This is a genomic window from Rhodococcus sp. NCIMB 12038 (genome assembly GCF_002165735.1).
Classification (GTDB): domain Bacteria; phylum Actinomycetota; class Actinomycetes; order Mycobacteriales; family Mycobacteriaceae; genus Rhodococcus_F.
Map to the genome: position 1 here is coordinate 114,278 of NZ_NHML01000005.1, position 57,289 is coordinate 171,566.

55 protein-coding genes and 1 pseudogene (2 of these 56 cut by a window edge) are annotated in these 57,289 nt (G+C 68.4%); 23 read left to right on the forward strand and 33 right to left on the reverse strand.

Annotated elements, in window-relative coordinates; all coding sequences use genetic code 11:
- Positions 1-185, forward strand: the end of a protein-coding gene (locus CA951_RS08825; RefSeq protein ID WP_087556497.1) for an Ig-like domain-containing protein. It extends 193 nt beyond the left edge of the window; 185 of the gene's 378 nt are visible here — the last part of the coding sequence; its start codon lies off the left edge, out of view; its stop codon occupies positions 183-185.
- 8 nt (positions 186-193) lie between these two features.
- Here the strand turns inward: CA951_RS08825 and ychF are convergent, their stop codons facing one another.
- Complete coding sequence (gene ychF, locus CA951_RS08830; protein ID WP_087556498.1) at positions 194-1,273, reverse strand: redox-regulated ATPase YchF; 1,080 nt, start codon at positions 1,271-1,273, stop codon at positions 194-196.
- Positions 1,274-1,320: 47 nt separating this feature from the next.
- Positions 1,321-1,731 carry a CD225/dispanin family protein gene (locus CA951_RS08835; RefSeq protein WP_087556499.1) on the reverse strand — a complete coding sequence of 137 codons (411 nt, stop codon included), beginning with the start codon at positions 1,729-1,731 and terminating at the stop codon, positions 1,321-1,323.
- A 119-nt stretch (positions 1,732-1,850) separates the two neighbouring features.
- On the opposite strand from CA951_RS08835, the gene CA951_RS08840 reads away from it, so the two are divergent.
- From CA951_RS08840 to CA951_RS08855, 4 genes are all read left to right on the forward strand, one after another.
- Positions 1,851-3,428: an FMN-binding glutamate synthase family protein gene (locus CA951_RS08840; protein WP_087556500.1), complete on the forward strand. Its 1,578-nt coding sequence runs from the start codon at positions 1,851-1,853 to the stop codon at positions 3,426-3,428.
- A 126-nt stretch (positions 3,429-3,554) separates the two neighbouring features.
- A complete protein-coding gene (locus CA951_RS08845) occupies positions 3,555-5,858 on the forward strand; it encodes a carbon starvation CstA family protein (protein ID WP_087556752.1) in 2,304 nt (767 codons plus the stop codon).
- Complete coding sequence (locus CA951_RS08850) at positions 5,851-6,042, forward strand: YbdD/YjiX family protein (protein WP_087556753.1); 192 nt, start codon at positions 5,851-5,853, stop codon at positions 6,040-6,042. Before CA951_RS08845 ends, CA951_RS08850 begins: the two co-directional genes overlap by 8 nt.
- Before the next feature lie 77 nt (positions 6,043-6,119).
- Positions 6,120-7,331, forward strand: a complete 1,212-nt coding sequence (locus tag CA951_RS08855; RefSeq protein ID WP_087556501.1) for an AI-2E family transporter — start codon at positions 6,120-6,122, stop codon at positions 7,329-7,331.
- Between the two features lie 7 nt (positions 7,332-7,338).
- On the opposite strand, the gene CA951_RS08860 is transcribed toward CA951_RS08855, so the two are convergent.
- Both CA951_RS08860 and CA951_RS08865 read right to left on the reverse strand, forming a co-directional pair.
- Positions 7,339-10,320, reverse strand: coding sequence for an AAA family ATPase (locus CA951_RS08860; protein WP_087556502.1), 2,982 nt, complete (start codon positions 10,318-10,320; stop codon positions 7,339-7,341).
- A complete protein-coding gene (locus CA951_RS08865) occupies positions 10,317-11,501 on the reverse strand; it encodes an exonuclease SbcCD subunit D (protein WP_087556503.1) in 1,185 nt (394 codons plus the stop codon). Before CA951_RS08865 ends, CA951_RS08860 begins: the two co-directional genes overlap by 4 nt.
- A gap of 287 nt (positions 11,502-11,788) precedes the next feature.
- On the opposite strand from CA951_RS08865, the gene CA951_RS08875 reads away from it, so the two are divergent.
- Positions 11,789-12,652, forward strand: coding sequence for a DUF6542 domain-containing protein (locus CA951_RS08875; protein WP_179220153.1), 864 nt, complete (start codon positions 11,789-11,791; stop codon positions 12,650-12,652).
- A 28-nt stretch (positions 12,653-12,680) separates the two neighbouring features.
- Here the strand turns inward: CA951_RS08875 and CA951_RS08880 are convergent, their stop codons facing one another.
- On the reverse strand, positions 12,681-13,691 hold the full coding sequence (locus tag CA951_RS08880) for a 4-hydroxy-3-methylbut-2-enyl diphosphate reductase (RefSeq protein ID WP_087556506.1): 1,011 nt from the start codon (positions 13,689-13,691) through the stop codon (positions 12,681-12,683).
- A gap of 142 nt (positions 13,692-13,833) precedes the next feature.
- Here CA951_RS08880 and CA951_RS08885 point away from each other — a divergent pair, with 142 nt between their 5' ends.
- From CA951_RS08885 to CA951_RS08895, 3 genes are read left to right on the forward strand one after another with little or no spacing between them, the layout of a single operon-like run.
- Entirely contained in the window at positions 13,834-14,466 is a 633-nt protein-coding gene (locus tag CA951_RS08885; RefSeq protein WP_087556754.1) for a lipid droplet-associated protein, read from the forward strand.
- Positions 14,463-15,719 (forward strand): exodeoxyribonuclease VII large subunit, encoded by a 1,257-nt coding sequence (xseA, locus tag CA951_RS08890; RefSeq protein WP_087556507.1) that lies wholly within the window; start codon positions 14,463-14,465, stop codon positions 15,717-15,719. The genes CA951_RS08885 and xseA overlap by 4 nt, the downstream gene beginning before the upstream one ends.
- Positions 15,720-15,723: 4 nt before the next feature.
- Positions 15,724-15,954: an exodeoxyribonuclease VII small subunit gene (locus CA951_RS08895; protein WP_087556508.1), complete on the forward strand. Its 231-nt coding sequence runs from the start codon at positions 15,724-15,726 to the stop codon at positions 15,952-15,954.
- 15 nt (positions 15,955-15,969) lie between these two features.
- On the opposite strand, the gene CA951_RS08900 is transcribed toward CA951_RS08895, so the two are convergent.
- Positions 15,970-16,539, reverse strand: coding sequence for a DUF4245 domain-containing protein (locus CA951_RS08900; protein ID WP_009479114.1), 570 nt, complete (start codon positions 16,537-16,539; stop codon positions 15,970-15,972).
- Between the two features lie 189 nt (positions 16,540-16,728).
- Here CA951_RS08900 and glpX point away from each other — a divergent pair, with 189 nt between their 5' ends.
- Together glpX and CA951_RS08910 are read left to right on the forward strand one after the other, a co-directional pair.
- Entirely contained in the window at positions 16,729-17,769 is a 1,041-nt protein-coding gene (gene glpX, locus CA951_RS08905; protein ID WP_087556509.1) for a class II fructose-bisphosphatase, read from the forward strand.
- Positions 17,770-17,865: 96 nt separating this feature from the next.
- Positions 17,866-19,269, forward strand: coding sequence for a class II fumarate hydratase (locus CA951_RS08910; RefSeq protein ID WP_087556510.1), 1,404 nt, complete (start codon positions 17,866-17,868; stop codon positions 19,267-19,269).
- 60 nt (positions 19,270-19,329) lie between these two features.
- Here the strand turns inward: CA951_RS08910 and CA951_RS08915 are convergent, their stop codons facing one another.
- Entirely contained in the window at positions 19,330-20,187 is an 858-nt protein-coding gene (locus CA951_RS08915; RefSeq protein ID WP_087556755.1) for an acyl-ACP desaturase, read from the reverse strand.
- 156 nt (positions 20,188-20,343) lie between these two features.
- Between CA951_RS08915 and CA951_RS08920 the strand changes: the two genes are divergently transcribed.
- Positions 20,344-21,954, forward strand: coding sequence for a serine hydrolase (locus CA951_RS08920; protein ID WP_087556511.1), 1,611 nt, complete (start codon positions 20,344-20,346; stop codon positions 21,952-21,954).
- Between the two features lie 27 nt (positions 21,955-21,981).
- Positions 21,982-22,413, forward strand: coding sequence for a limonene-1,2-epoxide hydrolase family protein (locus CA951_RS08925; RefSeq protein ID WP_087556512.1), 432 nt, complete (start codon positions 21,982-21,984; stop codon positions 22,411-22,413).
- Positions 22,414-22,487: 74 nt separating this feature from the next.
- Here CA951_RS08925 and CA951_RS08930 read toward each other — a convergent pair whose 3' ends face one another.
- The gene (locus CA951_RS08930) at positions 22,488-23,855 is read right to left on the reverse strand and encodes a PhoH family protein (RefSeq protein WP_087556513.1); all 1,368 of its coding nucleotides are present in this window, start codon (positions 23,853-23,855) and stop codon (positions 22,488-22,490) included.
- Between the two features lie 322 nt (positions 23,856-24,177).
- Here CA951_RS08930 and CA951_RS08935 point away from each other — a divergent pair, with 322 nt between their 5' ends.
- The gene (locus tag CA951_RS08935; protein WP_087555699.1) at positions 24,178-25,350 is read left to right on the forward strand and encodes an IS30 family transposase; all 1,173 of its coding nucleotides are present in this window, start codon (positions 24,178-24,180) and stop codon (positions 25,348-25,350) included.
- A gap of 48 nt (positions 25,351-25,398) precedes the next feature.
- Here the strand turns inward: CA951_RS08935 and CA951_RS08940 are convergent, their stop codons facing one another.
- Positions 25,399-27,018, reverse strand: a complete 1,620-nt coding sequence (locus tag CA951_RS08940; RefSeq protein WP_087556514.1) for an AMP-binding protein — start codon at positions 27,016-27,018, stop codon at positions 25,399-25,401.
- A gap of 116 nt (positions 27,019-27,134) precedes the next feature.
- Here CA951_RS08940 and CA951_RS08945 point away from each other — a divergent pair, with 116 nt between their 5' ends.
- Both CA951_RS08945 and CA951_RS08950 read left to right on the forward strand, forming a co-directional pair.
- Positions 27,135-28,001 carry a LuxR C-terminal-related transcriptional regulator gene (locus CA951_RS08945; RefSeq protein WP_087556515.1) on the forward strand — a complete coding sequence of 289 codons (867 nt, stop codon included), beginning with the start codon at positions 27,135-27,137 and terminating at the stop codon, positions 27,999-28,001.
- Between the two features lie 53 nt (positions 28,002-28,054).
- Complete coding sequence (locus CA951_RS08950) at positions 28,055-29,476, forward strand: APC family permease (protein WP_087556516.1); 1,422 nt, start codon at positions 28,055-28,057, stop codon at positions 29,474-29,476.
- Between the two features lie 16 nt (positions 29,477-29,492).
- Here the strand turns inward: CA951_RS08950 and CA951_RS08955 are convergent, their stop codons facing one another.
- The 8 genes from CA951_RS08955 to dxr form a co-directional block, all read right to left on the reverse strand.
- Positions 29,493-29,921, reverse strand: a complete 429-nt coding sequence (locus CA951_RS08955; RefSeq protein WP_087556517.1) for a hypothetical protein — start codon at positions 29,919-29,921, stop codon at positions 29,493-29,495.
- Positions 29,918-30,400 carry a GyrI-like domain-containing protein gene (locus tag CA951_RS08960; protein ID WP_087556518.1) on the reverse strand — a complete coding sequence of 161 codons (483 nt, stop codon included), beginning with the start codon at positions 30,398-30,400 and terminating at the stop codon, positions 29,918-29,920. Before CA951_RS08960 ends, CA951_RS08955 begins: the two co-directional genes overlap by 4 nt.
- Before the next feature lies 1 nt (position 30,401).
- Positions 30,402-30,707 carry a hypothetical protein gene (locus tag CA951_RS08965; protein WP_087556519.1) on the reverse strand — a complete coding sequence of 102 codons (306 nt, stop codon included), beginning with the start codon at positions 30,705-30,707 and terminating at the stop codon, positions 30,402-30,404.
- 157 nt (positions 30,708-30,864) lie between these two features.
- Positions 30,865-32,679, reverse strand: coding sequence for a penicillin-binding transpeptidase domain-containing protein (locus tag CA951_RS08970; protein ID WP_179220154.1), 1,815 nt, complete (start codon positions 32,677-32,679; stop codon positions 30,865-30,867).
- Between the two features lie 54 nt (positions 32,680-32,733).
- Positions 32,734-33,570, reverse strand: coding sequence for a GNAT family N-acetyltransferase (locus CA951_RS08975; protein ID WP_087556520.1), 837 nt, complete (start codon positions 33,568-33,570; stop codon positions 32,734-32,736).
- A 94-nt stretch (positions 33,571-33,664) separates the two neighbouring features.
- Positions 33,665-34,822, reverse strand: coding sequence for a flavodoxin-dependent (E)-4-hydroxy-3-methylbut-2-enyl-diphosphate synthase (gene ispG / locus CA951_RS08980; RefSeq protein ID WP_072937829.1), 1,158 nt, complete (start codon positions 34,820-34,822; stop codon positions 33,665-33,667).
- Positions 34,823-34,863: 41 nt separating this feature from the next.
- On the reverse strand, positions 34,864-36,084 hold the full coding sequence (locus CA951_RS08985) for an RIP metalloprotease (protein ID WP_087556521.1): 1,221 nt from the start codon (positions 36,082-36,084) through the stop codon (positions 34,864-34,866).
- A 6-nt stretch (positions 36,085-36,090) separates the two neighbouring features.
- Entirely contained in the window at positions 36,091-37,248 is a 1,158-nt protein-coding gene (gene dxr / locus CA951_RS08990; RefSeq protein WP_087556522.1) for a 1-deoxy-D-xylulose-5-phosphate reductoisomerase, read from the reverse strand.
- Positions 37,249-37,368: 120 nt separating this feature from the next.
- Between dxr and CA951_RS08995 the strand changes: the two genes are divergently transcribed.
- On the forward strand, positions 37,369-37,638 hold the full coding sequence (locus CA951_RS08995; RefSeq protein ID WP_072937825.1) for a DUF2631 domain-containing protein: 270 nt from the start codon (positions 37,369-37,371) through the stop codon (positions 37,636-37,638).
- 80 nt (positions 37,639-37,718) lie between these two features.
- On the opposite strand, the gene rlmN is transcribed toward CA951_RS08995, so the two are convergent.
- Entirely contained in the window at positions 37,719-38,828 is a 1,110-nt protein-coding gene (gene rlmN, locus CA951_RS09000) for a 23S rRNA (adenine(2503)-C(2))-methyltransferase RlmN (protein ID WP_087556523.1), read from the reverse strand.
- A gap of 114 nt (positions 38,829-38,942) precedes the next feature.
- On the opposite strand from rlmN, the gene CA951_RS09005 reads away from it, so the two are divergent.
- Positions 38,943-39,356, forward strand: a complete 414-nt coding sequence (locus tag CA951_RS09005; protein WP_087556757.1) for a lipopolysaccharide assembly LapA domain-containing protein — start codon at positions 38,943-38,945, stop codon at positions 39,354-39,356.
- Positions 39,357-39,439: 83 nt separating this feature from the next.
- Positions 39,440-40,291: a CoA ester lyase gene (locus tag CA951_RS09010; protein ID WP_179220155.1), complete on the forward strand. Its 852-nt coding sequence runs from the start codon at positions 39,440-39,442 to the stop codon at positions 40,289-40,291.
- A gap of 9 nt (positions 40,292-40,300) precedes the next feature.
- On the opposite strand, the gene CA951_RS09015 is transcribed toward CA951_RS09010, so the two are convergent.
- The 6 genes from CA951_RS09015 to rpsB form a co-directional block, all read right to left on the reverse strand.
- Positions 40,301-41,002, reverse strand: a complete 702-nt coding sequence (locus CA951_RS09015; protein WP_087556524.1) for a class I SAM-dependent methyltransferase — start codon at positions 41,000-41,002, stop codon at positions 40,301-40,303.
- A gap of 10 nt (positions 41,003-41,012) precedes the next feature.
- Positions 41,013-41,939, reverse strand: coding sequence for a phosphatidate cytidylyltransferase (locus tag CA951_RS09020; protein WP_087556525.1), 927 nt, complete (start codon positions 41,937-41,939; stop codon positions 41,013-41,015).
- 28 nt (positions 41,940-41,967) lie between these two features.
- The gene (frr, locus tag CA951_RS09025) at positions 41,968-42,525 is read right to left on the reverse strand and encodes a ribosome recycling factor (protein ID WP_015890301.1); all 558 of its coding nucleotides are present in this window, start codon (positions 42,523-42,525) and stop codon (positions 41,968-41,970) included.
- 81 nt (positions 42,526-42,606) lie between these two features.
- Entirely contained in the window at positions 42,607-43,335 is a 729-nt protein-coding gene (pyrH, locus tag CA951_RS09030; protein WP_087556526.1) for a UMP kinase, read from the reverse strand.
- 178 nt (positions 43,336-43,513) lie between these two features.
- Positions 43,514-44,338, reverse strand: a complete 825-nt coding sequence (tsf, locus tag CA951_RS09035) for a translation elongation factor Ts (protein ID WP_072937822.1) — start codon at positions 44,336-44,338, stop codon at positions 43,514-43,516.
- Between the two features lie 112 nt (positions 44,339-44,450).
- Positions 44,451-45,317, reverse strand: a complete 867-nt coding sequence (rpsB, locus tag CA951_RS09040; protein WP_015890299.1) for a 30S ribosomal protein S2 — start codon at positions 45,315-45,317, stop codon at positions 44,451-44,453.
- A gap of 316 nt (positions 45,318-45,633) precedes the next feature.
- On the opposite strand from rpsB, the gene CA951_RS09045 reads away from it, so the two are divergent.
- On the forward strand, positions 45,634-46,167 hold the full coding sequence (locus CA951_RS09045) for a M23 family metallopeptidase (RefSeq protein ID WP_087556527.1): 534 nt from the start codon (positions 45,634-45,636) through the stop codon (positions 46,165-46,167).
- Here the strand turns inward: CA951_RS09045 and CA951_RS09050 are convergent.
- Entirely contained in the window at positions 46,164-47,189 is a 1,026-nt protein-coding gene (locus CA951_RS09050; RefSeq protein ID WP_087556759.1) for a MinD/ParA family protein, read from the reverse strand. The two genes, CA951_RS09045 and CA951_RS09050, sit on opposite strands and share 4 nt — an antisense overlap.
- A gap of 429 nt (positions 47,190-47,618) precedes the next feature.
- On the opposite strand from CA951_RS09050, the pseudogene CA951_RS09055 reads away from it, so the two are divergent.
- Positions 47,619-48,787 (forward strand): annotated as a pseudogene (locus CA951_RS09055) (multidrug effflux MFS transporter).
- 26 nt (positions 48,788-48,813) lie between these two features.
- On the opposite strand, the gene CA951_RS09060 reads toward CA951_RS09055, so the two are convergent.
- Positions 48,814-49,593, reverse strand: a complete 780-nt coding sequence (locus tag CA951_RS09060; protein ID WP_087556528.1) for a siderophore-interacting protein — start codon at positions 49,591-49,593, stop codon at positions 48,814-48,816.
- A 355-nt stretch (positions 49,594-49,948) separates the two neighbouring features.
- Here CA951_RS09060 and CA951_RS09065 point away from each other — a divergent pair, with 355 nt between their 5' ends.
- Both CA951_RS09065 and CA951_RS09070 read left to right on the forward strand, forming a co-directional pair.
- Positions 49,949-50,326 carry a helix-turn-helix transcriptional regulator gene (locus CA951_RS09065; protein WP_087556529.1) on the forward strand — a complete coding sequence of 126 codons (378 nt, stop codon included), beginning with the start codon at positions 49,949-49,951 and terminating at the stop codon, positions 50,324-50,326.
- The gene (locus CA951_RS09070; RefSeq protein ID WP_087556530.1) at positions 50,323-50,931 is read left to right on the forward strand and encodes an SRPBCC family protein; all 609 of its coding nucleotides are present in this window, start codon (positions 50,323-50,325) and stop codon (positions 50,929-50,931) included. Before CA951_RS09065 ends, CA951_RS09070 begins: the two co-directional genes overlap by 4 nt.
- Before the next feature lie 38 nt (positions 50,932-50,969).
- On the opposite strand, the gene dprA is transcribed toward CA951_RS09070, so the two are convergent.
- The 7 genes from dprA to CA951_RS09105 form a co-directional block, all read right to left on the reverse strand.
- Positions 50,970-52,124 carry a DNA-processing protein DprA gene (gene dprA / locus CA951_RS09075; RefSeq protein WP_087556531.1) on the reverse strand — a complete coding sequence of 385 codons (1,155 nt, stop codon included), beginning with the start codon at positions 52,122-52,124 and terminating at the stop codon, positions 50,970-50,972.
- Entirely contained in the window at positions 52,121-53,629 is a 1,509-nt protein-coding gene (locus CA951_RS09080) for a YifB family Mg chelatase-like AAA ATPase (RefSeq protein ID WP_087556532.1), read from the reverse strand. The genes dprA and CA951_RS09080 overlap by 4 nt, the downstream gene beginning before the upstream one ends.
- Positions 53,629-53,985, reverse strand: coding sequence for a YraN family protein (locus tag CA951_RS09085; protein WP_087556533.1), 357 nt, complete (start codon positions 53,983-53,985; stop codon positions 53,629-53,631). The genes CA951_RS09080 and CA951_RS09085 overlap by 1 nt, the downstream gene beginning before the upstream one ends.
- Positions 53,986-54,194: 209 nt before the next feature.
- Positions 54,195-55,067: an LLM class F420-dependent oxidoreductase gene (locus tag CA951_RS09090; RefSeq protein WP_087556534.1), complete on the reverse strand. Its 873-nt coding sequence runs from the start codon at positions 55,065-55,067 to the stop codon at positions 54,195-54,197.
- Between the two features lie 176 nt (positions 55,068-55,243).
- Positions 55,244-56,302 (reverse strand): patatin-like phospholipase family protein, encoded by a 1,059-nt coding sequence (locus CA951_RS09095; RefSeq protein ID WP_087556535.1) that lies wholly within the window; start codon positions 56,300-56,302, stop codon positions 55,244-55,246.
- Between the two features lie 34 nt (positions 56,303-56,336).
- Positions 56,337-56,654, reverse strand: a complete 318-nt coding sequence (locus CA951_RS09100) for a DUF2469 domain-containing protein (protein ID WP_005240496.1) — start codon at positions 56,652-56,654, stop codon at positions 56,337-56,339.
- A 37-nt stretch (positions 56,655-56,691) separates the two neighbouring features.
- A protein-coding gene (locus tag CA951_RS09105; protein WP_087556536.1) for a ribonuclease HII crosses the window boundary here: on the reverse strand, positions 56,692-57,289 show its 3' portion. It continues 83 nt past the right edge of the window; 598 of the gene's 681 nt are visible here — the last part of the coding sequence; its start codon lies off the right edge, out of view; the stop codon is at positions 56,692-56,694.

A 57,289-nucleotide genomic window follows, 5' to 3' on the forward strand; every position in this document is an offset into this window, starting at 1 on the left:
GCGCCGCGGCACCCGTGACGAACGGCACCGCTACCGTCAACCACACATTCACGACGACCGGTGCGCACATCGTCGTCGCAAAGTTCAGCGGATCCAGCGGCTTCGACACCTCGACGTCCACGAACCTGACAGTGAACGTGACAATGGGGTTGAATCTCGGCTCGATCTGCCTCCCACTGGGCTGACAGGGCGGTCAGACGTTGAAGCGGAACTCCACCACGTCGCCGTCGGCCATGGTGTAATCCTTGCCCTCCATGCGGACCTTGCCCGCGGCCTTGGCGGCGGCCATGGATCCGGCGGCGACGAGGTCGTCGAAGGAGACGATCTCGGCCTTGATGAAGCCGCGCTCGAAGTCGGTGTGGATGACACCGGCGGCCTGCGGGGCGGTGTCGCCCTTGTGGATGGTCCAGGCGCGGGATTCCTTGGGACCTGCGGTGAGGTAGGTCTGCAGGCCGAGAGTGTGGAAGCCGGTGCGGGCGAGGGCGTGCAGGCCGGGCTCGGACTGGCCGATGGAGTCGAGCATTTCCTGCCGGTCCTCTTCGTCCAGCTCGAGGAGTTCCTGCTCGACCTTGGCGTCGAGGAAAACGGCGTCTGCGGGGGCGACGGAGGCGCGCAGTTCGGCGACCTTCGCTTCGTCGGTGAGCACGGCCTCGTCGGCGTTGAACACGTACAGGAACGGCTTGGTGGTGAGCAGGCTCAGTTCGCGCAGCAGCGCGAAGTCCAGCTTGTCCTTCGCGCTGAACAGGGTCTTGCCCGAGTCGAGGACTTCCTGCGCCTTCAGCGCCTCCTCGTGGATGGGCTTGAGCTCCTTGTTCTTCTTCGCTTCCTTCTCCAGGCGCGGCAGGGCCTTCTCCAGCGTCTGCATGTCGGCGATGACGAGCTCGGTCTCGATCACCTCGATGTCGGACGCCGGGTCGACGCGGCCGTCGACGTGCACGACGTCGTCGTCGTGGAACACGCGAACGACCTGGCAGATGGCGTCGGCCTCGCGGATGTTGGCGAGGAACTTGTTGCCGAGGCCGGCGCCCTCGGAGGCGCCCTTGACGATGCCGGCGATGTCGACGAACGACACCGTGGCGGGCAGGATGCGCTCGGAACCGAAGATCCGGGCGAGCTCGGACAGCCGCGGGTCGGGCAGTTCGACCAGGCCGACGTTGGGTTCGATGGTCGCGAACGGGTAGTTCGCGGCCAGCACGTCGTTGTTGGTCAGCGCGTTGAACAAGGTGGACTTGCCGACGTTGGGCAGTCCGACGATTCCGAGGGTAAGGCTCACGGTCGTTGGATTCTACGGCGTCGGCGCCGGATCAACGACCATCGCCCTCACCAGCTGTTGGTATTGCTGTTCGCGACGAGGGCGATGATCAGGATGGCGTACCCGATGACGAAGACGACGATCAGCGCCACCCAGATCCACAGGGCGATCTTGCCGAGCGACTTGGCGCGGTCGGACGCGTACTGGGCGCCCTGGTAATCGCCCATCGCCCACTTCGGGTAGACGTCGTGGACGTGGTTGAACGCGGCGAACGCGAGCGGCCAGAAGAAGAGGACTGCGGCCACCGCCCACCCCGCGTTCGACGGCGGCAGCGGCGGCGGGCCGTACTGTCCCGGGTAGGGCTGCGACTGCGGCTGTTGCTGCTGCGTCGGGTACTGGTAGCCGTAGGCGCCCGTGTCGCCCGGCTTCGGCGGCACCGGGTTGCTCGACGATTCCGGATTGTTCGGTGACTCCGACATGACATCCCCCAGTCGTGGCAGCTGACCTCGTGCCTCCACTATCCCATCCCCTCGCCACGTGAGTGGGAAAGTGCGCCGGAGTACGCGTCGGCACTCACGTGAGGTTCTAGTCTCAGCACGTGACCCGATGGTTGATCGTCCTCGCGATATGGATCCTCGGACTGGGCGCTCTCGCCCTGACGTTCGGTGTGGCCACCGGGTGGTGGTTCGCCGCCCTCCTCCTGCTCGCGACGGCCGGCCTGGGCACGTGGGACCTGCTGCAACGGCGGCACAGCATTCTGCGGAACTACCCGGTGCTGGGGCACGCGCGGTTCCTGCTCGAGAAGATCCGCCCCGAGATCCAGCAGTACTTCGTCGAATCGTCCACGGATGGAACACCCTTCGACCGCGATACCCGCGACCTCGTCTACGAGCGCGCCAAGGGCACGCTCGCCGAGGAGCCGTTCGGCACCGAACGGGACGTCCACGCCGGCGGCTACGAGTTCATGGTCCATTCGCTGCGCGCACGGATGGCACCGCCGGAACCGCCGACCGTGCGCCTCGGTGGGCCCGACTGCGAACAGCCCTACGACATCGCGCTTCTCAACGTGTCCGCGATGAGCTTCGGCTCGCTCTCCGCCAACGCCATCGAAGCCCTCAACGCCGGGGCCGCGCGCGGCGGGTTCGCGCACGACACCGGCGAGGGCGCGATCAGCCCCTACCACCGTAAGCACGGCGGCGACCTGATCTGGGAGATCGCGTCCGGCTACTTCGGCTGCCGGACAGACGACGGCCGGTTCGACCCCGCCAAGTTCGCCGAACACGCGGCACTCGACCAGGTGAAGGCGATTTCGATCAAACTGTCGCAGGGCGCGAAACCCGGGCTCGGCGGGGTGCTGCCCGGTGCGAAGGTATCGCGGGAGATCGCCGAGACTCGCGGCGTGCCCGTCGGGAAGACGGTGATCTCCCCGCCAGCGCACACCGCGTTCTCCACCCCGAACGGGCTCATCGATTTCATCGTCACCCTGCGGAAGCTGTCCGGCGGCAAACCCGTCGGGTTCAAGTTGTGTGTCGGATCGCGCATCGAGTTCCTCGGCATCTGCAAGGCGATGCTCGAACGTGACGTCACCCCGGACTTCGTGATCGTCGACGGCTCCGAGGGCGGAACCGGTGCGGGTCCAGTGGAATTCGAGGACAACATGGGCATGCCGCTCACCGAGGGGCTGATGCTGGTGCACAACGCGCTCACCGGTACCGGTCTGCGGGACCGTGTCAAGATCGGCGCGTCCGGGAAGGTCGCCAGCGCATCCGACATCGTCAAACGGATCATCCAGGGCGCCGATTTCACCATGGCCGCCCGCGCGATGATGTTCGCCGTCGGGTGCATCCAGGCGCAGATGTGTCACACCAACCGCTGCCCCGTCGGGGTGACCACCCAGGACCCGGCGCGGACCCACGCACTCGACGTCCCCGACAAGGCGGCCAGGGTGTTCCGGTTCCAGAAGTCGACGGTGGCAGGCGCCCGGCAGATGGTGGCGTCGATGGGACTCGACAGCTTCGACCAACTGACACCGGCGATGCTCAACCGCCGGATCGACGGCGTCACCACCCGCACCTACGCGGAACTGTACGAGTGGCTGATGCCCGGCGAACTACTCGAGGACCCACCGTCGGACTGGCTCACCGACTGGATCGATGCCGACTCGACTCGCTTCTGACGTCGTTTTTTCGTCGAACGGAACGTCGGCGCAATAGGGTGACGGGGGCCACAAAAGATGTGGCACCTGTCGACGGCGTCGCCCCTGGCACACAATGACGACGGGGACGCCGGGAAGGAGTGCGCGATGGCCCTGAGAGCCGCCCCCGAATCCGAGGTCGAGTACCTGAAAACGGATCCGGATCTTCCGCCCGTCGGCGTGGTGGACCGCACCCCGATCTCACCGGCGGCGCGGATCACGTTCGCCGTCCTCGGCCTTCTCGGCGGCATCGCCTGGGTGATGATCGCGTTCGTCCGCGGCGAGAACATCAACGCCGTCTGGTTCGTGGTGGCCGCCGTCTGCACCTACCTGATCGCCTACCGCTTCTACGCGCGGCTGATCGAGCGCAAACTCGTCCAGCCCCGCGACGACCGGGCCACCCCAGCCGAGATCCTCGAAAACGGCAAGGACTACATGCCGACGGATCGGCGGGTGCTGTTCGGGCACCACTTCGCCGCCATCGCCGGCGCAGGCCCCCTCGTCGGCCCCGTCCTCGCCGCCCAGATGGGCTACCTGCCCGGCACGCTGTGGATCATCATCGGCGTCGTCTTCGCCGGCGCCGTCCAGGACTTCCTCGTCCTGTGGATCTCGACGAAACGCCGCGGCCGCAGCCTCGGCCAGATGGCCCGCGACGAACTCGGCGTCGTCGGCGGCATCGCCGCCATGATCGGCGTCTTCGTCATCATGATCATCCTCATCGCGGTGCTCGCCCTCGTCGTCGTCAACGCGCTGGCGGAAAGCCCATGGGGTGTCTTCTCGATCGCTATGACCATCCCGATCGCCCTCTTCATGGGCGTGTACCTGCGGTACCTGCGCCCGGGCAAGGTCGCGGAGGTGTCGCTGATCGGCGTCGTGCTGCTGCTCCTCGCCATCGTGTCCGGCGGCTGGGTGGCCGACACCGGCTGGGGCGCCGACTGGTTCACGCTGTCGAAGGTGACCATCGCCTGGCTGATGATCGCATACGGTTTCGCCGCCTCCGTCCTGCCCGTGTGGCTGCTGCTGGCCCCGCGCGACTACCTGTCGACGTTCATGAAGATCGGCACGATCGTCCTGCTGGCCATCGGCATCCTGGTTGCGCAGCCCACCATCAAGATGCCCGACGTCACGACGTTCGCCATCCAGGGCAACGGTCCCGCCTTCGCGGGCTCGCTGTTCCCGTTCCTGTTCATCACGATCGCGTGCGGCGCGCTGTCCGGCTTCCACGCCCTCATCTCCTCCGGCACGACGCCCAAACTGCTGGCGAAGGAAAAGCAGATGCGGCTGATCGGATACGGGGGCATGCTCACCGAGTCGTTCGTCGCGATCATGGCGCTCGTCACGGCGTGCATCATCGACCAGCACCTGTACTTCGCGCTCAATGCGCCGGCCACCCTCACCGGCGGAACCCCCGAGACGGCCGCGACGTATGTGAACAGCCTCGGACTGTCCAGCCCGAACATCTCCGCGGACACCCTCGCGCAGGCCGCGGCGGGCGTCGACGAGGAGTCGATCATCTCGCGCACCGGCGGTGCCCCGACGCTCGCCTTCGGCATGTCAGAAGTGCTCAGCCAGTTCCTCGGCGGCTCAGCCCTCAAGTCGTTCTGGTACCACTTCGCGATCATGTTCGAGGCGCTGTTCATCCTCACCACCGTCGACGCCGGCACCCGGGTCGCCCGGTTCATGCTGTCGGACTCGCTCGGCAACTTCGGCGGAGCCGCCCGCAAGTTCAAGGATCCGTCGTGGCGCATCGGAGCCTGGGTGTGCTCGCTCGCCGTCGTCGGACTGTGGGGCGCCATCCTCCTGATGGGCGTCACCGACCCGCTCGGCGGAATCAACACCCTGTTCCCGCTGTTCGGCATCGCGAACCAGTTGCTCGCCGCGATAGCCCTGATGGTGGTCCTCGCCATCGTCATGAAGAAGGGCCTCTTCAAGTGGGCCTGGATTCCGGGGGTTCCCCTCGTCTGGGACCTGATCGTCACCATGACCGCGTCCTGGCAGAAGATCTTCTCCGGCAACACCTCCGTCGGCTACTGGTCCCAGCACGCCGCGTTCAAGGAGGCGAAGGAAGCAGGCAAGACCAGTTTCGGATCCGCCAAGACCTCCGAGGCCATCGATGCCGTCATCCGCAACACGTTCATCCAGGGCACCCTGTCGATCGTGTTCGCCGGCCTCGTCCTGGTCGTCATGGCGGCCGGAGCGGTCGTGTGCGTCAAGGCGTTCCGGGCGGGCGGACTGCCGACCACCGAAGCACCCGAGGAGCCGTCGAAGATCTTCGCCCCGGCCGGGTTCGTCACCACCGCCGCCGAGAAGGAACTCGACAAGGAATGGAACGAACTCATCGCCTCGGGCGCGGTCCGCGCCCCCGGCGCGGCGCACACCCACACGGACAGGGCACATCATCATGATGAATAGGGTCGTCGGGGCCGTCCGGACCGCCTGGTGGTGGACGGGGGCGCTGATGGGCGACCACGACTACAGCAGGTACGTCGAGCACCTTCGCCGCCACCATCCGGACGCCGAGGTGCCGAGCGAGCGCGAGTACTGGAAAGCGCGCTACGCGGACGCCGACGCCAACCCGGGCGCCCGCTGCTGCTGACCGCACCGTGCCGTCCCGGCGTCCCCCAGTACTGTCAGTACTGATCGGCTGAGCAGACACGGCAGGGAGGACCATCTGTGGCGGAGAAGGAAGCCCCGGCACCGTCCGGGGGCGCGATCACGAAACCGGACCGCGGGCACCTCATCGGGGTGGGTGCGATGTGGCTGGCCAAGTGGTCGCTGGTTCTCGTGGCAATCGCGCTGGGCGCGTTGCTGTTCGGATGGATCATCGAGAAGCTGTGGGTGATCGTCCTCCCCGTGCTGCTGGCGATCGTGGTGTGCACGGTGCTGTGGCCGCCGACGCGGGCGATGACGAAGCGGCGGATCCCCCCGGCGGCGGCCGCAGCGACGACGCTCGTCGTGTTCATCGCCGTCGTCGCCGGGATCATTGCCGGCATCGTGCCGTCCGTCGTCAGTCAGGCCCCCGAGCTGGCCAACAAGGCCACCCAGGGGATCAACCAGGTGCAGGACTGGCTGAAGGGTCCGCCGATCAACCTGCAGGACGATCAGATCGACCAGGGCATCCACACGATCATCGTGAAGGTCCAGGAGAGTGGAACGGTCATCGCGTCCGGTGTGTTCACCGGTGTCAGCACCGCGAGCTCGCTGCTGATCACGCTCGGCCTCGTGCTGGTGCTGTCGTTCTTCTTCATCAAGGACGGCCCCCGGTTCATCCCCTGGCTACATTCCGTCAGCGGCGGCCGCGCGGGCCGTCACCTCGAAGTGGTGCTGGGCCGTATGTGGGACACGCTCGGTGGATTCATCCGCACCCAGGCTCTGGTCAGCCTCATCGACGCCGTCTTCATCGGGGCCGGGCTGGTGATTCTCGGTGTGCCACTCGCACCGGTCCTCGCGATCCTGACGTTCATCGGTGGCTTCATCCCGATCGTCGGTGCGTTCGTCGCCGGCGCGCTCGCCGTGCTGGTCGCGCTGGTCGCCAACGGTCTCACCACCGCGGTGATCGTGCTGATCATCATCATCGTGGTGCAGCAGATCGAGGGCAACGTGCTGCAGCCCGTCCTCCAGAGCAAGAGCATGAAACTGCACGCCGTCGTGGTCCTGCTCGCCGTCACCGCCGGTGGCTCCGTGTTCGGGATCGTCGGCGCCTTCCTCGCGGTGCCCGCCGCCGCCGTCGCCGCCGTGGTGGTGCGCTATATCGGTGAGCAGATCGACGAGCACAGCGCCGAGAGCAACATCCCCGACGCCGTCGCCGCGAACGAAGACGTCGACGACGCCGAGCGGGAGGGCGTCACCGTCGACGAGACCGCCGTCGCGTCCAAGCCGGACTGACCGGCGGTCAGCCGGCCACCACCTCGACGGTCGAGCCGGTGCGTCCGCGGATGACGTGCAGCCTGCTCGGGATTCGCTGCCGCATCTCGTCGACGTGACTGACGACCCCCACCACCCGGCCGCCGTCACGCAGCTCGTCGAGGACAGCCATCACCGAGTCGAGGGTGTCCGCGTCGAGGGTGCCGAATCCCTCGTCGATGAACATCGTGTCGAGCACGACGCCGCCCGACTCGGCCGCCACCACATCGGCGAGACCGAGCGCCAGCGACAGCGACGCCAGGAACGACTCACCGCCGGACAGGGTCTTGGCCGACCGCACCACCCCGGTGTAGTCGTCGCGGATATCCAGCCCCAGGCCGCCGCGGCGGCCTCGCGGACCGGCCTCGTCGCTGTGGACGAATTCGTAGCGCCCGTCCGACATCCGGCCGAGCCGCGCGGACGCCGACACCGCGACCTCTTCCAGCCGGGCCGCCAGCACATACGACCGCAGCGACATCTTCCTCGCGTTCTGGCCACGGCCCGCGATCACCTCGGCGAGCGCGGCCAACTCCTCGTGCGCGGCCTGCATCGGGGCAATCGTCTCGGCGGTCTTGTCGAGCTGACCGACGTACCGTTCCAGGTCGAGCAGTCGGCGCTCGGCGTCGGACGCCGCCGCGACGGCAACGTCCACGACCTCCGCCGCCGCGTCGTGCGCGTGCTGGACGGCCGCCAAATCCACGGGTTCCGCGTCGGCGACAGCGGCGACCTCGGGGTCGTCGAGCACTCTGCGCGCCCCCACCTCGGCGTCCCGCGCCGCCGTGAGGGCGGCCTCGATCTCATTCCGGCGGGCGGGCGTCCGGACCGCGGCCACGGCGTCGTCGATGCTGCCGAATCCGGCGTCCCCGGCGAGCGCCTCGGCCTTGGCCGCGAGTTCACGGGCCGCCGACTCGGCACCGGCGCCTGCGTCCCGCGCGTCCAGCAGTTCCGAGGCCGCCTCGGCGAGCGCGTCGAGTCGCGCGCGACGATCCTCGACGCTCGGGTCGTCGCCCGCCGCTCGCGTCACCCGGGCCCGGATCTCCCCGAGCTGCGTCGTGCTCGCCGCGATCCGCTCGGCCACTGTGGCGGCGTCGGCGCCGACGTCCCGCGACCGTTCCTGCAGCCGGCTCTGGCGGTCCCGCAGTTCGGTGAGAAATGCGGACCGGCGCTCCACCTGATCCCCGAGCGCAGTCGCCTCCCTCACCGCCGACTCCGCGGCCGAGAGTGCCAGCGCGAGTTCGTCCGCGTCACCGTCGCCGCCGCGCTGCACGAGCACGTCGATCGCGCGCTCGGCCGCGCCGAGTTTCTCGGTCGCGGTCGTCAGCGCCGCCGCGGCTTTCTGCTCCGCCGCGCGTGCCTGGTCCTCGCCGGCCTTCGTGACCGACAGCTCGGACGGTTCCGCGGGCCGCGGGTGCTCGGGTGAACCACACACCTGGCACGGGACACCGTCCTCGAGCGTGCCCGCCAGTTCGGCGGCCATGCCCGTGATCCGGCGTTGCATCAGGTCGAGCCAGTGTTCCCGCGCGTCCTGGTGCTGGTCCCGGGCCTCGTGCACTGCGCGTTCGAGCCGATCGCGCTCGACGCGGCGGGTGCGCAGATCCGCCGCCGCGGAGGCCGCGTCGGCTGCCCGGTCCCGGGTGTCGACGAGGCCGGGCAGCGCGGCGCGGGCCTTCTCTGCCGAGTCGAGCGCCTTCTCCGCTTCCCGCAGGGCGAGTGGCAGTTGTTCCCGCTCCCGGGACAGCGCGTCCCCGGCCTCCGTGAGTTCGGCCTGCCGCGCGCGCAGCCGCTCCACCTCGACGGTGAGCCGGTCGGCGGCAGCGGATTCGGCGAGTGCCCCGTCGAGCCGCACGATCTCGTCACGCCAGGTGCGGATTCCGGCCCGGATGTGCTCGCGTTCGTCGGCGGTCGGCGGCCAGGACAACTCCGCAACGAGGTCGGCGCCGCCCACGCTCGCGCGCAGTTCGTCCGTGATCGCCCCGACGTTCCGCGCTGCGGCCGCGGCTTTGGCTCGGGAGGCGTCGGCGTCGCGGGCCACCGTCGCGACCGGTTCTGCCCGGCGCGCATCGGCTAGTTCGGCGACGAGGACGGCCCGCTGGTCGGCACCCGCTGCGTGGGTGTCGAGCTCCGTCTGGGCCCGCCGTCGGCGGGTCTGCAGGTCGAGGACGCGGCGCGCCTCCGTGAGCGCATCACGGGCCACTTTCGCCCGGCCCTTCGCTTCTTGCAGGTCGTTCGCTGCCAGGTCGCGGGTTTCACGCGCCTCGTCCTCGAGCTTGTGGGCCCAGGTCACCGGATCGGCGTCGGCGCCGCCCTCGATCCCGGCGGCGGTCGCGACCCTCGCGAGCAGCACGTCGACGGACCGCTGGTGCTCGTCGAGTTCGTGGGCGCTGGTGCGCCTGCGGTCGAGGAACCACTCCTCCACCGTCTCGAATCGCGTGGTGTCGAACAGCCGCTCCAGCAGCTGGCCGCGCTCCTCGGTGTCGGCGCGCAGGAACTTCGCGAACTCGCCCTGCGGCAGCAGCACCACCTGGAAGAACTGATCGGCGCTCATGCCCATCAGCCGTCCGACCTCGTCGGCGATGTCGGGGATCCGCGACAGGTTCTCGCCGTGACCGTCGAGCCAGGTCAGCGTGGCCTTCGCGTTCTCCTTGATCGTCCCCGACCCGCGACGCTTGAGCCGCTCGAACTCCGGGCTGCGGACGAGCCGCAGATGCCTGCCGGCGATCGTCGCCTCGAGCGTCACCGTCGGAACGGATCCGGCGGGCGCGTGGTCGGACAGGAGGCGCTTGCCGTCCTTCCTTGCTCCGGGCACGGTGCCGTACAGCGCGAACGCCACCGCGTCGAGGACCGTCGTCTTGCCGGCCCCGGTATCACCGTGCAGCAGAAACAGCCCGTCCGCACCGAGCCGGTCGAAGTCGACTTCCACGGATCCTGCGAACGGCCCGAAGGCTTCGACCTCCAGCCGATGCAGCCTCATGCCGACTGTTCCAGCGCGACGACCTCGGCGGTGTCCTCGCCGGCCCGGGCGGCGTAACCGAGCGCGGCCTCCACCAGCCGGATCTCGCTCGTCGACGGTGCGCTGCGCAGATCGGTGAGGAAGCTGCGGGTGATCTGCAGATCACTGCGCCCGTACACCTTGTCGCGGTAGCGCAGATCGTCGGCGCCGTCCGGGCGCTGCCACTCGAGGTGGACGGCGAACGGGAACCGGGTCTGCAGCGCGCGCATGGCGTCGACCGGACGTTCCGGGTCGGTGAGCACCGCCGACACGTAGCAGTCCTCGGCGTCGCGGAACGCGTCGTCCTCGAGCAACTGCTGCACCGTCCCGGTCAGCTGCTTCAGACCGCGGACCACCGGCAGATCGACCCGCTCGACGGAGTGCAGTCCCTCGCCGTCGAGGTCCACCAGGAAGACGGCCTTGCCGTGGGTGCGCTCACCGAACGAGTACGGCAGCGGCGAACCCGAGTACCGGATGTTCTCGGTGAGGGTCTGCGGCGAGTGGAGGTGGCCGAGCGCGACGTAGTCGACCCCGCCGAAAGCGGACGCCGACACGGTCTCGACGCCGCCGACGGAAATCGACCGCTCCGACCCGGTGGCCTCCGCCCCGACCACGAACGCGTGGGCCAGCACCACCGACCGGGTGCGCGACCCGTTTTCACGCCGCGCGTCGAGGTCGCTGCGGACACGGCCCATCGCGGCGTCGAGGATCTCGGCGTGCGACCGGGCGGCAGGCACGTCGAGTTGCGCGCGGGTGATCTCGGGCTCGAGATACGGGATGCCGTAGAACGCGACGGGTCCGTGCGCGTCCTCGAGCACGACGGGCGCGCCGATCCCGGAGACCGTCGTCATGAGGTGCAGCCCGCCCGCGCGGGAGAACGCGGCACCCGCGCCGAGCCGGGCCGCGGAATCGTGGTTGCCGGACGTGGCGACGATGACCGCGCCCGCGTCCCGGATGGCTTCGAATCCGCGGTTGCACACGGTGACGGCGTCCGCGCTGGGGATCGACCGGTCGTACACGTCGCCGGGAACGACGACGACGTCCACACCGTGCTCGGCGACGAGAGCGGCGATCGCGTCGAGCACACTGGCCTGGTCGGTGAGCAGGTCCACCCCGTGGAACGTGCGTCCGATGTGCCAGTCCGAAGTGTGCAGGATCCTCATGTCCCGAGACCGTAGAGCACCGTGCCGACAACCTCGAACACCTCGCCCGCGTGGCGTCCGGCCGAATGGACTGTCGGTGGGCGCGTGCACCATGAGCCACATCGCCACATCGAGTCCCGGGTCACAGTCACCGCCCGCAAGCTCCACGACCTCGCCGTGTTCGACGGCGACCTCACCGAGGTCAGCGCCGTGGATTCGTGGCCGCGACGCACACATCTCGAGGATCTCTCGGGCTCCACCGGTCACGCCAACGGGGCTCTTCGACAAGTTGCCGCTACTGTCGTTGTGTGTCTGCAACCCAACGTGCTCGCTCTGGGGTGCCGCTCGACAGGCGGTCGATTGTCCCTACGGTTCCCGGTCTCCCCTGGTGGGGTGTCATTCTCCTGGCCGTCGGAGTCAGTTTTGTCGGATTCGCTGTCGATGCGGCTCGTGGCACCGAACTCACGGCGGCGTTCTCCACCTTCTACTTCCTCGGCTGTGTCCTCGCCGTGGCAGCAGCCGGCAACCGGGCGCTGTTCACCGCGATCGTCCAGCCGCCGCTGATCCTGTTCGTGGCGGTGCCGCTCGGGCAGAGCCTGATCGCGGAGGAGAACAGCACCGCACTGAAAGACCTGGCGATCAACGTCGCATATCCGCTGGTCAACCGATTCCCGGTGATGCTTGCCGCCACCGTGGTGACGCTGTTGATCGGTGGGCTCCGCCTCTTCCTGCTGCAGCAGCGCAAGACCGGTCCCGCGCGGACTTCGGAGCGTCGACGTGCGCAGAAGGAGCCGCGGACGCCGCGCGCCGCCCGCCCACGGCGCACCGCCGAAGGGTCGGAGCCGTCCCCGCCGCCGCGTCGGGCGCGGGACAGGGACAGGGACACCGCAAGGGACGCTGCACGGGAGCACCCCCGGTCGTCGCGACGGGCAGCCACCCCGCCGCCCCGCCGCTCGTCCTCGTCGGGCGGGCGCACGGCGCCCCCACCACCGATGGTCGACCGGGCAGCGCAGGCGCCCCGTTCGGCACCTCCGCGAACCACGCAGGCGCCGCGATCGGTTCCGCCGCGGACCATGCCGCGGCCCGACAACGACGTGCCTGCCCACCCCATTCCGCAGGTGCGCTACCGCGACCGGTACGAGCCGCCGTTCGAGTCGGAGCAGCCCCGCTAGAGCGGGGCCGGCGCCGGTAGCGGGCCGATCAGGTCCGCGCGGCGCGAAGCTCGCGCGGCAGTGCGAACACCAGCGTCTCGTTGGCCGTGGTGACCGACTGGACGTCGTGGAATCCGTGCTCGTCGAGCAGGTCGATCACACCCCGCACCAGGATTTCCGGCACGGACGCGCCCGACGTGATCCCCACGGTCCGGACGCCGTCGAGCCAGGCCGGATCCACTTCGCGGGCGTAGTCGACCAGGTACGACGCCTTCGCGCCCGCACCCAGCGCGACCTCGACGAGGCGAACCGAGTTGGAGGAGTTGCGGGATCCGACGACGATCACGAGATCGCACTCGGGGGCCATCGCCTTGACCGCCACCTGACGGTTCTGGGTGGCGTAGCAGATGTCGTCGCTCGGCGGGTCCTGCAGACTCGGGAAACGCTCCCGCAGGCGCGCGACCGTCTGCATCGTCTCGTCGACGCTCAACGTGGTCTGCGACAACCAGATGACTTTCGATTCGTCGCGGACCGTCACGGCGTCGACCGAATCGGGGCCGTCCACGAGTTGCACGTGATCGGGGGCCTCACCGGCCGTGCCCTCCACTTCCTCGTGGCCCTCGTGGCCGATGAGGAGGATGTCGAAGTCGTCGCGGGCGAAACGCTTGGCTTCCTGGTGGACCTTCGTGACCAGCGGGCACGTGGCGTCGATGGTGCGCAGATTGCGCGCCGCGGCCGATTCGTGGACCGCGGGTGACACGCCGTGGGCGGAGAACACGAGCAGCGCACCCTCCGGAACCTCGTCGGTCTCGTCGACGAAGACCACACCCTGATCGCTGAGCGTCTCGACGACGTGCCGGTTGTGGACGATCTCCTTGCGCACGTAGATGGGGGCGCCGTGCTTCTCGAGCGCCTTCTCCACCGTCTCGACGGCGCGGTCCACGCCGGCGCAGTAGCCGCGGGGCTCTGCGAGCAGTACGCGCTTCCCGCCGTCGGCACGCGACGCTCCCGAATCTGCAGAACGTGTGATACCCACATTGAGTGGAACAGCCGAAGACATGGCTCCAGACTACGGGTCACCCCGGACGGACGACACTTTCGCGGGGCCTCGGCGGGGTAGTGTGCGCATCGTCGCACCGAAGTCGTCGACGCTGTGGGCACGTCGGCTACCCAAACGTGCCGTTGTCAGGCAGGCTGTGGGAATGATTCGTCCCCCGTTCGTGGCGCGTGTCGCCGCTGGAATCGCCGTGACGGCCGTCGAAGAGGCCAGGAAACTGCCGACCACCGCGGCGACCCTGCCCATGACCGCGGTCAGTCAGGTGCTGCAGACCACGATGCGCGTTCAGCAGTCCATGACGGCGCTGGCCATCAAGGGCGACCAGGCCTTTGCACTCATCAACTGGACCCACGACGACGAGCAGCCCGCGTGGGCCGTCTTCGACGAGGATACCGATCCGGCGCCCGGCGTCGACGGCGCCGCCGAGGAGCGGTCCGCCGGACCGGGCCGGTTCGCGCTGTACTCGCTGAGCCCGCAGGACGAGAGAACACCCGAGAAGATCTCGGCCCCGAAGGCAGCACCCGCCGCCACCAACGGCGCCTCCACCACGAAGGCGGCGAGCAGGAAGCCCACCCCCGCCCGGCCCGCCGTCGCCGAACCCGAGATCGCGGTCGTCCTCGACTACGGCACGCTGACCCTCGCCCAGTTGCGGGCGCGTCTGCGCAACCTGTCGGTCGAGGACCTGACGACGCTGCTGGACTACGAGAACGCGACCCTGGCCCGCGCGCCGTTCCAGACCATGCTGACCAACCGCATCACCACCGCCAAGGCCAAGTGACCTCCGCACAGCCCCGCGCAGCCAGTACCGGACCGAGTACCGCCGAGCAGCCGTGGCCGGTCCGCACCGTGTCGGCCAAGGTCGCACAGTGGATCGACCGGCTCGGGAGTGTCTGGGTGGAGGGACAGATCACCCAGATCAACGCGCGTCCGGGCACCCGGACGGCGTTTCTGGTGCTGCGCGATCCCTCCGTCGACATGTCGCTGTCGGTGACCTGCTCCCCGCAGTTGCTGCAGAGCTCCCCCGTCCCGCTCACCGAGGGCAGCCGGGTGGTGATGTTCGGCAAGTTGTCGTTCTACACCGGCCGCGGGTCGGTGTCGTTGCGGGTCACGGAGATCCGCGCGATCGGGATCGGCGAACTCCTGGCCAGGATCGAGCGGTTGCGTGCGCTACTGGCAGCCGAGGGCCTGTTCGACCCGCGGCTGAAGCGTCCGCTGCCGTTCCTGCCCGGCACCATCGGGTTGATCACCGGTCGTGCCAGCGCCGCCGAGCACGACGTCCTCAGCGTGGCGCAGCGCCGCTGGCCCGCCGTGCGCTTCGAGGTGCGCAACACTCCGGTGCAGGGCGCGACCGCCATCCCGCAGATCCTGGACGCGCTGAAGGAACTGGACGCCGACCCGCACGTCGACGTGATCATCCTCGCGCGCGGCGGCGGCAGCGTGGAGGATCTGCTGCCGTTCTCGGACGAGACGCTGTGCCGGGCGATCGTCGCGTGCCGCACCCCGGTGGTCAGCGCAATCGGCCACGAACCGGACAGTCCGCTCAGCGACCACGTCGCCGACCTGCGGGCCGCGACACCGACGGACGCCGCCAAACGGGTGGTGCCGGACGCCGTCGCCGAGCAGGCACTCGTCGGCGAACTGCGGTCGCGGAGCGCGGCCGCCCTGCGCAACTGGGTGCAGCGCGAGTCGCACCTGATCTCCCAGCTGCGCAGCAGGCCGGTCCTCGCGGACCCGTTGCGCGCACTCGACGACCGGTCGGGCGAGGTCGAGCGACTGCGGGAGGCCGGGCGACGCGACATCAGCCGGGCGATCGCCGCGGAGAGCACCACGATCGAACACCTGCGGGCGCGGCTGACGACTCTCGGTCCCGCCGCGACGCTGGCCCGCGGCTACTCCGTGGTCCAGCGGATCGTGCCGGACGGCGACCCGGAGGTACTGCGTTCGGTCGACGACGCCCCGCCGGGCACCCAGATTCGCGTTCGAGTCGCCGACGGCGCAATCCGCGCCGCGGTGATGGGAAAGGACAAGTAGGAACATGAGCAACCCCACCGGAAACGAGGCCGACATCGCGGAGCTCGGGTACGAGGCAGCGCGCGACGAACTCGTCGACGTGGTCAAGGTGCTCGAACAGGGCGGCCTCGACCTCGACGCGTCACTCGCGCTGTGGGAGCGCGGTGAGGCGCTGGCCAAACGCTGCGAGGAGCACCTCGCGGGGGCCCGCAAGCGCGTGGAGACGGCCCTCGCCCATGCCGAGGACGAGGGCTGATCCTCGCCCCCGTCGTCAGGCGGCGAGGATCGGGGCGTCGGCCGCCGCGGTGGTCAGCTGCTCGAACGCCTCGGGTGAAGCACTGCCCGTGACGAGCAGCCGGACGTCGCCGAAGTCGGACACCCAGATCGGTTCGACACCCTCCCCGCCGTACACGATCCAGCTGTGACCTGCGACGTCCTCGGTGCCCGTCGCCGTGCGCGGACCACCCGCCACGAACGGCACGAGCACCGTCTCGACGGCGTTGCTCTGCGTCAGCTGGATGTAGCGGCCGGCCTCGGTGATGAATCCGACGGTGCTCGAATCGCCGCCGCCGTCGCCGCTGACGATGCTGCGGCTGCCCGAGTTGGGCGTCCAGCCCTCCGGGGTCTCCGGCTTGCGCACCGGGAACGGCAGGTCCTGCGCGTCGTACTTCAGCGCCGCGTCCACGTCGAAGCTGGGAATCGGGCCGCTCGTGGGTCCGCCCGGACTGAACGTGCACTGGCTGGCGATACCCGCGATCAGCACACAGAACAGGACAAGGGGTACGAGCGACCACACCATGTCGCGGTTGTTGTGCAGGATGCGGGGTTTATCAGATGCCACGCCCACCAGTATCCAGGGTCGGTCCCGGAACAACGATTCTCGGTCCTGTGAATCGCGCCCCAGCAGCGCACGTCACACATCTTTCTGGGAGAATCAGCAGCGAGATCCACCCGACACTCGGCGGCCGACGGCCACCGACACAGCGTCGACGTACAACGTCGACCGTGACTGCACCAGGAGGCACTGCCCATGACGGCTAGCACCACTTCGAGTCGCCGCGAGGCCCCGGACCGAAATCTTGCTCTGGAATTGGTCCGAGTCACCGAGGCTGGTGCGATGGCTGCCGGTCGCTGGGTCGGCCGTGGCGACAAGGAGGGTGGCGACGGCGCCGCCGTCGACGCCATGCGCCAGCTCGTGAGCTCGGTTTCGATGCGCGGCGTCGTCGTCATCGGCGAGGGCGAGAAGGACGAAGCCCCGATGCTGTTCAACGGCGAAGAGGTCGGCAACGGCGACGGACCGGACTGCGACTTCGCCGTCGATCCGGTCGACGGAACCACGCTGATGGCAAAGGGCATGCCCAATGCGATCGCCGTCCTCGCGGTCGCCGAGCGCGGCGCGATGTTCGACCCGTCCGCCGTGTTCTACATGGAGAAGATCGCCGTCGGTCCCGACGCCGCCGATGTCATCGACATCACAGCGCCCGTCGCCGAGAACATCAGGCGTGTCGCGAAGGTCCGCAAGGCGTCGGCCTCCGACGTCACAGTCTGCATCCTGGACCGTCCTCGGCACGCCAGGCTCATCCAGGAGGTCCGGGACACCGGCGCCCGCATCCGCCTCATCTCCGACGGCGACGTCGCGGGTGCGATTGCCGCTGCGCGTCCGGAGTCTGGCACCGACATCCTGATCGGCACGGGTGGAACCCCGGAGGGCATCATCGCCGCCGCCGCCATGCGCTGTATGGGCGGTTCGCTGCAGGGCCGGCTGGCCCCGACCGACGACGCCGAGCGGCAGAAGGCCATCGACGCAGGCCACGATCTGGACCGCGTGCTGACCACCGAGGATCTCGTGTCCGGTGAGAACGTCTTCTTCTGCGCCACCGGCGTCACGGACGGCGACCTGCTCCGCGGTGTCCGCTACTACGGTGGCGGCGCCTCGACGCAGTCGATCGTGATGCGGTCGAAGTCGGGCACCGTCCGCATGATCGACGCGTACCACCGTCTGGAGAAGCTGCGCGAGTACTCGTCCGTGGACTTCACGGGCGAGGACGGCGCCGTCCCGCCGACGTTCTAGGCCCTTCGGGCTCGTGCGCCTTTCCGGTAGCTGCGGCAACCGGAAAGGCGCACGGGAGCACCCCCACGACGCGCTCGAAAGTGGCATGTTTGACGCATGACCGAGAGCAACGAGCAGCAGTACCGGATCGAACACGACACCATGGGCGAGGTGCGGGTGCCCGTGGATGCGCTGTGGCGCGCGCAAACTCAGCGCGCCGTCGAGAACTTCCCGATCAGCGGTCGAGGTCTCGAGCGCACCCAGATACGCGCGATGGGTCTGCTGAAGGCGGCCTGTGCGCAGGTCAACAAGGATCTCGGCCTCCTCGACGCCGAGAAGGCGGACGCCATCATCGCCGCGGCGGGTGAGATCGCCGAGGGCAAGCACGACGACCAGTTCCCTATCGACGTCTTCCAGACCGGTTCGGGCACGAGTTCCAACATGAACGCCAACGAGGTGATCGCGTCGATCGCCGCGGCGAACGGTGTGGTCGTTCACCCCAACGACGACGTCAACATGTCGCAGTCGTCCAACGACACCTTCCCCACCGCGACGCACGTCGCGGCCACCGAGTCTGCGGTGAAGGATCTGCTCCCCGCGCTCGACCACCTACGCCTGGCCCTGCTCGACAAGTCCACCGAGTGGAAGACCGTCGTGAAGTCGGGCCGCACCCACCTCATGGACGCCGTGCCGGTGACCCTCGGTCAGGAGTTCGGCGGGTACGCCCGTCAGATGGAGGCGGGGATGGAGCGGGTGGTGGCCTGCCTTCCGCGGCTCGGTGAGCTGCCCATCGGCGGCACCGCGGTCGGGACGGGACTCAACGCCCCCGACGGATTCGGCCCGAAGGTCGTCGCCGAACTGGTCAAGGCGACGGGTGTCGACGCCCTGACCCCGGCGAAGAACAGCTTCGAGGCGCAGGCGGCCCGTGACGGTCTGGTGGAGGCGTCCGGCGCGCTGCGCACGATCGCGGTGTCCCTGACCAAGATCGCCAACGACATCCGCTGGATGGGGTCGGGTCCGCTCACCGGTCTCGGCGAGATCCGTCTCCCCGACCTCCAGCCCGGCAGTTCGATCATGCCCGGCAAGGTCAATCCGGTGCTCCCGGAAGCCGCCACCCAGGTCGCCGCGCAGGTGGTCGGTAACGACGCGGCGGTCGCGTGGGGCGGTGCGGCGGGCGCGTTCGAACTCAACGTGTACATCCCCATGATGGCGCGCAACCTGCTCGAATCGCTGACGTTGCTGGCCAACGTGTCGCGACTGTTCGCCGACCGGTGCGTGGTGGGGCTCGTCGCGAACGTCGAACACCTCAAGACGCTCGCGGAGTCGTCGCCGTCCATCGTGACGCCGCTGAACTCCGCGATCGGGTACGAGGAGGCCGCGGCCGTCGCCAAACAGGCGCTGAAGGAGAAGAAGACCATCCGCGAGACCGTCGTCGACCGCGGGCTGATCGGCGACAAGCTGACCGAGGAAGAACTCGACAAGCGTCTCGACGTGCTGGCGATGGCGAAGGTGAAGGACTGACCCTGCCGACGTGAGAGGGCCCGCACTCGGTTCGAGTGCGGGCCCTCTCGCGTCGAAGTCCTACAGCAGCGCGGACAGTTCGTCGCGGGCCTTCTCGCCCTCGGTGCCGAGGTCGGTGCGTCCGGCGATGTTCCACGAGCGGAGCAGCGGGGCGAACACCTTCTCCCCCTGCTGGGCGGGGTCGTAGATGCCGGCCTCCGCGAGCACCGCGGTGCTGTCGGTTCCGCCGGGCAGCGCCACGCTCGGCACGTCGAACGCGGCGATCCGCGAGGCGATGGCACGCATCGTCTGGTCGGGCACCAGCTCGAACGCGGCCTCGACGACGTTCCGGTAGAACAGCGACTGCAATTCGTCGTCCGCAGCGAGCCGCTCGGCGATCACGGCCACCAGCGGGTCCTCACCGAGTGCGGCCGTGTTGTGGTGACGCACGGCGGCGGCCTTCTCCTCGAACGCGGAGTTCGCGAGCATCTCGATCAGATGCATCGGCGGCATCGCGTACCCGCGGACCATCTCGTCCATCCGGGCGCGCTCGAGGGCGACGGGATCGACGGCACGCGTCACCATCAGGTAGTTGCGGAGCACGATGGAGTGCCGGTTCTCCTCCGCGGTCCAGCGGCCGACCCAGCGCCACCACGGGCCCACCAGGGCCAGGTGCTTGGCGATCTCACGGTGGTATGCGGGCACGTTGTCGGCCACCAGCACGCCCACCGTCAGCGCGAGCGCCTCGACGTCGCTCAGGGTCGACTGATCTGCCGACCAATCCGTTCCACCCATGAACGCGAAGTTCTTGCCCTGGTCCCAGGGAACCAGATCGTGCGGCTGCCAGCCGTCCGCCTCGGCGATGTGGCGCGTGAGGTTTTCGTCCACCACCGGGGCCAGCTCACTGAGCAGCTGCGAGTCGTTTTTTTCAATCGGCATCCGCACACCGTAGCGTCCGCGCCCCGGAGCCGGGTCGACGACCGGTGGATTCGACGTGAACAACACCGGCGTTGTGACGAAAACAGCCAGGTCATGGGCTTGCAATCGCTAGGCTGTCAGTTCACAGCTGCCCCGGGCCCGAGCAGAGGATCACCAATGCGCAGACTTCGGAACCTGACGATACTTCTCTCGGCGCTCGCCCTCGGCGGGTCACTCGTGGCCGGGTGCGGCTCCGACACGGACGACGCCGGGTCCGCCGACTCGTCCGGCGCGAACCCCACCTCGGAATCCTCCGGGCCGCCCAACCCGGCCGCCGTCGCGGGCGTCGACATTCCCGACGGCCAGGTCGACGATGCCGTGGGCCGCCTCGACGACCTGGCGAACGAGTTGATGGAGAGCTCCGGACTGCCGGGCATGGCGGTCGCCGTCGTTCACGGCGGGCAAACGGTCTACGCGAAGGGATTCGGGGTGCGTGAGGCGGGCACCGATCAGAAGGTGGACGCCGACACCGTGTTCCAGCTGGCGTCGATGTCGAAACCGGTGGGGTCGACGGTCGTGGCCCGTCAGGTCGATGCCGGCGTCATCGGCTGGGACACCCCCGTGGTGTCCAAGCTCCCCGGTTTCGCCCTCGCCGACCCGTGGGTCACCGAGCACGTCACGGTGGGCGATCTGTACTCGCACCGGTCGGGACTGCCCGATCATGCCGGCGACCACCTCGAGGACCTGGGGTACAACCAGCAGCAGGTGCTCGACAAACTCCGGCTCGACCCGCTGAACCCGTTCCGGATCACATACGAGTACACCAACTTCGGCCTCACCGCGGCGGCCGAGGCCGTCGCGGCGGCATCGGGGACGGATTGGGCGACGCTCTCCGAGCAGGCGATCTACGGTCCGCTGGGGATGTCCTCCACGAGTTCGCGGTTCGCCGACTACGAGGCCCGCAGCGACCGCGCCGTCGCGCACCAACTCGTCGACGGCAAGTACGTCGCCGACGCGGTACGCAACCCCGACGCGCAGTCACCCGCAGGCGGGGTGAGCTCGTCCGTCAACGACATGGGCAAATGGCTGGCAATGCTGCTGGCCGACGGAACGATCGAGGGCAAGGAGATCGTCTCCCCCGAGGCGCTGCAACCGGCCGTCAGTCCTCAGATCGTGTCCAGCCCACCGCGTTCGATGGACAGCCGCCCGGGATCGTACGGCTACGGGTTCAACGTCTCGACCACCCCGGCCGGCCGGGTCTCCCTCAGCCACTCCGGCGGATTCCAGCTCGGGGTGGCGACGAACTTCGTCGCGATACCGTCCGCCGACGTCGCGATCGTCGCCCTCACCAACGGCTCGCCCGTCGGAATTCCCGAAACCCTGACCGCCGAGTTCGCCGACCTCGTCCAGTTCGGGGAGATCCGCGAGGACTGGAGATCGCTGTACCGGCAGGCCATCTCGCCGATGTCCGACCCCGAGGGCAGCCTCGTCGGCCAGACGGCCCCCGCGAACGCGGCACCAGCGCAGCCGCTGCCGACCTACGCAGGCACCTACAACAACGCGTACTGGGGCCCCGCCGTCGTCACCGAGAGCAACGGCGCGCTGACGCTCGGGCTCGGGCCCGCCGGGCAGACGTACCCCCTGACACACTGGGACGGCGACACCTTCACTTTCACGCTCAGCGGGGAGAACGCTCCGCCCGGGACCATTTCCAAGGCCACGTTCGCCGGCAACGACGTCACACTCGAGTACTACGACACGGAAGGCAACGGGACATTCGTCCGCTGAGCCGACACAATCGACGGGGAGAAGATCATGAGCACCAACTCGCATGCACCGACGGGAACCGATCGCACGGAGACGGCGAATATCCAGGTGGTCCGGGCCTTCCTGGACGCCCTCGTCGCCGGCGACCCGGACGCCGCGCAGCAGTATCTCCACGACGACATCGTGTGGCACAACGTGTCGCTGCCGAAGATCCGCGGCATCGGCGCCGTCATGCGGATCTTCCGCGGAATGAGCCGTCCCGGTTTCGGATTCGACGTGCGCGTGCACCACATCGCCGACGACGGAACAGCCGTGCTGACCGAACGCACCGACGTCCTGATCTACAAGCGGCTGCGCAGCGAATTCTGGGTGTGCGGCACGTTCGAGATGAGGGACGGCAAGATCGCCGTCTGGCGCGACTACTTCAGCAACCGGGACTTCCTCTGGGGCACACTCAAAGGCATCGTGCGCGCGTTCTGACGTGTCCGCCCGATGTCACCTCGGTTGATTCGGACCGAGGTGACATCGGGCGGATCACACTGCGGGGCAGGCGCCTACGGCGTCGGCCCGAACTCCTCCAGCATCTCCGTCACCAGCGCCGCAATCGGCGAACGCTCACTGCGCGTCAACGTGATGTGCGCGAACAGCGGATGCCCCTTGAGCTTTTCGATCACCGCGGCCACACCGTCGTGACGTCCGACCCTCAGATTGTCGCGCTGTGCGACGTCGTGAGTGAGGATCACCCGGGACCCGGTGCCCAGCCGGGACAGCACCGTGAGCAGCACGTTGCGTTCCAGCGACTGCGCCTCGTCCACGATCACGAACGAATCGTGCAGTGACCGCCCGCGAATATGCGTGAGCGGCAGCACTTCCAGCATGCCGCGGCTGATCACCTCGTCCATCACCTCGGTGCTGGCCAGTCCGTCGAGAGTGTCGAAGACCGCCTGGGCCCACGGACCCATCTTCTCGCTCTCACTGCCCGGCAGGTAGCCGAGTTCCTGGCCGCCGACCGCGTAGAGCGGCCGGAAGACAACGACTTTCCGCTGAGTACGACGCTCCAGCACCGCCTCCAGTCCCGCCGTCAACGCCAGCGCCGACTTGCCGGTGCCCGCCTTGCCGCCCAGCGACACGATGCCCACACTGTCGTCGAGCAGGATGTCGAGGGCGATCCGCTGCTCGGCCGAACGACCGTGCAGGCCGAACGCCTCCCGCTCCCCCCGCACCAGCTGCACCCGCTTGTCGGCGTTAACCCGGCCCAGCGCACTCGACGAACCACCCAGCAGCCGAATACCCGTGTGGCACGGAAGCTCCCGGGCCTCCTCCACGTCGACGACGCCTTCGGAGAACAGTTCGTCGATCGACGAGGACGCCACATCCAACTCGGTCATACCCGTCCAACCCGACGGAACGACGTCGTGGGCGTGGTACTCGTCGGCGGGAAGACCCACCGCACCGGCCTTCACCCGCAGCGGGATGTCCTTGCTGACCAGGACGACGTCACCGCCCTCGGCCTCGAGGTTCAACGCGCAGGCCAGGATCCTCGAATCGTTGCTGTCCGTGCGGAATCCGACCGGCAGAAGCGACGGGTCGGTGTGATTCAGCTCGACCTGCAGGGTGCCGCCGTCCGTGCCGATCGGCACGGGCTGGTCGAGTCGACCGTACTCGAGACGAAGGTCGTCGAGCATACGCAGCGATTCTCTTGCGAACCATCCCAACTCGTGGTGATGCCGCTTCCCTTCGAGCTCGCTGATCACGACGAGGGGAAGCACCACGCGGTGCTCGGCGAACCTGGTGACGGCCCAGGGGTCGGACAGCAGTACGGAGGTATCGAGTACGAACGTACGAAGTGCAGAATCCGAAGATTTCCTGGGGGCGACGGACGACTGTCCGGCGCGGGCTGAGACGGAGCGTGAAGCAGTCACGTTGGCTCCTAGGTCTGCGCGGCACCCACGCAAACTCGGTTCGCTGGACCGGTCCGTCCCTGGTGTGTCACCACACGAGGGCCGGGCGCCGGCCCCCTCGCACTGAGTGTGTCAGCCACGATCAGGACCTCCCGTACAAGCAACTTCCCCGCTGCCTGTTACCCCCGACGGTACTGCCAAACACGCCGATCGGCTGACCGAGCGGCGGGCGTGTCGGTGAACAACTGGTTACACGGAGAAGGCGCTTCGCGCCCGTGCGCCTTTCTGGTTGGGCGGGTTCAACCGGTCGTTGCAACATCCCTGATGATGGAGGGTGTTGCAGATGGTGATGATCGGTCGTCCGCCGGCGTCGGAGCAGTCGCGGTTGATGTTCTGGCAGTGTCGTACGCAGGGTGCCACGGTCGTGGAAGCGGCGTGCGCCGCGGAGGTGACCGCGTCCACCGCGCGCCGGTGGATCATCGACTCCGGTGGGGTTCGTCCCCGCCGGAGTCCACCCCGATCCGCCCGGTTCCTGTCCCTCGAGGATCGCGAACAGATCGACGTGATGGTCCGCGACCGGTGCAGCATCACCGCGATCGCGGCGGCGTTGGGGCGGCATCGCACCACGATCAGCCGGGAGATCGAGCGGGGCACCAACCGGCGCGGCTACTACGTCGCCTCCACCGCACACCGGGCCGCGCAGGCGAGGTCCCGGCGCCCGAAACCGGCGAAGCTCGCCGTCCACGACCGGCTGCGGGCGTTCGTGGAGAAACAGCTGACGAAGAAGTTCTCACCCGAGCAGATCTCCCGGACCCTGGTGCGCAGGTTCCCGAACGACCCGGAGATGCGTGTGTCCCACGAGACGATCTACCTCTCGCTCTACATTCAGGCCCGCGGCGGCCTCAAACGTGAGCTGACCAGCGCACTCCGGACCGGGCGGGCGTTGCGTAAGGGCCACCGCAAACCCGGCGAGCGGCGCGGCCGGATCCCGAACATGGTCAATGTGTCCGAGCGCCCNTCCGAGGCCGAGGACCGGAAGGTCCCCGGGCACTGGGAGGGCGATCTGATCATGGGCGAGGGCAACCGGTCGGCGATCGGCACCCTGGTCGAGCGCAGCTCCCGGTTCGTGATGCTGCTGCATCTGCCCGGCGGGCATTCCGCCCAGAACGTGCGGGAGGCGATGGCCGCGCAGATCGGGGAGCTGCCGGAGGCGTTGGCGCGGTCGGTCACCTGGGATCAGGGCACCGAGATGACCCAACACGCCCAGTTCACCGTCGACACGGGGGTGCAGATCTACTTCTGCGATCCGCACTCCCCGTGGCAACGGGGCACGAACGAGAACACCAACGGGCTGCTGCGCCAGTACTTCCCCAAGGGCACCGACCTGTCCGTGCATTCCGCCGAGCACCTACGGTTCGTCGCCGACGAACTCAACGACCGTCCCCGCAAAACCCACGACTGGCATACTCCAGCCGAGAAGCTCAACGAATTATTCGATGGTGCAACGACCGCATGAATTCGCCTAGCGGGAGCTACCGGAAAGGCGCACGAGCGGCGGAGCCGCCTACTTCTGGCGGAGCAGGTACCGCTGGACCTTGCCGCTGGGGGTCTTCGGCAGGCTCGGGACGAAGTGCACGGTGCGCGGGTAGGCGTGCGCGGCGAACTTCTTCTTCACCAGGGTCTGCAATTCGACCTCGAGTTCGCCGGACCCGTCGACGCCGTCGCGCAGGACGACGAACGCCTCGAGGACCTCACCGCGCAGTTCGTCGGGCATCCCGACGACCGCCGCCTCGACGACGTGGTCGTGCATGACGAGCACGCTCTCGACGTCGAAGGGCCCGATCCGGTAGCCGGCCATGATGATCACGTCGTCGTCGCGGGCGGAGAAGAAGTAGAAGCCGTCCTCGTCGGTCTGGCCGGCGTCGCCGGTGAGGTACCAGCGACCGTCGGCGGTGAACCGCTGCGCCGTCTTCTCCGGAGCGTCGACGTAGCCGGTGAACCACATCAGCGGGCTGTTGTGGGTATCGATGGCGACCCGCCCCGGGGTGCGCGGCGGGGCGACGGCGTCGGAATCGTCCGCGAGGACGGCGCACGCCCACCCCGGCAGCGGCTTGCCCATGGACCCCTCGCGCACCTCGTCCTGCAGCCCGTCGGCCCAGGCGTTGGCGATGAACATGCCGTGTTCGGTCTGGCCGTAGTGGTCGCGGACGAACACGTTCAGGTTGGCCTCGGCCCACGAGATCACGTCGGGGGTGAGGGGTTCACCCGCCGACGACGCGCGCCGCAGCGTTACCGTCTCGGGAATCGGCGTGGGGTCGGCGCGCAGGCTGCGGTAGACGGTCGGTGCGGCGGCGAAGTTGGTGACGCCGAACCGCTCCATCACCTGCCACGTGAGGGGTGCGGAGAATCCGGCGTGCAGCAGAATGCTGCGGGTGCCTGCGGCGAGCGGCCCGAGCAGCGCGTAATAGAGGCCGTACGCCCACCCGGGGTCGGCGGCGTTCCAGAACACGTCGTCCTTGCGGACGTCGAGGCCGAACTCCTGGTAGGCGTGGAACGACGCGAGTGCGCGCAGGGGCACCGGCACGCCCTTCGGGGTTCCGGTCGTGCCGCTGGTGAACAACTGTACGAGGGGTCCCGCTCCCCCGACCGTGACGGCCGCACCCTTCGCGTCCGTGGCGTCGTGCGAGTCCACGAGCGTCGCGAAGTCGAGCGCGCCGGAGCCGCCACCCACGACGACGACCTGCCACGACGCATCCGCGGGAATGTCCTCCCCGGGGGCCAGCTTCTCGACCTGATTGGCGTCGGAGACGACGACCTTCGCGCCGCTGGCACCGAGCCGGAACGCGATCGCCGGCGGCGCGAACGCGGTGAACAGGGGGACGTGGACGGCGCCCCGGCGCCAGATCCCGAGCAGCGCGACCACCAGGTCCGCCGACTTGCCCATCAGCGTCGCGACGTGATCCCCCGGCTCCACCCCGAGGTCCGCGAGTGCTGCGGCGAACCGCGACGACTGCTCGCGCAGGTAGCCGTAGGTGAGGTCCGTCGACGACAGGTCGGATTCGACGACGGTGAACGCCACGTCGTCGGCGGGGTGTCGATCACACAGCAGTTCCGCGGCGGACGCCGTCGGCGTGTCGTACTGGTCCAGCAGTTCACGCACGCGTGCGGCGGGATCGGTGGTCATGCGGTACTCCTCATGTTCTCATGGCCAGGTAAAGAGGTCGGGCCGTCACCCGAACCCACTACGGTTATGATCTAGCTCACAGACCGCTGTGACTACCCCCGGAAAGGGGTGACGACTTGGTTGCTCGAGCACCGTCGCTGCTGCGCCCTCGGGACGGGGACGCACTGCGTGGTGAGCTGCGCGCCATCGCAGCCCACGGCGTTGCGCCGGTCCTGTTCGGCGGCGAGGTCCAGGACGACACCCTCCACCTGAGCGAGTTCGTCGGCACCCGCACGAACAACCTCAAGGGGCTTGCCATCCCCGCGCGTTCCGGACTGGGCGGTCGCGTGGTCGTCCAGCGCTCACCCGCGTCGGTCCACGACTACGGCAGAGCCTCGACCATCACGCACCACTACGACCGGCCCGTCCTCAGCGAGGGACTCCGGTCCATCCTGGCGGTGCCCGTCATGGTGCAGGGCAGTTCGCGCGCGGTGCTGTACGCCGCCATCCGCGATTGCGCGCCGATCGGCGACCGCACCGCGGACATCGTCGTCGCGGCGTCGCGGCGCCTCGGTACCGAAATCGCCATCCGGGACGAGGTCGACCGCCGCCTCGAGATGATGAAGACGCTCGAGGGCAACGGTGCAGGCGGCGCCAACACCGAGGAACTCCGGGACATCCACGCGGAACTGCGGAGTGTCGCGCAGACCGTCACCGACACCTCGCTGCAGGCCCGACTCCGCGGGCTGTCGCAGCGACTGGCCGGGATCCTGCGCCCGGACGCCGGTGGCGCCGACGAGGACCCCGGCGTCCACCTCACGCCGCGCGAGATCGACGTCCTGTCCCACGTCGCCCTGGGTTGCACCAACAGTGAAGCAGCACAGCGACTCTCGGTCGGGCCCGAGACGGTGAAGAGTTATCTGCGCAGCGCCATGAGCAAACTCGACGCACGATCGCGGCACGAGGCGGTGGTCACCGCGCGCAGGCTCGGGCTGCTCCCCTAGCGAACGCGTCTCCTCGAACGAGGGGCGCAGGCGGTAGCGAAAGGCGGTGGATCATGGGATCGACAACGGACGCCACGAATTCGAACGCACCTGGTTCGAATTCACCCGAACAGCCGAGCCTCAAACGGGTCATGGGCCCGGGGCTGCTCCTGTTGTTCATCGTCGGCGACATCCTCGGCACCGGCATCTACGCGCTCACCGGCAAGGTGGCCAATCAGGTCGGGGGCGCGGTGTGGCTGCCGTTCCTGGTGGCGTTCCTCGTCGCGATCATCACGGCGTTCAGCTACCTGGAGTTGGTCACGAAGTACCCGAAGGCCGCAGGCGCCGCGCTCTACACGCACAAGGCGTTCGGTGTGCATTTCCTCACGTACATGGTTGCTTTCGCCGTGATGTGCTCGGGAATCACGTCCGCCTCGACGGCGTCGCGAGCGTTCGCGGCCAACTTCGTCGAGGCGTTCCATCTCGACTTCTCCACCGGAATCGGCATCACCATGCTCGGTATCGGCTTCATGACGCTGGTGGGTCTCGTCAACTTCCGCGGCGTCAGCGAGAGCGTCAAGACCAACGTCGTACTCACCTGCGTCGAACTGTCCGGACTCCTGATCATCATCATGATAGGGCTGTGGGCCCTCGGCGTCGGCGACGGCGACTTCTCGCGGGTCACCACGTTCGACACCGGCGACCGATCGGCACTCGGCGCGGTCGTCGCCGGGACCGCACTCGCCTTCTTCGCGATGGTCGGGTTCGAGGACTCGGTCAACATGGCGGAGGAATGCAAGGAACCGAGCCGCATCTTCCCGAAGGTTCTGCTGACCGGTCTCATCATCACCGGCTGCATCTACGTGTTCGTGTCGATCACGGCGATCGCGCTGGTGCCGGTGAGCGAACTCGGCGAGGGCGACACTCCGCTGCTGAAGGTCGTTGAGGCCGGCGCGCCCGCCTTCCCGATCGGGATCTTCGCGTTCATCACCATGTTCGCCGTCGCCAACACGGCGCTGATCAACATGCTGATGGCGAGCCGGTTGCTGTACGGCATGAGCCGGGAGGGCGTCCTACCGCCCCCGCTCGGCCGCGTGCACTCCACCAGGCGCACCCCGTACGTCGCGATCGTCTTCACGACGCTGCTCGCGTTCGGCCTCATCACGTTCGTCGGTGAGGTCCCCGAACTGGGCGGCACGACAGCGCTGCTGCTGCTGGGCGTGTTCACCATCGTCAACATCACCGTGCTCGTCCTGCGCAGGCAACCGGTGGAGCACAAGCATTTCCGGGTACCGACCATCCTGCCGATCATCGGCGCCCTCACGTGCGGCTTCCTCGTCACTCCCTTCGCCGACCGCCCCGCCGTGCAGTACCAGATCGCGGGCATCCTCCTCGGAATCGGTGTCGTGCTGTGGGCCGGGACCGTCGTCGTGAACAAGCGGCTCGGCAAGGGCGGGCCCGAGATCGACCCCGAGAAACTGGCCGAGCACGAGTGACCCGCCCGTCCGCCGCTCAGTACAGCGAGAGGAACAGTTCGACCGACCCGTCCGGGTGATGCACCTCCAGATCCTCGGTGAAAGCGCGTTCGATCCGGCCGCGCGCCGCCGCGTAGTCGGCGACGCTCCACGTCTCGGCCAGCGCGTCCGGTTCCGATTCGTCCTCGCACCGGAATCGGGCGAAGTAGCCGGACCGTACGCCGACCAGGACGTCGCCGGGCTCCATCTTGTCGGTCGAATCGCACGGGTATCCGACGACGACCGTGAACGTGCGCGGCGGCGGGGATGCCGCGTACACGACGAAGATCTCGGAGATCCCCCGATCCCTGATCCGCTCCACCGTGAAGTCGACGAGTTCCCGGCCCGGCCCGGGACGTCCGGGTCTTCCTTCGGGAATGGTCAGGCCCACAAACGATTCGGCCTGCCTCTTGACGATCTCGATCATCGCATCTCACCTGTTGCCTTCGACGGTCCGGCGGACTCGTCCACGCGGATCGGGATGTACAGGTCGACGGCGTAGGCGTGCGGATACGCCTCGAGGTCGCCGGTGTACGTCCGCTCGATGTCGCCGTGCGCCTCCGCCTCGCTGACCTGCGCCCACAACCGCAGCATCACGTCCGGGAACATGCCCCGCGAGGTGAACTTCGCGTAAGTGCCGGGCGGGATCCGTGAAATGACGTGACCCCGCGTGGCGTCGTCCACCGTCGCGCATTCGTACCCGACGATCTGGGTGTAATACGACTCGACGTCGGGCGCGAAGTCGATGTAGGTGGACGCGAGCGGCCCGCCGACCTCGTGGTGGAGCACCCTCGTCCAGGCGCGGTCGAGACGAGGGTCGCTCAGCTTTCCCAGCGCCCGCTTGGGGCTGCGCACGGGCAGCCCGGCCACCAGGGTTTCGCCGCGCTCGATGATCTCGAAGGCCATGTCAGATCGCGTCCTCGAGCACGTGTGCGTCGCGAACGCCGACGCAGGGCACCCCTCGAGCCCGCGCCAGCTGCATCGCCATCGCATCGGATGGTGAACAGAGTCCGTCCAGAACGTCCTCGGTCGCGATCGCGCAGACGACCTCGCCCTCACATTCGGTGATCGATTCGATTCCGCGGTCGGAAGCCCACTGCCGCAACGCAACCCACCGCGTCAGCTCGGTGCCGGCGCCGGGACGCCCGACGAACAGCACCCGCCGGGTGCGGTTCGCTGTCTCCACGCAATTCACTTCTGCACTGATGGTCATGGTCCGACTTCCTGTCCACGTTGGCTTTTCGATCCCGGCTGTGCGGGTTCTTCGTCTGCAACCAACTATGGACGGCGCCGACGGTGACGTCTGTCCGCCGATCAGCCCTCGAACAGGATGAATTCCGCTGTCCCCCGATCGGTGGACAGCGGCGGGGTCAGTACCCCTCGGGCAGGGCGGCGAACATGTCGCGGGTGACGGCGACGGCGTTGTCGGAACTGCCGCCGCGCACCACCAGCGTCGCGAACGCCAGGTCGCCGCGGTATCCGACGAACCAGGCGTGCGAGCCGCCCTCGACCTCGGCCTCACCGGTCTTGCCGTACACCTCGCCCTGATCTTCGATCCGCTCGGCGGTACCGCTCGTCACCACGAGGCGCATCATGCCGCGCAGCCCGTCGACCATCTCCGGGCTGATCGGCGGATGCTCCCCGTCGATCTTGGTTTCCCGCCCCGCGATCAGCCGCGGCACGGGCGTCGTACCGTGTGCGATGGTCGCCGCGGCCAACGCCATTCCGAACGGACTGACCACCACCTTGCCCTGCCCGAACCCGTCCTCGGTTCGCTGCACCAGGTCGTCGGCCGGCGGCACCGAACCCGAGTCGGTGGGCAGGCCGACCACTTCGTAGTCGGGCCCGATTCCGTACTGCGACGCCGCGACCGTCAGCGCGTCGGGCCGCATCTCGCTGGCGAGTTTTGCGAACGACGTGTTGCACGAACGAGCGAACGCCGTCGCCATGGGCACGGTGCCGAGCGCGAATTCGTTGTAGTTGGGGACGCTGCGTTCACCGATCTCGATGCGCCCGGGGCACGGCACCATCGTGTCGGGTGTCGCGATGCCCGAGGAGATCGCGGCGCCCGCGGTGATGATCTTGAACGTCGAACCGGGCGGATACAGGCCGGTCAGCGCAACCGGTCCGTCCTTGTCCGCCGCCTTGTTCTGCGCGACGGCCAGCACGTCGCCGGTCGACGGCTGGATGACGACCATCATGGTCTGGTCGGTGCGGGCATTGACGGCGTTCTGCGCGGCGATCTGGATGGGACGGTCCAGGCTGATCGAAAACGACGGGGAGGTCTGCGGCGCCGTCTCGGTGAGCACGTCGGTGTCCACCCCGTTCTGGTTGACCGTCACCACGCTCCAGCCTGCCTTGCCGTCGACCTCGTCGATTACGGTCTTCTTCACCTGACCGACCAGATCCGGTGCGAAGTTCCGGTCGGTGGCCACGAGGTCCGCCTCGTCCGACACGCTCACTCCGGGAATGGCGCCGAGCACACCGGCGACCTGTTCGTAGTCGTCCGACCGCAATCGGGTGACGAGGTAGTCGCCCTTGACCGCCGTCGCCGACTCGGCGATCGACTGCGCGGTGAGCGTGTTGTCGAACGTGACGAGCGCCGACGCGAGCGACTGGGCACTGCCGATCACGTTGCCCGACTGCGCCGCATCGAACTTCACCCGGTACACCACGCCGGGGACGAGGACGTCCGAACCGGAGTGCTCGTTGACCCGAGCCCGAGGGGCGGCGGTGGACCGCAGCGACATCGTCTGCCGGTCCCCCAGCCGGGGATGGACGTTGGTGGAACTCCACCGCACGGCCCAGTCGCCGCCGCGCCGCCCCATCTGCAGTTCACCCGAATACGTCCAGACCCGGTTCTTCGGCAGGTGCCATTCGTAGGTGTACCCGACGGTCGCCGTGTCCCCGCTGACGTCGACGTCCGTCGTCCGGGCGTCGAGCGATTCGGCCTGCAGCGACGTCCACGCGGACTCGAGGGCGGGGCGGGCGGCGTCCGGGCGATCCGACAGGTCGGCGGCCTGCTCCGAATCCTGCTCGGCGAACGCCGTCAGAAACGCCTGCGCGGCCGGTTCCGGACCGTCCGGTCTCGGTGTGCACGCGACGAGACCCACCGTCAGCACAGCGGCGCCGCAGAGGGCGATCGACTGGACGACGCGGGAGCGAGAGTGTGGCCGCAGGTTCATCGCCGCCCATGCTATGTCGGCGGACGCTGCCGACACGGTAGGCGGGCCAGCGCGTCAGTCCAGGAGAATTGTGGCGAACGTCGCGACCTGCCTGAAGCCGATGCGTGCGTACGCGCTGCGGGCCGCCGTGTTGAAGCTGTTGACGTAGAGACTGGCGATGCGGCCCTCCGCGATGACGGCCTCCGCGACCGTCGCGGTGCCTGCCGCACCGAACCCGTGTCCGCGGTACATCGGGTGCACCCAGACTCCCTGGATCTGCCCGACCCGCGCGGACACCGAACCGACCTCGGCCTTGAACACCACCTGATCGTCCTCGAATCTCGCCCACGCGCGACCGGCGGCGATGAGATTGGCGACGCGGCGCCGGTACCCTCGACCGCCGTCGTTGGCGCGGGGGTCGATGCCGACCTCCTCGATGAACATCGCGACCGCGGCAGGCAGATACTGCTCGAGTTCGTGCATCCGCACCTGCCGGACCAACGGATCCGGGCGGCACTGCGGGGTACTCGCCAGCGCCAGCAGCGGCTGATCGGCCCGGACCTCGCGGGCAGGCCCCCAATCCAGCTCGAGCATCTCCCACAACGGCAACGTCAACTCGGCCCGCCCGACCAGCGACGAGCACATACGCGGCGTGCGACAGGCGCGGTCGGCGAACGCCCGCATGTCGTCGATGCTGCCGCGCAGCGGCACGAAATTCGCACCGGAGAAGCACAACGATTCGAGCGGCCCGCCCCGACTCCACAACTCTCCGTGGATCATCCGGGGATCGATACCGCCCTCTTCTACGCGAGCGGCAACCATGCAGGCGGCGACAGGATCGGCGTCGAGAACGCGGAGCACGTGTGCTGCGTCCCGACTGCTCAACTGTTTGGCACCGAGGAGCTTGAGCATCTACCCAACCTTGTCAGCTAGTGGACCTGCCCACCAGATTGCCACGAACTCGCCGGAAACGGGAGACGTTTCATTGCCCGCTGCGGGCGCCGGGTCAGCTGACCGTCACCACGGGAGATCCGGACGTCGCATCGCCTTCCATCTCTTCGGCGATTCGCATCGCTTCCTCGATCAACGTTTCGACGATCTGCGCTTCCGGCACCGTCTTGATGACTTTGCCCTTGACGAAGATCTGCCCCTTGCCGTTGCCGGACGCGACACCCAGATCGGCCTCGCGGGCCTCACCGGGACCGTTGACGACACAACCCATGACCGCCACGCGCAGCGGGATCTCCATGCCCTCGAGTCCGGCGGTCACCTCGTCGGCCAACGTGTACACATCGACCTGGGCGCGCCCGCACGACGGGCAGGACACGATCTCGAGCTTCCGGGGCCGCAGGTTCAGCGACTGCAGGATCTGCGTGCCGACCTTGATCTCCTCGGCGGGCGGGGCAGACAGCGACACCCGGATGGTGTCGCCGATGCCGTCGGCCAGCAGTGCGCCGAACGCCACCGCCGATTTGATCGTGCCCTGGAACGCGGGACCGGCCTCGGTCACCCCCAGGTGCAGCGGGTAGTCGCACTGCGCCGCCAGCTGCCGGTAGGCCTCGACCATGATCACCGGGTCGTTGTGCTTCACCGAGATCTTGATGTCGCCGAACCCGTGTTCCTCGAACAGTCCCGCCTCCCACAGCGCGGACTCGACGAGCGCCTCCGGCGTGGCCTTGCCGTACTTCTGCATCAGCCGCGGGTCGAGGGATCCGGCGTTGACGCCGATGCGGATCGGGATGCCTGCGTCGCCTGCCGCCTTCGCGACCTCCTTGACGCGTCCGTCGAACTCCTTGATGTTGCCGGGGTTCACGCGGACGGCCGCGCAGCCCGCTTCGATGGCCGCGAAGATGTACCGTGGCTGGAAGTGGATATCGGCGATGACCGGGATCTGGCTCTTCTTCGCGATTGTCGCGAGCGCGTCGGCGTCCTCCTGCCGCGGGCAGGCGACGCGCACGATGTCGCAACCGGACGCCGTGAGCTCGGCGATCTGCTGCAGTGTGGCGTTGACGTCGTGGGTCTTGGTGGTGCACATCGACTGCACGGATACCGGGAAGTCGCTGCCGACGCCGACAGATCCGACCTGGAGTTGGCGAGTCTTGCGGCGAGGTGCGAGAACGGCGGCCGGGCCTTCGGGCATACCCAATCCGACAGGGCTGGTCACGTGGGTGCCTTCTTTCGTAGCTTCAAATCCGAGTTTAACGATCACTGGAAGAGCTTGATCGGGTTGACGATGTCTGCGGTCAGCGTGAGGAGCATGTATGCGCCGCCTATGACGATCACCACATAGGTGACGGGCAGAAGCTTCATGTAGTCGACGGGTCCGCCGCGCGGAAGTCCGCGCCTGCTGCGGAACCAGTCCCGGACCCGCTCGTAGATTGTGACCGCCATGTGCCCGCCGTCGAGCGGCAGCAGCGGCAGGAGGTTGAACATTCCGAGGAAGAAGTTCAGGCTCGCGAGCAGCAGCACGAACGCTTCCCAGATGCCCTGCTCGGCGATCTGACCGCCGATGACGCTGGCGCCGTACACGGAGATCGGGGTCTCCGGGTCGCGTTCGCCGCCGGTCACGGCGTGCCACAGGTCGACCGCCTTGCTCGGCATCTGCACCATCCGCTCGGCGGTCATCGCGAACATGTCGCCGGTGAACTCGAACGACGCGGGAACCGCGGAGAGGGCCGAGTGCTCGACGACGCTCGGGGTCGCGCCGATGCCGATCGCACCGACCGTCGCCTCGTGCGGTTCGGTCTCGCCCTTCTCCTGCACCCAGCGCTGCACCTGCTGGACCGGGACGACGATCGTCAGTTCCTCGCCGTCCCGCTCGATCGTGAAGTCGACGGGACCGGACAGCGAACGGGTCGCGGCGGCCACGTCGGCGAATGTGGGTGTGTCCTTGCCGTCGACCGCGGTGATGACGTCGCCGGTCCTGACACCCGCCTGCTCGGCGGGTCCCGGGCCGCTGCACTCGGACAGGGCGTAGTCGGGGCCGGGACCCTGAGTCGGCGCCGCGCACCCGACCGACCCGACGACCGCGTCGGTGGACCGGTTCAGATCGGGCAGCCCCCAGCCGACGGCGAGGACGTAGACCAGCACGAGGCCGAGGACGAAGTTCATGCCGATGCCGCCGGACATCACCGCGAGGCGCTTCCAGGTCGGCTTCTTGTACATGGCCCGGTCTTCTTCGTCCGGTTCGAGTTCGTCCAGCGCCGTCATTCCGGCGATGTCGCAGAACCCGCCGAGCGGGAGCGCCTTGAGCCCGTACTCGGTCTCACCGCGGCGGAAGGAGAAGATCTTGGGTCCGAAGCCGATGAAGTACCGGCGGACCTTCATGCCGGTGGCCTGCGCCACCCACATGTGCCCCGCTTCGTGAAGTGCGATCGACAACGCGATCCCGAGGGCGAAGAGAACAACGCCCACTGCGAACACCATGCAGTTCTAGCCTTCCTGCTTCACGAGCTGACGTGCTCGCTCACGTGCCCAGCCGTCGGCGGCCAGTACGTCTTCCACGGTAGCCGGTGGCGCCGACCACTCGTCCGCCTCGGACAGCACGGAGGCGACGGTGCGGACGATGCGCGGGAACCGGATGATCCCGTCCAAGAATGCCTGAGCCGCGACCTCGTTCGCAGCGTTGTACACGGCGGTGAGGCATCCCCCACCCTTGCCTACCTCGCGGGCGAGGTCGACGGCAGGGAAAACCTGCGAGTCGAGTGGCTCGAACTCCCAGGTGGACGCGGTGCTGAAGTCGCAGGCCGCGGCTGCGCCCGCGACCCGGTGCGGCCAGCCGAGGGCCAGCGCGATCGGGAGCTTCATGTCGGGTGGGCTGGCCTGCGCGAGCGTCGAGCCGTCGGTGAACGTGACCATCGAGTGCACGATGGACTGCGGGTGGACGGTGACGTCGATCCGGTTGTAGTCGACACCGAACAGGAGGTGGGTCTCGATCAGTTCGAGCCCCTTGTTGACGAGGGTCGCCGAGTTCAGCGTGTTCATCGGCCCCATCGACCACGTGGGGTGGGCGCCGGCCTGCTCGGGTGTCACCGATTCCAGCCGCTCGGCCGTCCAGCCGCGGAACGGTCCGCCCGAGGCGGTGAGGACCAGGCGGTCCACCTCGTCCGCGCTGCCGCCGCGCAGGCACTGGGCCAGCGCGGAGTGCTCGGAGTCGACCGGCACGATCTGCCCCGGCGCCGCGGCCGCCGTCACGAGGGGTCCGCCTGCGACGAGCGACTCCTTGTTGGCCAGCGCGAGCCGCGCACCGGACTCGAGCGCGGCCAGGGTCGGCTCCAGGCCCAGCGAACCGACCAGTGCATTGAGCACGACATCCGCTTCCGTGGTCCGCACGAGTTCGGTGACGGCGTCCGGTCCGCTCAGCACCCCGGGCCGATCCAGCGCGGCGGCCGCCCGCGGATCCGCGACTGCGACGGACGACACACCCGTCTCGCGAATCTGCCGGGCCAACAATTCGACGTTTCCGCCGCCGGCGGCGAGCCCCACCACCGTGAACTTGTCCGGGTTGGCGGCCACCACCTCCAACGCCTGGGTGCCGATCGAACCTGTGCTGCCGAGCAGCAGGACGCGGGTGGGCCTGTTTTCATCCACCCACCCATTGTTCCTGATGAAATGCGGACCGCCCGCCACGGATGGGCCCACTACATACGACGGGCGGTCGTATGTCACGATATGTCGAGTAGCGCAACCGAATCTGCAGGAGGATCGATCGTGGCCGGTACCCAGTTGGAGCCCTCGTCCAGTGACCCCATCGTGGCCGCACACATCGACACCGCCGAGGTCCCGTCGGCAGCATGGGGCTGGAGCGGTGAGGCGCCGAAGACGTTCCGGTTCTTCGGATGGTTCTTCGCCGTGTTCCTGCTGCTCATGATCATCGGAAACCACAGGGGTTTCGTCGAGGACCTGTGGCTGATCGGCTGCGCAGCCGTGATGTTCTTCATCCTCATTCGTGACATCGTCCTGCGGCGCAAGCCCCGGTAGCACCGGACCACGAACGAAACCCCTCGTCCCGATCACTCGGGGACGAGGGGTTTCGTCGTATCGGCCTGCGCGGCGGACGCTCAGTTCTCGGCGGCGAGCTGCCCGCAGGCGGCGGCGATCTCCTGGCCGCGGGTGTCGCGCACCGTGCAGGACACCCCCTGAGCCAGCACGCGCCGGACGAATTCCTTCTCCACCGGCTTCGGGCTCGCATCCCACTCACTGCCCGGTGTGGGGTTCAGCGGGATCAGATTCACGTGTACCAGCGGTCCGAGCGCCTTGCGCAGTTTCTTGCCCAGCAGGTCGGCGCGCCACGGCTGATCGTTCACGTCCCGGATCAGCGCGTACTCGATGGAGACCCGGCGGCCGGACTTGTCCGCGTAGTAGCGGGCGGCGTCGAGGACCTCCGCCACCGACCAGCGGTTGTTGACGGGGACCAGGGTGTCGCGCAGTTCGTCGTCCGGGGTGTGCAGGGACACGGCGAGCGTCACGCTGAGGTCCTCGTCCGCGAGCTTGCGGATGGCGGGCGCCAGCCCCACCGTCGACACCGTCACGGAGCGTTGCGACAACCCGAGACCGTCGGGGGCGGGCGAGGTGATGCGGCGGACGGCGGCGACCACGCGCTTGTAGTTGGCGAGCGGCTCCCCCATGCCCATGAACACGACGTTCGACAACCGGCCCGGGCCGCCGTGGACGTCGCCGTCGCGCAGAGCGGCCGCGGCGGCACGCACCTGGTCGACGATCTCCGCCGTCGACAGGTTGCGTTGCAGCCCGCCCTGCCCGGTCGCGCAGAACGGGCACGCCATTCCGCACCCCGCCTGACTGGAGATACACAGCGTCGCACGGTCCGGGTAGCGCATGAGGACGCTCTCGAGCAGCGTCCCGTCGTTCGCCTTCCAGAGCGTCTTGCGGGTGTCGCCGCCGTCGCACGCCAGGTGCTTGACGGCGGTGAGCAGCGTCGGGAACAGCGCCGCACCCACCTGCTCGCGCACGGCGGCGGGAAGGTCGGTCATCTTCTCCGGATCCGCCTCGAGCCGCGCGTAGTACTGACGGGCCAGCTGGTCGGCCCGGAACCCGGGCAGACCCAGCTCCTTGACGGCCTCCCGCCGCTCGGTGGAGTCGAGGTCCGCGAGATGCTTGGGGGGCATCCCACGCCGGGGCGCGGTGAAAACGAGGGGAAGCGAGACAGCCATAGTTTCTCCATTGTCCCATTGATTCGGGGGTCGTTGTCGTGCGGATGCCTGATCGACGTTGTTTCGCCGCCCGATGCGCATGCGGAACCCGCCCAGGTGGGTGAAGATCAACTCATGTCGACAACACCGGACGACCCTTCGAACTTCCCACCGGACGTCCCGGCCGGTCGTGGTCCCGGTACCGGAGCGGCACCCACGGACCCGACACAGCCCGACACGTCACCGGCAGGCACCGAGCATCCCGACGTCGCCCGCCGCAAGGGCATCAAGCACACGCGGGTGGGTGCCACCTGGACCGGTCTGGTGATCGGAATCATCGTTTTGGTACTGCTTCTCGTGTTCATTCTGCAGAACCTCGACAGCGTGACCCTCGAACTGTTCGCCTGGGATTTCACGCTCCCGCTGGGCGTCACTCTGCTGTTCGCGGCGATCGCGGGCGCGGTGATCATGGCCCTCGCGGGCGGTGTCCGCATAATCCAGATCCGGCGGGCCGCGAACCGGCAGCGGCGTCTGAACAGTAATTTCTAACTGAACAATAGTTACGCAAGTGGATTGCGACGACCCCCTGCGAGCAGAATTACTGTCGTGGATATCACCGGAACGGCACAACTGTGAAGGCCGACATGGAGACGACTGTGGCACCGCGCATCGCGGCTGAACAAGCACGATCCTGGCTGCTGGTTCCCGCCGGCAAACCCGAGGGGTTCGAGGCGGCCCACACCAGCGCCGCCGATGCGGTGATCCTCGACCTCGAGGACGCCGTCACTCCCGATCGCAAACCCCGGGCCCGGGCCGACGTGGTCGCCTGGCTCGGCGAGAACCGCCGCGCATGGGTGCGGATCAACGACGCCACCACCCCCTACTGGGCGGACGACCTGGCAGCCCTGCACGGCGTGCCCGGACTCGAGGGCGTCATGCTCGCCAAGACCGAGAGCGGGATGCAGGTCGACGCCACCGCCGAGCGACTCCCCGAGGGCACGAAGGTGCTCGCCCTCGTCGAATCCGCGATGGGACTCGAGGCCGCACCCGAGATCGCCCGGACCGAGGCCACCTTCCGCCTGGCGTTCGGCAGCGGCGACTTCCGTCGCGACACCGGCATGGACGACTCACCGCTGGCGATGGCGTATCCGCGCTCCCGGCTGACGGTCGCCAGCCGGGCCGCCCGCATCGCACCGCCGATCGACGGCCCCACCCTCGGCACCGACGTCGACGCCCTGGTCCGCGCGTCGGCGCTCACGCTGTCGATGGGCATGACCGGGAAACTGTGCATGACCATCGCGCAAACGGCGCCGGTCAACGACGCGCTGAGCCCGTCCCCTGCCGAGGCCGAATGGGCGCGGGACGTGATCGCGGACCTCGGCGAGGACGGTTCCCGGGTGCGGGACGGCAGCGACCTCCCCAAGCTGGCGAAGGCCAAGAAGATCAACGCGCTCGCGAAGCTCTTCCACATCGCATCGCGCTAACGACACCGGTCAGAGCAATTCCAGCCCGGCGGGCTTTCGGCGAACGTGCACGCGGTAGCGCACGTCGAGAGCCACGCCGGGCGTCTGCGCGAATGCGGTGGACGCCGTCTTCTTCGTGAACTCGATGCCGAGGACTGCGCGCAGCGCTTCCCGGTTCGGGAAGCGCCATCGGGTCTCGACTCGGGCCAGGTCGAACCCCTGCGCCGCGAAGAAGGCCTCCACAGCCGCGGGGTGGTACTGCGGCAGGTCGATGCGCATCCACTCCCCGTAGGGGTGGGCCGTCGCGTCGAGATCGACCACGACCAGTGCGCCGCCCGGGCGCAGCACCCGCATCGCCTCGCGGATTCCGCGGCCGCAGCCCGGGCCGAAGAAATACGCGGTCCGCGCGTGCACGACGTCGACGGTCGCGTCGCCCAGGGGGATGCCCTCCGCCGAGCCGGCGAGCACGCGGACGTTCGGCAGGTGTCCCACGCGGGCGCGGGCCCGTTCCAGAAGTGGCGGATGCGGTTCGATGCCGTAGACCGTGGCCGCGGACTCGGCGAAGACCGGGAGATGGAAACCGGTGCCGCAGCCCACGTCGGCGACGATGCCGCCCGTCCAGTCCACGGCCCCGCGCAGGTGCCGGAAGATCGCCCCGTCCACGTCCTGGGCACGATTCTCCACCTCGTACCACTCCGGCCAGTGCCAGATGTTCGGGCTGGGAATGGTCACGACAGCGGGGTCACACGAGGACCGTGAGCACCAGCCACGTCACGAACGCCGACGGCAGCAGGGAATCGAGACGGTCCATGATCCCGCCGTGCCCGGGAAGCAGCGTGCCCATGTCCTTGATACGCAGTTCGCGCTTGACCTGGGATTCGATGAGATCACCGAGCGTGGCGGTGACCACCAGTACGACGCCGAGAAGCACACCGATCATCGAGTTCTCGTCGAGGATCAGCGTGACCGTCAGCAGGCTTCCGATCACGCAGAACAGCAGCGAACCGAAGAACCCTTCCCACGACTTCTTGGGGCTGATCGCCGGCACCATCGGATGCTTGCCGAACAGCACACCCGCCGCATAACCACCGACGTCGGAGCAGACCACGCCGATCATCAGGCACAGCACCCGCCCGGCGCCGTCGTCCTGCAGCACCATCAGCACGGCGAACGACGCCAGCAACGGAATCCAGGACGCCACGAACACGGTGATCGCCGTGTCCCGGAGGAAGTTCTGCGGAGCCGCCTTCAACCCGTGGTCGAACAGGCGCCAGACCATGCAGACCAGGACCGTGCCCGCGAAGGCGCTGAGTACGCCGACCGGACCGAACGGCCACCCGAGCCACAGGATCGCCTGGCCCCCGGCGATCAGCGGGATCCGGGGGGCGCTGATGCCGGACTCGCGGAGCCGCTTCGTGACCTCCCACGTGGCGACGGCCATCGCGACCGCGACCACCCCGATCCACACCAGGGGCACGTAGACGAGGATCAGGATGAGCGCGACGCCGAGTCCGACGCCGACGCCGATCGCCGCGGGGAGGTTACGCCCGGCCTTGGATTTCGCGGCCGTGGCCGCCTCCGGCGCGGGCTTCCCCTCGGAGACCGGTCCCGAGGGGTCGCCCTCGGAGATGGGTCCCCCTGGGGTCCCGTGTTCTGCTGGCACGGTCACTGTCCCCGATCCACTCCTCGTCTCGTGACTAAACTTCCAGTAACTCGGCTTCCTTGTGCTTCACCAGTTCGTCGACCTGCGCGACGTACCGGGCGGTCGTCTTGTCGAGTTCCTTCTCGGCCCGCCCGACCTCGTCCTCGCCGGCCTCGCCGTCCTTCTGGATCCGGGACAGCTCGTCCATCGCCTTGCGGCGCACGTTGCGCACGGACACCTTCGCGTCCTCGCCCTTCGACTTCGCCTGCTTCACCAGTTCGCGGCGGCGTTCCTCGGTGAGCTGGGGAACGGAGATGCGAATCAGGTTTCCGTCGTTGGACGGGTTCACGCCCAGGTCGGAGTTCCGGATCGCCGTCTCGATGGCGTTCAGCTGCGAGGCCTCGTACGGCTTGACGACGACGAGTCGCGCCTCCGGCACGTTGATGCTGGCGAGCTGCGTGATCGGGGTGAACGCGCCGTAGTAGTCGATTCCGATGCGGTTGAACATGCCAGGATTCGCGCGGCCCGTGCGGATCGATCCGAGATCGTCCTTGGCCACCGTGACAGCCTTCTCCATCTTCTCCTCGGCTTCGAAGAGAGCTTCATCAATCACGGCTGTTCCTCCATGTCGTTCTGCATCGATTCGTCACTGCCTCTGTTTCGAGAAAACCCTGTGTCGAGCGTGGCACGCGCGTCATGACTTGACGAGCGTTCCGATCTTCTCACCGGACACCGCCCGAGCGATATTCCCCTCGGTCAGCAGATTGAACACCATGATCGGCATCTCGTTGTCCATACACAGGCTGAAGGCCGTCGCGTCGGCCACCTTCAGCTCCTGCTCGATGACCTCACGGTGCGTGATCTGCGTGTACATCGTCGCGTTTGGGTCGAGGTTCGGGTCCGCGGTGAACACACCGTCGACGGCCTTGGCCATCAATACCACCTCGGCGCCGATCTCGAGGGCCCGCTGCGCGGCGGTCGTGTCGGTCGAGAAGTACGGCATGCCCATGCCGGCGCCGAAGATCACGACGCGCCCCTTCTCGAGGTGACGCTGGGCGCGCAGCGGAATGTACGGTTCCGCCACCTGCCCCATGGTGATCGCCGTCTGCACGCGGCTGTCGATGCCCTCCTTCTCCAGGAAGTCCTGCAGAGCAAGGCAATTCATGACCGTGCCGAGCATGCCCATGTAGTCGGAACGCGCGCGGTCCAAACCTCGCTGCTGCAGTTCCGCACCACGGAAGAAGTTGCCGCCGCCGATGACCACCGCCACCTGCACCCCGGATCGCACGACCTCCGCGATCTGCTCCGCGACCTTGGTCACCACGTCGGGGTCGAGACCGACCTTGCCACCACCGAACATTTCTCCGCCGAGTTTGAGAAGGACTCGATGGAATCCCGTACGTTCGTTGGCTGGTTCGGACATTGCTCTCCTCAGTTCCACAGCACTCGTCGATTTCGACAGCGGCCGAGCGCACCCATGCGGCTACCCGGCCCATTCAGACGGCCATCCTCATCCTGCCTCATCAGGACGGTGGCGGTATACGTAGGCCCCGCCGGGCGAGCGCACTCGTCCGACGGGGCCATACGACTCACACGGCTTCCTACGAAGCACCGACCTCGAAGCGGACGAAGCGCTTGATGGTCACGCCGGCCTCGTCGAGGATCGCCTTGACGGACTTCTTGGAGTCCTGCACCGAGGACTGCTCGGTCAACACGACGTCCTTGAAGTAGCCGTTGACGCGGCCTTCGATGATCTTCGGCAGAGCCTGCTCCGGCTTGCCCTCGGCGCGCGCGGTCTCCTCGGCGATGTGACGCTCGTTGGCGACGATGTCCTCGGGGACCTCGTCGCGCGTGACGTACTTGGCCTTGAGCGCCGCAACCTGCATGGCGGCGCCGCGAGCGGCCTCCGCAGCAGCGTCGCCCTCACCGGTGTACTCGACGAGGACGCCGACGGCGGGCGGCAGGTCGGCGCTGCGCTTGTGCAGGTAGACCGCGACCGGTCCGTCGAAGGAGGCGATCTTGCTCAGGACGAGCTTCTCGCCGATCTTCGCGGACTGCTCCTGGATGACGGTGTCGACCGTCTTGCCGTCGAGCTCGAGCGCCTTGAGGGCGTCGACGTCGGCGGGCTTCGCTGCGGCGGCGACCGTGACGATCGACTCGGCGAGCTTCAGGAAGTCCTCGTTCTTCGCGACGAAGTCCGTCTCGCAGTCGAGCTCGAGCAGGACGCCGTCCTTGGAAACGACCAGGCCCTCGGCCGTGGTGCGCTCGGCACGCTTGCCCACGTCCTTGGCGCCCTTGATGCGCAGCTGCTCGACAGCCTTGTCGAAGTCACCCTCGGCCTCAGCGAGAGCGTTCTTGCAGGCCATCATTCCGGAGCCGGTGAGCTCGCGGAGCCGCTTGACGTCAGCGGCGGTGTAGTTCGCCATGGTGAGCGAGCCTCCTCATATGTCTGTTGGGACGTAAGTCAGGGTAGTACTCGGGGCAGACCGTGAAACGGCCCTGACCAAAGATCTCTTGGTCAGGGCCGTTTGCATCGGATCAGGCCTCGGTGGAGGGAGCCTCTGCTGCGGGGGCCTCGGCAGCCGGAGCCGCCTGTGCCTCAGCTGCGGGAGCGGCCTCTGCTGCGGGCGCTGCCTGCGAGAGCAGTTCCTGCTCCCACTCGGCGAGGGGTTCACCGGCGCCGGCCTCGGGCTTCGCGTCCTTGTCGGAGCTCAGTCCGGCACGGGCCTGCACGCCCTCGGCCACCGCGGAGGCGACGACCTTGGTGAGCAGGGCGGCGCTGCGGATGGCGTCGTCGTTGCCCGGGATCGGGTAGTCGACGAGGTCGGGGTCGCAGTTGGTGTCCAGGATCGCGATGACCGGGATGTTCAGCTTGCGAGCCTCGGCAACCGCCAGGTGCTCCTTGTTGGTGTCGACGACCCACACCGCGGAGGGGACCTTGGCCATGTCGCGGATACCACCGAGAGTGCGGTCCAGCTTGGTCATCTCACGCGTGAGCATGAGGATTTCCTTCTTGGTGCGACCCTCGAAGCCACCGGTCTGCTCCATCGCCTCGAGCTCCTTGAGGCGGAGAAGACGCTTGTGGACGGTGGTGAAGTTGGTGAGCATGCCGCCGAGCCAACGCTGGTTGACGTAGGGCATCCCGACGCGAGTGGCCTCGGCCGCGATGGACTCCTGGGCCTGCTTCTTGGTGCCGACGAAGAGGACGGTGCCGCCGTGGGCAACGGTCTCCTTGACGAATTCGTACGCCTTGTCGATGTACGTCAGCGTCTGCTGCAGGTCGATGATGTAGATGCCGTTGCGGTCGGTGAAGATGAATCGCTTCATCTTCGGGTTCCAGCGACGGGTCTGGTGACCGAAGTGCGTGCCGCTGTCCAGCAGCTGCTTCATTGTTACGACAGCCATGGCTGTGTATCTCTCTTTCATTGCCGGTTGATGCCGAACGTCGGTGACGTTCCGCCCTGGCGCCCGTGAATCGTCGGACTCACATCGAAATGCGAGACCAGCCGACGATCCGTACACTGCGCGGACGCGCGAAGTCGGACTGTGCGAACACAGACCGCTCGATCAGTGTACGGCCTCGACGCCCCACGCCCTAACCGCCCCTGACACACCCGCGCCATCCGTGCAAGGGCTGCAGGGAATCTGTGGACGAAACGCAATCCATCCACAATGTCGGCCGCCGCCCGATTTCCGCCCCGACGTGCGGGATCGTCGAGCCATGACGAAGTTCGGGGCGATCCTGCGGGTCCTGACCGCGGCGGTCACGGCGACGACCCTCCTGACCGCCGCGGCTCTCCTCGGCCCGCCCGCCGATGCCGCACCGACCGGCGACTTCGACTGGCCGCTGCACCCGCGGCCGCGAGTGGTGCGGTCCTTCGACAATCCCGAACACGACTGGCTTCCCGGCCATCGCGGCGTGGATCTGGGCGGCGTCCCCGACGAGGCGGTGCTGTCCGCGGGCGCGGGCATCGTGGTGTTCGCAGGCACGGTCGCGGGCAAACCCGTCGTCTCCGTCGACCACCCGGGAGGGCTGCGCACCACGTACGAACCGGTGACCGCCCGGGTCACCCCCGGGCTGCGCGTCGGCCGCGGCACCGTCCTCGGCACACTCGAACCCGGGCACCCGGGCTGCATCGCCCCCGTCGCCGCGTGCCTGCACTGGGGTCTGCGCCGCGACCGCGACTACCTCGACCCACTCGGACTCGTCCGGGTGGCGCCGGTACGGCTCGAACCTGTCGTCGGCGGCGGCTAGCGCCACTCGGCGACAGCGTGTCTGCCCGCCGATTCCGGGAAGTCGTCCGCGACCATCGCGGCGAGTTCGACGAACGCCTTGCGCGTCTCGGGACGCAGCAGATCCAGATCCACCACCGAACCCTCGGCGAGGTGCTCGTCGAACGGCACCACCTTCACCGCCCGGCACCGGAGCAGGAAATGGTTGGTCAGTTCCGTCATGTCGATCATGCTCGAGCCCGGCCGGGCGGCACTGATCACGACGACGGTGCGGGACACGAGGTGCCCGTAACCGTGGTGCTGCAGCCAGTCCAGCGTGGCGGCGGCACTGCGGGCGCCGTCGATCGCGGGCGAACTCACCAGCACCAGGGAATTGGCGAGTTGCAGAACGCCGTTCATCGCCGAATGCATGATGCCGGTGCCGCAGTCGGTAAGGATGATGTTGTAGTACACCTGCAGGATGTCGATGACTCGCCGGTAGTCGTCCTCGCTGAACGCCTCGGAGATCGCCGGGTCCTGTTCGCTCGCGAGCACCTCGAGGCGACTCGGCGCCTGCGACGTGTGAGCCCGCACGTCCGAATAGCGCCGGATGTCCGGCTCCGCCGCGATGAGGTCACGGACGGTCGAATGTGTCTGCAGGGGCACCCGTTGCGCGAGCGTCCCGAAGTCGGGGTTGGCGTCGACGGCGATCACGCAGTCGCCGCGCAACGACGCGAACGTCGATCCTAGCCCGATCGTGGTCGTCGTCTTCCCGACGCCGCCCTTCAAGGACAGGAACGCAATTCGGTAGTCCCCCTGGATCGGCTGCCGGATCCGGTCGAGGAGTGCGGCGTCACGAGCCTCCCCCGCCGACTCCCCCGGGTTCACCGTTCCCCCGGTGAGCCGGTGCAGTCCGCGCCGCCATCCCCGACTCGGCGCCTTGCGCGCCCGCTTGAGGAGCGCATCCGCCACCAGATCCTGATTGGTCACCTGATGCTGACTCGGCGCCGGAGCGGGATCGTCCCAGGACTGCTGTCCCCACGGGTCCGCCGCGGCATCGCCCACCGGGGCGCCGCCACCGTCGTTCAGCCACGACGGCTGCGGTCGAGTCAAGTCTTCGCGGTCCACTGTTCCCCCGGGATAGTGCAGCAACAACTGCAGATTCGTGGGGCGACGCTACCAAACCGGATCAGGCCCGGGGATGTGCCTGATCGTGCACCGCACGGAGCCTCGCCACGGACACGTGCGTGCACAGATGAGTCGGTCGCGCAACGCGATCGGATCGTTCTGCCGCGCGCCCGATTCGGCGGCGTCCATCACGTCGAGCTGTGAAGTTGCGCACCGACGACGTCGAGTGTCGTCGGGGCGACGTTGGCCGCAGACCGGCCCGCCGGCCACGACCACGGCATAGAGGCAACAGCCGACTCTGGCGGGGCATAAATCACGCAGTCGCGCCGCTACTGTTCTTTTGTGCAGCGAACGATCTCCATCCCGATGTTGTGTGTTCTGGCGTTACTGTCCGCGATCGCCCCACTGGCCACCGACATGTATCTCCCCGGCCTCCCCCTGATGACGGAGAGCCTGAACACGTCGGCGCCGAGCGTGCAGCTGACACTGACCACGTTCATGGCGGGGCTCGGGATCGGCCAGCTCGTGATCGGTCCGTTGTCGGACGGTCTCGGACGCCGTCGCCTGCTGATCGGCGCCACCGTCGTGACGACCCTCGCCGCTATGGCCTGCGCTCTCGCCCCGACCGTCGAAACCCTCATCGCCGCAAGACTTTTCCAGGGACTGAGCGGCGGCGCGGCGATCGTGCTCGCGCGCGCCTGCATCGCCGACCGGGCCCGCGGAGACAGCGCCGCCCGGCTCTTCAGCATCATGATGATCATCGGCGGGGTCGCACCGGTAGTCGCGCCGCTGCTCGGCGGCGCCCTCCTCGGGCCGGTCGGCTGGCGAGGGATCTTCTGGGTCCTCACCGCCGCCGGGGTGGCGATGTTCGCGGGCGTGCTGATCCTCGTCCCGGAGACGCTCCCCCGGAGAACCGGCACGGCGGCGGGCTCACCGCCCTCGTCCGCAACCTGCACTACGTCGTCGGCAACCGCGTCTACCTGGGTTATGCGTTCACATTCATGTTCGGGTTCGTCGCCCTGTTCTCGTACATCTCCGCGTCGCCGTTCGTCGTGCAGAACGTCCTCGGCCTCAGTCCGGGACAGTTCTCGATCGTGTTCGCGGTGAACGCCGCGGGGATGGTGAGTGCCGCGATCGTCAACACGCGACTAGTGGGCACGTTCCATGCCCGGCAATTGCTGCGTTTCGGGGTCACGCTGCTCCTGACGGCGGGTGTGGTGCTGCTGCTCGCCGCGACAACGATCGATTCGCCGTCCTGGTGGGCGATCCTGATCCCGCTGTTCGTCTCCGTGTCGAGCATCGGTTTCGTGATGGGCAACGCGACGGCCCTGGCTCAGGGCGAGGTCACGAAGGCGTCCGGCACCGGGTCCGCACTCCTCGGGGCCGGCCAGTTCGGGCTCGCCGCGGTGGTCTCGCCGCTCGTCGGCATCGCCGGACCCGACAGTGCCGTGCCGATGGCCGTCGCGATCCCCTCGGCGGGAGCCGTGGCCATGCTGTCGCTGCTGGTGCTGACGCGGCCGACGCACACCTCGTAGCGCGTCCGCCGCGGCGGGTCAGCGTGTCAGCGGGAGGCACCCTCACTCGCGGCGAGTTCGGACTTCCACACCCGGAAGCCTTCCTCGGTGCGACCGCGGCGCCAGTATCCGGAGATCGACGCGGCCGAAGCGGGGACGCCCCGCTCGTTGCGCACGTAGGAGCGGAGGTTCTGCATCACGGCCTGCGCCTCACCGTGAATGAACACCTGCGCGTCTCCGGGCAGCCATTCGGTGTCGCGGACCGCCGCGACGAGGGGGGCGTTGTCCCCCGACGCCTCTTCCCCGATCCGGTCCGCCGTGTCGCCGCGGTGGATCCACGTGACGTCGACGCCCGCGGGCGAGTCGAAGGCGATCTCATCGTCCGGGCCTGCGACCTCGATGATCACCCTCCCCACCGCCGACGCGTCGAGTTTCTCGACGGACGCCGAGATGGCGGGGATTGCGGTCTCGTCGCCCGCGAGCAGGTACCAGTCGGCCGCCGGGTCCGGTGCGAACGCCCCACCGGGGCCGCGCAACGTCAGGACGTCACCGGCCGCCGCGGACGCCGCCCACGGTCCGGCGACACCGGCGTCGCCGTGGACCACGAAGTCGATGGCGATCTCACGCGTCACCGGGTCCACGGACCGGATCGTGTAGGTGCGGAGAACAGGCGCTTCGGGGCTTCCGAATTCGAGTTTCGCGTACGCGTCGGTGAAGGCGTTGGGAACGAAGCTGTCGAATCCGGGGTCGCCGAGGATTACCCGCACCATATGCGGCGTCAGCCATTCGGTCCGGAGCACGGTCAGTGTTGCAATCGGCTTTGCCACAGGCATCTCTCCAAAGAACTCAAGTTGGTTAGTGTTACCTAACTACGGTACAGGAGAGACTGCCGGCGGCGACCGGAGTCGTCTACGAGCCGGACGCGAACAACAGGTTCAACACCTGCGCGACGAAGTTCCGCCACAAATCCTCGGCTGACCCCATATCTCACTCCTTACGTGACGCTGATCCACCTGTGGGCATCGAATGTTGTGAGGTGCGTTCCGAGACGTTTCTACTCCACCTCGTCGCCGATCGGTCGGTTCAACTCACCCTTTCGGCTGGCCGGAGCGCGACGACGAGTCTTACCCGCGAAATACTTCGGCCATTGCCTATATTGGCGAGAGCCGATATAAACGGAAGGTGCACGCGTTCGACGTACTCGGCGACCCCGTTCGCCGGCGGATCATGGAACTCCTGTCGGAGGGCGAACTTTCGGCCGGTCAGGTGACCGAAGTCGCAGCCGCAGAGTTCGGGATCTCACAGCCGACGGTGTCCGGGCACCTGCGCGTGCTGAGGGAGAACGGGTTCGCCACCGTTCGTCGCGAAGGCACCAGGCGTCTCTACGCGGTCGAGCCGGCGCCGCTGCAGGAGGTGGATCGATGGCTCGACGGGTTCCGCCGGTTCTGGAGCCAGCCGCTCGACGCCCTGGCCACCGAACTCGCCCGCGGGAGTCGACAGGACGCCCGGCCGAGCCGATCCGCGCACCCCGATTCATCGACAGAAGGAGACCGACAGTGAACGAGATCGCCGGTCAGGACACCAGCCTGACGACAGTGCAGCGGAGCATGGGCAACCGCGAGATCGCCGAGGGCTCGGCACGAACGGCTGTGCTCAGACGACGCTACGACGCGCCGATCGACGACGTCTGGAATGCCATCACGACCCCGGACCGAGTCGACCGATTCTTCCTCCCGCTCAGCGGCGACCTGCGCGCGGGCGGATCCTTCGCGCTGCAGGGCCAGGCCAGTGGGGAAATCCTGGCCTGCGACGCCCCGCATCTGCTGCGGCTGCAGTGGACGCCGCCCGGCGACCGTGGGTACAGCGACCAGGTCGAGGTCCGGCTGACCGCCGACGGTCCGGACGCGACGTGGCTGGAGTTGGAACACGCGTCCGTCGCCGACGTCTTCCGCAACGACCCGGACACGGGCTGCTACGGCGTCGGAACGGGCTGGGAAGGTCCCCTGCACTATCTCGGCGAGTACCTGCGCGGCGTCCTGCCGGACCGCCCCAGCACCGAGTGGTACACGTTCGACGAAGCCGAGGAACTGCGCCTCGCCAACTACCGCGGCACGGAATGGGCGAAAGTCGAGGCCCAGCACGCGCGGAGCACCGGCGACGCCTGAGAACGCATCGGGTCGCGCGCCCCCGGACCCGCCCCGTCTCACCGCTGCCGCGACCATCCCGTGTCGTCGGAGCCGACGAAACCCTCCATCTCGAGGAGCGGGAGCACGGCGCGGACCTGCTCGACCGCGACCCCGGACAGTTCGGACAGTTCCCGGACCCCGCGCGGTCCGGCGGCAGGCAGCGCCTCGTACACCAGCAGGGCGTCGCCCGACAGCGCGTCGAGATCGCGGACCACCTCGGGGCCGTCCCGCAGTCCGATCGGCCCGGCCTCCTCGACCACGTCACCGGCGTTCGCGACCAACCGCGCCTCACCCTCTCGAATCATCCGATTGCATCCGGTCGACGACGCCGACGTCACCGGACCGGGCACAGCCATCACCGGACGCCCCAGTTTGCGCGCCCAGCTCACGGTGTTCCTGGCGCCGCTGCGCCAGCCCGCCTCCACCACGACCACCCCGTCCGACAGGCTCGCCACCAACCGGTTCCGCGCCAGGAACCGGTGTTTCGCGGGAGTCGTGCCCGGCGCGTACTCACTGATCACCGCACCGTTCTGCGCGATCTGCCGCAACATGCGCGCATGCCCCGCCGGGTACGCGCGATCCACACCACATGCCAGCACCGCCACCGTCAGGCCCCCGACACCCAGCGCCGCGCGATGTGCGGCGCCATCGACCCCGAACGCCGCGCCCGACACGATCGTCCACCCGTCGACCGCAAGATCACCCGCAATCTCCGCCGTCACGTGCTCCCCGTACCCACTCGCCGCCCGTGTCCCCACGATCGAGATCGCCCGATCGGTGAGTTCGGCCACCGGGCGCGAACCGAGCACCCACAACGCCAGCGGCGGACCCTCGTCCCGCGACCGCGACAGATTCCCGAAACCGAGGAGCCTCCACTGTGGCCACTCGTCGTCGTCCGGCGTCACGAGCCGGCCACCCATCCCCGCCATCAGTGCGAGATCGTCCGCGGCCGTGTCCACGTGGGAACGGGCCACCGTGCGCTCCCCCAGCACGTCCGACAGATCCCGCTCCCGCACGGCCCGCGCAGCCTCCTCCGGCCCCACCTCCTCCACGAGTCGGGACAGCGCCGGACACGGCCCCTGCACCACCTTCGACAGATACGCCCACGCCAACCGGCGCGAATCGTGAGCTCCGCTCGGATCGTCTGCGTCACTTCGTATTTCCACCGTCATTGAAAGCTCCGATCACGAAATCCGAGCGCGGTGACCACCTGCTCCGGGCCCGGCATGCCCAGCCCGGCCAGATCGCTCACCGTCCACGCCACCCGTAGCGCACGATCGGCCCCTCGGGCTGTGATCAGCCCCTTGCGCAGCGCCCGCTCCACCGGCGCCAGCGCCGGGCGCCCCAACCGGAACTTCTGCCGCAGGGCCGGGCCGGGCACCTCCGCGTTGGTGCGCCATCCGTAGTCGCTCCACCGCTCGCCGGCGGCGGCGCGCGCCTCGGCCACCCGCTGCCGCACGTCCTCGGTGCTCTCGCCGACGTCGTCGATGAACGCCCCGGTCGCGACGGCCTGCATCCGCACCCGCAGGTCCACGCGGTCCATCAGAGGTCCCGACAACTTCCCGAGATAGCGTCGCCGAGCGGTTGGTGCGCACACGCAGTCCGCCTCCCGCGGCGGCGCGCACGGGCACGGATTGGCTGCGAGGATCAGCTGGAAACGCGCCGGGTACCGGGCGACCCCGTCCCGTCGCGCGATACGCACTTCCCCGTCCTCGAGTGGGGTCCGCAGAGCCTCGAGCACCTTGGTTCCGATCTCGGCGCACTCGTCGAGGAACAGAACCCCGCGGTGGGCGCGACTGACCGCACCGGGTTTCGCGACACCGCTGCCGCCGCCGACGAGTGCACTCACCGACGCGGTGTGGTGGGGTGCGATGAACGGCGGCACGTCGATGAGGGGGCGCTCGGGCGGCAGGAGCCCCGCCACCGAGTGGATTGCCGTCACCTCCAACGATTCGCTCTCGGTGAGCGGCGGCAGAACCCCCGGAAGACGTTGCGCCAGCATCGTCTTCCCGACGCCGGGTGGGCCGGTGAGCATGAGGTGGTGTGCTCCCGCCGCCGCCACCTCGATGGCCCAGCGGGCCTCCGTCTGACCGACCACCTCGCTCAGGTCGGCGCGCACCGGCTGCGCGACCCACTGCGCCGGCTCGGGGTACTCGAGATCACGTTCCTCCCGCAGCCACGCGATCGCCGCCCTCAGATCGTGCGCGCCGAGCACCTCGACACCGCCGACCAGTCCCGCCTCGGGCAACGATTGCACCGGGACCACCACAGTGGCCCATCCCGCGTTCTTCGCCGCAAGCACCGCGGGCAGGATCCCGCGCACCGATCGGAGGCGCCCGTCCAGCGCCAGTTCGCCGAGCAGAACGGTCTCGCGCAACCGCTGCCGCTTCACCTGCTTGGCCGCGTCGAGCACGGCAGCGACGAGCGCTAGATCGTAGACCGACCCCACCTTGGGCAGGGTCGCAGGCGACAACGCGAGGATCACCTTCGAATCCGGCCATTCCTCACCCGAATTCGCGACCGCGGCCCTGATCCGGTCGCGTGCCTCCGACAGCGCGGTGTCGGGCAACCCGACCAGGTGCACTGCGGGAAGCCCCCGGCCGATGTCGGCCTCGATCTCGACGAGCTGACCGTCGACCCCGGTCACCGCGACCGAATGCGCGCGCCCCAGTGCCATCAGAACGCGTCCCGGACGTGCTCGATCTGTGGTTGCGGGCCGTGCCCGATCATGATGGCGACGACGTCGAACCGCACCCGCGACCAGTGCCGGCTCGACTCCCGCAACCATTCCACCGCCAGCAGTCGGATCCGTCGCTGCTTGGAGAACGTGACCGCCTCGGCGGGAGTGCCGTATCCCAGGCCGCGCCGCGTCTTCACCTCGACGAAGACGAGCCAGTCCCCCTCCGCCGCAATGAGATCGACCTCGCCGTATCGGGATCGCCAGTTGCGGTCGACGATTTCCATGCCCGCCTCGGTGAGATACCGGGCGGCCAGATCCTCTCCATGTGCACCAAGCGCGAGATTGTGCGCCACAGCAGCCTCCACCCCGTCCCGCGGCGGCCCACCGATGCGAACCGCGCCCCTCGCACCACCGTGGCCGACCAGGATTCCGGAGGAAGTGCTCGAACTGGGCGAACACATTGGGTTGTGGATGGAGCCCACGTTGTGGACAACTCGCCACCCCGCGGCGAATGTTCACGAGGAAACCCCTGGCCAGGGCTGTCAAGAAGGGAGTCGAGCGCTCAGCCGATCGCTGGCATCCAGCGGCGTGCGAGGGCCGCCACCCACTCGGCGGCGTCACCGGGATCCCCGGGTGGTGCTTCGACGAGGACGAGCTCGTCGACGCCCGCACTGACCAGGGCATCGACGTGGGACGGGTCCACTTCGCGCAGGGCAACGGCCAGGTGCACACCGGCCGGATCGCGCCCCGCGTCGCGGCACAGTGCGCGGATCGCCTCGATCCGTTCGGCGACGGCGTCGACGCCGTTCAGGTTGAACCCGTACCAGCCGTCTCCCCACGCCGCGACCCGGCGGAGCGCGGCGTCGCTGTTGCCGCCGAGCACGACCGGAATCCGGCGATCGCGCACGGGTTTGGGGTTCACGCGAATCGAGTCGAAGTGGACGAACTCGCCGTCGAACGTCGCGACCTCGTCACGCCACAGCGTGCGCATCGCGGCGACGTATTCGGCGGCGCGCTCGCCGCGGCGCTCGAACGGAATGCCGAGCGCCGCGAATTCTTCCCTGGACCAGCCGATGCCGACGCCGAGGGTCAACCGGCCACCGCTCATCAGATCCAACGTCGCCGCCTGCTTGGCCATGAGCACGGGATTGTGTTCGGGCAGCAGCACTATCCCGGTGGCGACACCGATCGTGTGGGTGGCTGCGGCGGCGAAGCTCAGCCCGATCATCGGGTCGAGCCAATCCGCAACGGCGGGAACGGCGATCTTTCCGTCGTCCGCGTACGGATACCGCGACGCCGACCGGTCCACCATCACGACGTGCTCGCCTGCCCACAGCGTGGCGAATCCGCTGTTCTCGGCGGCGACTGCGACCGCGTCGATCACGGCGCGACGAGCGCCGGTACCGATCCCGAGGGCGTGCAACCCGAGGCGCATCGGCCGATCGTCTCACAGTTGCCCGGCCGAGGTGCCCGGTTCCGGACGGACCTATCCGCGCACGTCGAGGCTCCTGGCGTAGTGCTCCTTGAACACCTCGAGGTGCGTCCAGGTCTCCAGGGCCACCAGCTGACAACCCCGCGACGGGAAGGGTCGGTGCTGCACCGGCCCTGGCGTCAGCCGGACTCGCCGTCCGAGTCGGCCGGAGACGAGTCGGCCGGAGAGGGGGCGGCCGTCGTCGAGGTGAGTCCGGCGTCGTCGAGCGCACGCCCGGTGAGCACCCGGCCCAGTTCGATCATCTCGGCGGCGCGGTGGAAGTCGAGGCTGCGGCACGCGTTCCGCGGAACGCGGACGTGCACGTCCGGTGGGTACGCGGCGAGCTGGTACCGGGCCAACGTCGCCTGCATCACGTCGAGCGAGCGGTTCATCACCGCGAACCGGCTGAACTTCGGGACGGCCACCGCGGTCCCCTCGACCACGGCCTGGTCGGCGATCACCTGGCCGTCCGGCTCCTCCGACGGATCCGGGTCGGTGTGCGCGGCGCCGAACCGTCCGACCACCGACCGCACGATGTCCAGGTCACGCAGTTGTGCGGCGCTGCGGCGGAAGCGGGCCATCCATTCGTCGACCGGCCGCGAGTCCGCGCTGACGTTCTCCGGGGCCGGCGAACGGCCGTCCCGATCCTCGGCGCCCAGGCTGATTCCGACGGTCAGGTCGGCGCTCACCGAGACGAGCGGCGCCATCGGCAGCGGGTCGAGCACCCCACCGTCGGCGAGGACCCTGCCGTTGAGCACGTACGGCGTGATGACGCCGGGGATGGCGATCGACGCGCGCATCGCCGCGTCGACGGGGCCGCGCTGGAACCACACCGACCGGCCCGCAGCGAGATCGGTGGCCACGGCCGTATACGGAATGGGAAGGTCTTCGATGCGGATTTCCCCGAGGATCTCCCGGACGCGGTGCAGGATCTTCTCGGCGTGGATGGCGCCGGGCGCGGAGACCGACAGGTCGAGGAGCCGCACGACGTCGAGCTGGGTCAGACCGATCGCCCACCGGGTGAAGTCGTCGAGCTTTCCCGCGGCGTGGAGGCCGCCGACGAGGGCGCCCATCGACGATCCTGCGACACCGACGATCTCGAATCCGCGCTCCTCGAGTACCTGGATCGCGCCGATGTGCGCGTATCCGCGGGCGCCGCCACTGCCCAGAGCCAGCGCGACGCGCCTCGGTCCGGTCATCGGATGATCGTACGCGGCCGGGAACTTCGGGTCGTCAGGACAGACCGTTGTCCGGGAGCCGCAGGTCCGGCTTGTCGAGTTCCTCGATGTTCACGTCCTTGAACGTGATGACGCGGACGTACTTCACGAACCGCGCGGGACGGTACATGTCCCAAACCCAGGCGTCGGACATGCGCAGCTCGAAGTAGATTTCGCCGTCCGCGTTGTGCGGCAGCAACTCCACCGAGTTGGCCAGATAGAATCGGCGCTCGGTCTCCACGACATAGGAGAACTGACCGACGATGTCCCGATACTCGCGGTAGAGCGACAGCTCCATCTCGGTTTCGTACTTCTCGAGATCCTCGGCACTCATCGGTCTCGGAGTCCTCCTGCTCTGGTGTGAATTGTCATCATCTCGCACTTCCGGAACTGTTATCCACTCGGTGTAGCAGCGCCGCGACGTTCGACCACGATCGGCGGTGCTCCGGGCACGGGCCCAGCTCGTCGAGCGCCGCCAGGTGGGCGGGCGTGTTGTACCCCTTGTGGATCGCGAAACCGTAACCGGGGTGTGTCTCGTCCATCGCGACCATCACCCGGTCCCGCGACACCTTGGCCAGGACGCTCGCCGCAGCGATGCACGCCGCAGCGGCGTCGCCCCCGATCACCGGCAGCGACGGGGCCGGGAGCCCTGGGACGCGGAAGCCGTCGGTGAGAACGTAGCCGGGGGTGGTCGAGAGCCCGGCCACCGCACGCCGCATGCCCTCGATGTTGGCGACGTGGACCCCCATGCGGTCGACTTCCTCGGCCGGGAAGGACACGACGCTCCAGGCCACTGCCAGGCGCGTGATGGCCGGGAACAGCTCTTCGCGCGTGCGCTCGGTGAGCTTCTTCGAATCGTCGAGTCGTGCCAGCGCCGGATACGGCTTCGGCGCGAGCACACAGGCCGCCACGACGAGCGGGCCCGCGCACGCGCCCCGGCCGGCCTCGTCGACACCGGCCACCGGCCCG

Bases quoted from the DNA above. Each gene is read 5' to 3' on its own strand.
- CA951_RS08835 (WP_087556499.1), bottom strand. From the start codon at position 1,731: ATGTCGGAGTCACCGAACAATCCGGAATCGTCGAGCAACCCGGTGCCG.
- CA951_RS08845 (WP_087556752.1), top strand. From the start codon at position 3,555: ATGGCCCTGAGAGCCGCCCCCGAATCCGAGGTCGAGTACCTGAAAACG.
- CA951_RS08850 (WP_087556753.1), top strand. From the start codon at position 5,851: ATGAATAGGGTCGTCGGGGCCGTCCGGACCGCCTGGTGGTGGACGGGG.
- CA951_RS08860 (WP_087556502.1), bottom strand. From the start codon at position 10,320: ATGAGGCTGCATCGGCTGGAGGTCGAAGCCTTCGGGCCGTTCGCAGGA.
- CA951_RS08865 (WP_087556503.1), bottom strand. From the start codon at position 11,501: ATGAGGATCCTGCACACTTCGGACTGGCACATCGGACGCACGTTCCAC.
- CA951_RS08880 (WP_087556506.1), bottom strand. From the start codon at position 13,691: ATGTCTTCGGCTGTTCCACTCAATGTGGGTATCACACGTTCTGCAGAT.
- CA951_RS08885 (WP_087556754.1), top strand. From the start codon at position 13,834: ATGATTCGTCCCCCGTTCGTGGCGCGTGTCGCCGCTGGAATCGCCGTG.
- CA951_RS08895 (WP_087556508.1), top strand. From the start codon at position 15,724: ATGAGCAACCCCACCGGAAACGAGGCCGACATCGCGGAGCTCGGGTAC.
- glpX (WP_087556509.1), top strand. From the start codon at position 16,729: ATGACGGCTAGCACCACTTCGAGTCGCCGCGAGGCCCCGGACCGAAAT.
- CA951_RS08910 (WP_087556510.1), top strand. From the start codon at position 17,866: ATGACCGAGAGCAACGAGCAGCAGTACCGGATCGAACACGACACCATG.
- CA951_RS08915 (WP_087556755.1), bottom strand. From the start codon at position 20,187: ATGCCGATTGAAAAAAACGACTCGCAGCTGCTCAGTGAGCTGGCCCCG.
- CA951_RS08920 (WP_087556511.1), top strand. From the start codon at position 20,344: ATGCGCAGACTTCGGAACCTGACGATACTTCTCTCGGCGCTCGCCCTC.
- CA951_RS08925 (WP_087556512.1), top strand. From the start codon at position 21,982: ATGAGCACCAACTCGCATGCACCGACGGGAACCGATCGCACGGAGACG.
- CA951_RS08940 (WP_087556514.1), bottom strand. From the start codon at position 27,018: ATGACCACCGATCCCGCCGCACGCGTGCGTGAACTGCTGGACCAGTAC.
- CA951_RS08950 (WP_087556516.1), top strand. From the start codon at position 28,055: ATGGGATCGACAACGGACGCCACGAATTCGAACGCACCTGGTTCGAAT.
- CA951_RS08955 (WP_087556517.1), bottom strand. From the start codon at position 29,921: ATGATCGAGATCGTCAAGAGGCAGGCCGAATCGTTTGTGGGCCTGACC.
- CA951_RS08960 (WP_087556518.1), bottom strand. From the start codon at position 30,400: ATGGCCTTCGAGATCATCGAGCGCGGCGAAACCCTGGTGGCCGGGCTG.
- CA951_RS08965 (WP_087556519.1), bottom strand. From the start codon at position 30,707: ATGACCATCAGTGCAGAAGTGAATTGCGTGGAGACAGCGAACCGCACC.
- CA951_RS08970 (WP_179220154.1), bottom strand. From the start codon at position 32,679: ATGAACCTGCGGCCACACTCTCGCTCCCGCGTCGTCCAGTCGATCGCC.
- CA951_RS08975 (WP_087556520.1), bottom strand. From the start codon at position 33,570: ATGCTCAAGCTCCTCGGTGCCAAACAGTTGAGCAGTCGGGACGCAGCA.
- CA951_RS08985 (WP_087556521.1), bottom strand. From the start codon at position 36,084: ATGGTGTTCGCAGTGGGCGTTGTTCTCTTCGCCCTCGGGATCGCGTTG.
- rlmN (WP_087556523.1), bottom strand. From the start codon at position 38,828: ATGGCTGTCTCGCTTCCCCTCGTTTTCACCGCGCCCCGGCGTGGGATG.
- CA951_RS09005 (WP_087556757.1), top strand. From the start codon at position 38,943: ATGTCGACAACACCGGACGACCCTTCGAACTTCCCACCGGACGTCCCG.
- pyrH (WP_087556526.1), bottom strand. From the start codon at position 43,335: ATGTCCGAACCAGCCAACGAACGTACGGGATTCCATCGAGTCCTTCTC.
- tsf (WP_072937822.1), bottom strand. From the start codon at position 44,338: ATGGCGAACTACACCGCCGCTGACGTCAAGCGGCTCCGCGAGCTCACC.
- rpsB (WP_015890299.1), bottom strand. From the start codon at position 45,317: ATGGCTGTCGTAACAATGAAGCAGCTGCTGGACAGCGGCACGCACTTC.
- CA951_RS09045 (WP_087556527.1), top strand. From the start codon at position 45,634: ATGACGAAGTTCGGGGCGATCCTGCGGGTCCTGACCGCGGCGGTCACG.
- dprA (WP_087556531.1), bottom strand. From the start codon at position 52,124: ATGACGGTGGAAATACGAAGTGACGCAGACGATCCGAGCGGAGCTCAC.
- CA951_RS09080 (WP_087556532.1), bottom strand. From the start codon at position 53,629: ATGGCACTGGGGCGCGCGCATTCGGTCGCGGTGACCGGGGTCGACGGT.
- CA951_RS09090 (WP_087556534.1), bottom strand. From the start codon at position 55,067: ATGCGCCTCGGGTTGCACGCCCTCGGGATCGGTACCGGCGCTCGTCGC.
- CA951_RS09095 (WP_087556535.1), bottom strand. From the start codon at position 56,302: ATGACCGGACCGAGGCGCGTCGCGCTGGCTCTGGGCAGTGGCGGCGCC.
- CA951_RS09100 (WP_005240496.1), bottom strand. From the start codon at position 56,654: ATGAGTGCCGAGGATCTCGAGAAGTACGAAACCGAGATGGAGCTGTCG.